We start from the raw sequence: 57,671 nt of genomic DNA, 5'->3' as shown, positions 1-57,671 counted from the left end.
AAAAATGAAATCGTTACCATGAAGCAGGAGGGAGACGAGGGAAGAAAGGGAAATGTGGAAAAAACAATTCAAAATGCCCTTTTGTTGCTTTATGAGAAGCTGAAATGAGGAAAAAATGCTATCGTACAGTGAATTATTTTAAGAAAAACTTGTTTGGTAACGATAAAAGTGCTTACTTTGCGCTCTGTTTGAAATAGGCAAAAAAGAAAACTATAAAATTAAGATAGAAATGTCAAAGATTTGTCAAATTACCGGAAAGAAGGCCATGATTGGCAACAATGTTTCACACTCAAAGAGAAGAACGAAGAGAACCTTTGATTTGAACTTGTTTAACAAGAAGTTCTACTATGTAGAGCAAGATTGCTGGATCAGCCTTAGCATTTGCGCTAATGGTTTGCGCATTATTAATAAGAAAGGACTGGACGCTGCTTTGAAAGATGCGGTAGCTAAAGGTTATTGTGATTGGAAAAGCATTAAAGTTATTGGCTAAAGTAGAGGAGAATACTGATTATGGCAAAGAAAGCAAAAGGTAACAGAGTACAGGTGATTCTGGAATGCACAGAACACAAGGATAGCGGTATGCCGGGTACTTCTCGTTATATTACGACGAAGAACAGAAAGAATACCACAGAGAGATTGGAGTTGAAGAAATACAACCCGATTCTGAAGAGAGTGACAGTACATAAAGAAATTAAATAATAAATCTATAACTTATGGCAAAGAAAGCGGTAGCAACCTTGCACGAAGGAAGCAAAGAAGGACGTTCTTATACAAAGGTTATCAAAATGGTGAAGTCTCCTAAGACTGGTGCTTACATCTTTGATGAACAGATGGTCCGTAATGAAGATGTTCAGAACTTCTTTAAGAAATAAGATAAATACAGTGGCTGTAAAGCGCTAATGACTTATAAAGATCCCCTTGTCGGTATTTCCGGTAAGGGGATTTCTTTTTAAAAAGAGGACGAAGTTTTTAATATTCGTCAGTTTTGTTATATCTTTGCAGGGAATGCGAAAACAGGTTGCATAAAAATAATTAGTGTATGGGATTTTTTAGTTTTTTCTCCAAGGAAAAAAAGGAAACATTAGATAAAGGATTATCTAAGACCAAAGAAAGTGTATTTGGCAAGATTGCGCGTGCCGTGGCAGGAAAGTCAAAAGTTGATGATGAAGTATTGGATAATCTGGAAGAGGTGTTGATAACTTCGGATGTGGGCGTGGAAACGACACTGAAAATTATTGAACGTATCGAAAAGCGTGCAGCAGCCGACAAATATATGAATGCCACTGAGCTGAATCATATTTTACGTGATGAAATCGCAGCGTTGCTTACAGAGAATAATTCGGAGGATGTGGATGACTTTGAAGCACCGATTGCGAAGAAACCATACGTCATTATGGTAGTGGGCGTCAATGGTGTAGGGAAGACTACTACGATTGGCAAACTGGCTTATCAGTTCAAGAAAGCCGGAAAGTCTGTTTATCTGGGTGCTGCCGATACTTTCCGTGCTGCTGCTGTGGAGCAGTTGGTGATATGGGGTGAACGGGTAGGTGTGCCTGTTGTGAAGCAGAAAATGGGTGCTGACCCGGCTTCTGTCGCTTTTGACACACTGAGTTCCGCAACTGCTAATAATGCCGATGTGGTAATTATAGATACGGCAGGACGCCTTCATAATAAAGTCGGTTTGATGAATGAACTGACGAAAATCAAGAATGTGATGAAGAAGGTTGTCCCTGATGCTCCGAATGAGGTGTTGCTTGTGTTGGATGGCTCAACCGGGCAGAATGCATTCGAGCAAGCCAAGCAGTTCACTCTGGCAACGGAGGTTACGGCAATGGCTGTTACAAAGTTGGACGGAACAGCCAAGGGTGGCGTAGTCATCGGCATTTCAGACCAGTTTAAAATTCCGGTTAAATATATTGGATTGGGTGAAGGAATGGAAGATTTGCAGGTGTTCCGTAAAAAGGAATTTGTTGATTCACTGTTCGGGGAGAATGCATGAAACGGAAGACTATAGATATCATCACTTTAGGATGTTCTAAAAACCTGGTGGATTCGGAACATTTGATGCGTCAGTTGGAGGAAGTGGGATTCCATGTGACACATGATGCGGAAAGACCGAAGGGACAGATTGCCGTAATCAATACTTGCGGTTTCATCGGTGACGCCAAGGAGGAATCCATTAATATGATTCTGGAATTTGCGCAGGCCAAGGAGGAAGGAAACTTGGAGAAGCTTTATGTAATGGGTTGCCTTTCGGAACGTTATCTGAAGGAATTGGCCGTTGAAATTCCCCAGGTGGATAAATTCTATGGTAAATTCAATTGGAGAGAGTTGTTGCAGGATTTGGGAAAGGCCTATCATGACGAGCTGCACATAGAGCGCACATTGACCACTCCCAAGCATTATGCCTATTTGAAGATATCCGAAGGGTGTGACCGTAAATGTTCTTATTGCGCTATTCCCATCATTACGGGACGGCATGTGTCGCGCCCGATGGAGGAGATACTTGACGAGGTGAAGTATTTAGTTGCACGGGGTGTAAAGGAATTCCAGGTTATAGCCCAGGAGTTGACCTATTACGGAGTAGATTTATATAAGAAGCAAATGTTGCCCGAGCTTGTTGAGCGGATTTCGGATATTCCCGGAGTGGAGTGGATACGCTTGCATTATGCCTATCCGGCACATTTTCCGGCTGATTTATTCCGTGTGATGCGCGAGCGTGACAATGTATGCAAATATATGGATATTGCCCTGCAACATATCAGTGACAATATGCTGCAAAAGATGCGTCGCCATGTGACGAAGGATGAGACGTATAAGCTGATAGAACAATTCCGTGAGGAGGTTCCCGGTATTCATCTCCGTACTACACTGATGGTGGGGCATCCAGGAGAAACTGAAGCCGATTTTGAGGAGCTGAAAGAGTTTGTCCGTAAAGTGCGTTTCGATAGAATGGGGGCTTTTGCGTATTCGGAAGAAGAAGGGACGTATGCCGCTGCTGAATATGAGGATTCTATTCCCCAGGAAGTGAAACAAGCGCGCTTGGATGAGTTAATGTCTATTCAACAAGGCATTTCAGGGGAGTTGAGTGCGGAGAAAGTAGGCAGGCAGATGAAAGTAATCATTGACCGGCTGGAAGGCGAATATTATATTGGACGTACAGAATTTGATTCTCCCGAAGTGGATCCTGAGGTTTTGATTGAGCGTGGAGACAGGGCGTTGCATATAGGTAACTTTTACCACGTAGAGATAGTAAATTCCGATGATTTCGACCTTTTTGGACGAATAATTTAAAGATTTTTCCTTATCTTCTTGCATATGTGAAGAAGATTTGCTAATATAGCACCGTAGTTCAATTTAAAGGCTTACATTTTGAATAACAAAGAGTTTACTTCTGAATTGTCGCGGAGGTTAGGGTACACATTGAAAGATACTTCTGAGCTGGTTGCTTCATTGCTGGCAGATATGACACGGCAGTTGGAGGAGGGGAATATTATCTCTATACAAGGGTTCGGTACATTCGAAGTGAAAAAGAAGGCAGAGCGTATATCTGTGAATCCGACTACAAAGCAACGTATGCTGGTGCCTCCCAAATTGGTGTTGACCTATAAGCCGAGTACATTGTTAAAGGATAAGTTTAAGTAACCGGCTTTTAAAAAATCTCCCGTATTATGAACGAGAAACTGAACATACAAGACCTGATTGACACGCTGGCTGAAAGGCATGGCATGAGCAAGAAGAATGCGGATAGTTTTGTGAAAGAATTCTTCCAGCTGATTGAGGAGTCTTTGGAGAAGGACAAATATGTGAAGATACGAGGTTTGGGGACTTTCAAGCTGATAGATGTCGGGAGTCGTGAAAGCGTTAATGTGAATACGGGGGAAAGGTTTGAGATACAAGGGCATACAAAAGTGTCGTTTACACCGGAACCGGCTTTGAAAGATATTATCAATAGACCATTTTCGCATTTTGAAACTGTAGTTTTGAATGACGCTACGGTACTTGAGGATACCCTGCAGGAAAATGACAGTGAAGATGATGAAGATACTGAAATCAAAACTCTGGAACAAGAGGTGGAGGAGAAGGTTACCTTAGTGGAAGAAGCTACGATAGAAGAACCTTTGGTGGAAACTGTAATAGAAGAGCCGTTAATTGAGCCCGAACCGGCAGTTGAAGAGGAGAAACCGGAAAAAACGGAACCTGAAGCAATGCCTGAAAATATAGTTGCTGTTGAGCCGGAACCGTCTGAGCCAGTGATAAAAGATATGGCAGATTCTTCGACTATGAAATATTTTATAGGCATCGTTGTTTTTGTAGTGTTGCTGTGTGGTGGTGCCGTAGCTTTCATGTATTATCCGGACTTGCTTGACGCACTTACTGCAAAGCCTCTTGTAGAAGAAGTTGCAGACTCGGATGTGAGGGAATCTGTTACTGAAAAGGTGGAGGTTCCTGCCGGTCAAGACAATATTGCCTTGACAGACAGTATTGTTTCAAAAGATGTTGTAGCTCCTGCTCGGATAGATACTGTGGCAGAAACTGTTGCTGCAACAACTCCTACGCTTAAAAAAACTCCAAAGGAAAATGTACAAGTACAGTCTCCCACTCCTAAAAAAGAGCAAAAAAAGACAGTTGTACCGTTTGAACCGGATTCTGTGGGGTATACGATTGTGGGAACAGAAACCACTTATACCATCAAGGAAGGGGAAACGCTGACTAGGGTAGCGCTTCGTTTTTATGGAACAAAAGCTCTTTGGCCTTATATCGTGAAGCATAATCCCGGTGTAATCAAGAATCCGGATAATGTGCCTTATGGTACTACTATCAAGATACCAAAATTGGCCAAGAAGCAGTAAAAAATTACTGCTTCTTTTTTTGTTAAATACTAAACTCTATGAAAGTTGTTTAATCTAAAGGTTTCGCATAGTTTTTTAATAAAAATTAGTTGGTATGGTTAATTTATTCCCGTACTTTTGGGAGCGAAAAAAATAATTACCGGTTCAAAACCGGATAAATGAGGAAATTAAACATTAAAAAAATAGAATGATTTATGGCTGAAACAATTGACATCCGCGAACTGAATGAGCGGATTGAAAGACAAAGTGCTTTCGTTACCAATCTTACCACAGGTATGGACCAGGTCATTGTAGGACAAAAGCATCTGGTAGAGTCGTTGTTAATTGGTTTGTTGTCCGATGGACACGTGTTGTTGGAAGGTGTGCCCGGTTTGGCAAAGACTTTAGCTATCAAGACGCTTGCTTCGTTGATTGATGCGCAATACAGCCGCATTCAGTTTACGCCAGACTTGTTGCCTGCCGACGTAATAGGTACAATGGTTTACAGCCAGAAGGATGAAACGTTCCAAGTAAAAAAAGGTCCGGTCTTCGCAAATTTTGTTTTGGCTGATGAAATCAACCGTGCTCCCGCCAAAGTACAGAGTGCTTTGCTGGAAGCCATGCAGGAACGTCAAGTTACTATCGGCAATGAAACTTTCGGGTTGCCCAAACCATTTTTGGTGCTTGCCACGCAGAATCCTATTGAGCAGGAAGGTACTTATCCGCTGCCCGAAGCGCAAGTGGACCGTTTCATGCTGAAAGTTGTAATTGACTATCCGAAGCAGGAAGAGGAGAAACTGATTATTCGCCAGAATATCAATGGAGAGAAGTTCAACGTGAAGCCAATCTTGAAGGCTGACGAGATTATCGAAGCCCGCAAGGTGGTTCGCCAGGTATATCTGGATGAGAAAATCGAAAAATATATTGTCGATATTGTATTTGCTACTCGTTATCCGGAAAAATACGATTTGAAAGAGCTGAAAGACATGATTGGTTTCGGCGGTTCGCCCCGTGCCTCCATCAACTTGGCCCTGGCTGCCCGTAGCTACGCGTTCATCAAGCGTCGCGGTTATGTCATTCCGGAGGATGTGCGCGCTGTGGCACACGACGTACTTCGCCACCGTATCGGCTTGACTTACGAGGCGGAAGCCAGCAATATGACATCTGATGAAATCGTCAGCAAGATACTGAACAAGGTTGAAGTGCCCTAACGCATAATAGAGGTTTTCGTAAACTTGAGGTTTACAATCCAATACCTGAGGTTAGCGTCGTAAACCTTAGGGTTGAGTACCGAAAACTTCACCCCTTTTCATAGGGAAGTTTCTGTTATAAACTAAATTGCGCTTGTGTGCTTAAATGAGATTATTAAAATAAATCAATGGAAACAACAGAACTTTTGAAGAAAGTCCGTCAGATTGAGATAAAGACGCGCGGACTGTCCAACAATATCTTTGCCGGGCAGTATCACTCTGCCTTCAAGGGTAGAGGTATGGCATTCTCCGAAGTGCGCGAGTATCAGTTTGGCGACGACATACGCGACATTGACTGGAATGTGACCGCCCGCTTCAACAAGCCTTACGTCAAGGTGTTTGAGGAGGAGCGCGAATTGACAGTGATGTTGTTGGTAGATGTTTCCGGTAGTTTGGAATTCGGTACGGTAAAGCAGATGAAGAAGGATATGGTGACGGAAATTGCCGCCACACTGGCATTCTCTGCCATTCAGAATAATGACAAGATTGGTGTCATCTTCTTTTCGGACCGGATTGAGAAGTTTATTCCGCCCAAGAAGGGACGTAAGCATATACTTTACATCATCCGCGAACTGATAGATTTTCATGCGGAAAGCCGGAGGACGAACATTCGTCTGGGCTTGGAGTATCTGACAAACGTAATGAAACGCCGTTGCACGGCATTTGTCTTGTCCGACTTCATCGACCAGGAAAGTTTCAAGAACGCCATGACCATTGCCAATCGTAAGCATGACCTGGTTGCCGTTCAGGTGTACGACCGTCGTGTGGAAGAATTGCCTCCCGTGGGACTGATGAAGATTAGGGATGCCGAGACGGGACATGAGCAGTGGATTGACACCTCCTCGCGTGCCGTGCGCCGTGCCCATCATGATTGGTGGGTGAACAAGCAGGCGGAATTGAATGAAACGTTTACCAAGAGTAATGTCGACAATGTGTCGGTACGTACCGACCAGGATTATGTCAAGGCATTGATGAATTTGTTTGCGAAACGAAATTAATCGGAAAATGAAAAGATATTTATTTCTGATAGCGTTATTAATAGCATGGTCGGGAAGGGTAGTAGCCCAGTCGGTAACGGTAGATGCTACGATTGACTCTTTGCAGATTCTTATTGGAGAGCAGGCAAAGATAAAACTTCAAGTATCTCTAGATGCCGATAAGCGTGCCATATTCCCGGTATATACCGATACGCTGGTGAATGGGGTTGAAATTATTGATGTGGCCAAACCGGATACGCAATTGCTGAATGATGGCCGGCGTGCATTGATAACTCAAGAGTATACAGTTACCTCTTTTGATTCGGCTCTTTATTATCTGCCGCCTATGGAAGTGACGGTGGATAATGAGAAGTATCGCTCCAAAGCGTTGGCATTGAAAGTATATTCGGTGAATGTCCCGTTAGATCCGGAGAATCCGGAACAGTTTTTCGGTCCCAAAACAGTGATGCAAGCGCCTTTTGCTTGGGAAGACTGGTATGGTCTTATGGCTTGTGGTGCGCTGATTATCCCGATAGGGATATTGCTTGTCTATCTGATGATGCGTTTCTTCGACAATAAGCCTATTATCCGTAAGGTGAAGGTAGAACCTAAGTTGCCTCCCCATCAGTTGGCTATGCAGGAGATAGAACGTATCAAGAATGAGAAGGTATGGCAGAAAGGGGAGCCGAAGGAATATTATACGGAATTGACTGATGCTCTTCGTACATATATAAAAGACCGTTTTGGTTTCAATGCTTTGGAAATGACTTCTACGGAAATCATAGATAAGTTGCTGGAAATGAAAGATAAGGAAGCTCTATCAGATTTGCGTGAATTGTTCCAGACTGCTGATTTGGTGAAATTTGCCAAGCATAATCCATTGGTGAACGAAAATGACGCTAACCTGATTAATGCCATTGACTTTATTAATGAAACCAAGGAGAAAGAAGAGGAGAATGCTAAACCGCAGCCTACGGAGATTACCATTATCGAGAAACGTTCTTTGCGTACCAAGATTTTGCTGGGAGCGGGTATTGTAGTGTTGGCTGTAGCCCTTGTCAGTTCCTTGATATATATTGGATTGGAGTTGTATAATTATTTTGCTTAATACTGAAAAAGTGACTTCAATCGGATATACATGAGTGAAAAATGAGGGATGTTTGGAGCGAAGCTGAATTGTAAATCGTTAAATCGTACATAAATATGGTTTTTGCCAATATTGAATATTTATTTTTGCTGCTGTTGCTTATACCTTATATAGTATGGTATATTATGAAGCGGAAGAATAGTGAAGCTACGCTTCAGATTTCGGATGCCCGTGTGTATGCCCATACCCCTAAAAGCTATAAGAACTACTTGCTGCATGTACCGTTTGTATTGCGGATAATTGCCTTGATACTGATTATTCTTGTTTTGGCACGTCCGCAAACCACCGATAGCTGGCAGAACAGTGAGATTGAGGGTATTGATATCATGCTTGCCATGGACGTTTCTACCAGTATGCTGGCCGAAGACCTGAAACCTAACCGGTTGGAAGCGGCGAAGGATGTAGCGGCAGAGTTTATTAACGGACGTCCGAATGATAATATAGGTATAACTTTGTTTGCTGGAGAAAGCTTTACGCAATGTCCATTGACAGTAGACCATGCCGTATTGTTGAACTTGCTTAAAGATATGAAGTGCGGGCTGATTGAAGACGGAACGGCAATCGGTATGGGGATTGCCAATGCCGTTACCCGTTTGAAGGATAGCAAGGCAAAGTCGAAAGTCATTATTCTGCTGACGGACGGTGTCAATAATAAAGGTGATATTTCTCCTTTGACAGCTGCTGAAATAGCCAAGAGCTTTGGCATTCGCGTTTATACTATTGGGGTAGGAACCAATGGTATGGCTCCTTATCCTTATCCGGTAGGTGGAACAGTGCAATATGTCAATATGCCCGTCGAAATTGATGAAAAGACTTTGACACAGATTGCTGGAACAACGGAAGGTAACTATTTCCGTGCCACCAGCAACTCGAAGTTGAAGGAAGTGTATGAGGAGATAGACAAGCTGGAGAAAACAAAATTGAATGTAAAAGAATACAGCAAGCGCCAGGAAGAGTACCGCTGGTTTGCGTTGGCTGCTTTCTTGTGCGTATTACTGGAGGTACTGTTACGCAACTCTATATTGAAGAAGATACCGTAAAAAGGAGAATGTCTTTTAGTGTATCAGTCATTGCGTAGCCAAATTGTAAATTGTAAATTGCTAAATTGTAAATAAAAAGATGTTTCGATTTGAAGAACCTGCATATTTGTACTTGTTGCTGTTGCTGCCTTTATTGGCGGCCTTCTACTTGTACTCCAATTATCGGAGGAGGAAAGCCATTCGTAAGTTTGGTGACCCTATACTGATGGCACAGCTAATGCCGGATGTTTCCAAATACCGTCCGGATGTGAAGTTTTGGTTGGTTTTTGCGGCTATCGGGTTGTTCACGGTACTGTTGGCACGTCCGCAGTTTGGTTCCAAACTGGAGACGGTAAAACGTCAGGGAGTGGAAGTGATGATTGCGTTGGATATATCCAATTCCATGCTGGCACAAGACGTACAGCCAAGCCGCTTGCAGAAGGCAAAACGGCTGGTGGCACAGTTGGTAGATAAGATGCAGAATGACAAGGTCGGTATGATTGTTTTTGCGGGTGACGCATTTACCCAGTTGCCTATTACGAGTGATTATATTTCCGCCAAGATGTTTTTGGAGTCCATCGACCCTTCGCTGATTTCCAAGCAGGGTACGGCAATTGGAGCTGCAATAAATCTGGCTGCCCGGAGTTTTACACCTCAAGAAGGGGTGGGACGTACTGTTATTGTCATCACCGACGGTGAAAACCATGAAGGTGGTGCCGTAGAAGCTGCTAAGGCTGCTGCAGAGAAAGGTATCCAGGTCAATGTATTAGGGGTAGGTATGCCCGAGGGTGCCCCCATTCCAATAGAGGGTACTAATGATTATCGTCGTGACCGTGAAGGTAATGTAATCGTTACTCGCTTGAATGAGCAGATGTGTCAGGAAATTGCTCAGGCGGGAAATGGTATTTATGTGCGCGTAGACAATACCAATGGTGCACAGAAAGCGATTAGTCAGGAAATCAATAAGATGGCAAAGGCAGATGTGGAAACACAGGTGTACACGGAATTCAATGAACAGTTTCAGGCAGTGGCATGGATTATTCTGCTGTTGTTACTGGCTGAGATGTTGATATTGGAGCGCAAGAATCCTCTGTTCCGCAACATTCATTTATTCTCTAATAAGAAATGATGCGTATGTTACAGAAAAAATATATTGGAATAGTTTTGCTGCTGTTAGTGGCAGCTTCAGCTTCTGCACAGAAGGCGGAACGCGATTATATCCGTAAGGGAAACCGTTTTTTTAAGGATAGCGTATATGTGGATGCAGAAGTGAACTATCGGAAGGCTTTGGAGGTAAACCCGAAGTCAACGGTTTCCATGTTCAACTTGGGAAATACATTGACCCAGCAGAACAAGCTGCAGGAAGCGATGGAGCAATATGTGGGAGCTACCAAGATAGAAAAGGACAAATCGAACTTGGCACAGATTTATCATAATATGGGAGTCATCTTTCATTCTCAGAAGGATTATGCAAAGGCGGTAGAAGCCTATAAGGAGTCGTTACGCAATAATCCGAAAGATGATGAAACGCGCTATAACCTTGCTTTGGCACAGAAACAGTTGCAAGACCAGCAGCAGAACCAGGATCAGAATCAAGATCAGGATAAACAGGACCAACAGAAGGAGCAGGATAAACAGCAGGATCAGCAGAAAGACCAGCAACAGAATCAAGACCAGCAACAACAACAACCTTCTCAGCCGGAAAAGAAAGATAATGAGATGTCTAAGGAAAATGCCGAACAGCTGTTGAACTCTGTCATGCAAGACGAGAAGGATGTGCAGGATAAAGTGAAAAAGCAGCAGGTACTTCAAGGAGGTCGTCTGGAAAAAGATTGGTAACAAACATAATAGGAATAATATATGAGAAAAATAGTTTTCTTATGGATAGCACTGATTGCAGCCAGTATGAATGCCTTTGCCGATGGCAAGGTATCGTTTACTGCGTCTGCTCCTGACGCTGTGGCGGTAGGAGACCAGTTCAGACTGTCGTATACGGTGACTACACAAAAGGTAAGGGATTTTCGTGCTCCTTCTATGAAGGGATTTGATGTGTTGATGGGGCCCAGCCGCTCGCAACAGAGTAGCGTGCAGATGATTAATGGGCAGACGACTTCAACCAGCAGTATTACATTCACTTATATTTTAATGGCGACTGCAGAAGGTGATTTTACCATTCCAGGAGCCACTATCACTGCTGATGGTAACCAAATGGTTTCTAATTCTGTACGAGTAAGGGTTCTTCCGGCAGATCAGGCTACCAATGGAGCATCCTCAGGAAATGGTGGCGGACAGAGCAGTGGCACTGCCAGCCGCGCTTCTTCCGGGACATCTGTATCGAATAGTGATTTGTTTATTACAGCTACTGCCAGTAAGACGACGGTGTATGAACAAGAAGCATTCCTATTGACATATAAGATATATACCTTGGTGGACTTGCGTATGTTTGACAATGTGAAGTTGCCCGACTTCAAAGGATTCCATTCTCAGGAAGTGGAACTTCCTAATGACAGAAGATGGGGATTGGAGCATTATAAAGGTAGAAATTATCAGTCTACAATCTATCGTCAGTTTGTGTTGTTCCCACAACAAGCCGGTAAGTTGACGATTGATGCTGCACGCTTTGACGCTTCCATTGCAAAGGCTACACAAGTTGCTGATCCGTTCGAGGCATTTTTCAATGGAGGAAGCAATTACGTAGAAGTTAAAAAGACAATTTTGACTCCGCAATTGACGATTGACGTAAAACCCTTGCCAGTAGGTAAGCCAGCTGATTTTTCTGGAGGAGTGGGAGAGTTCAATATAACTTCTTCTATCAATAGTACAAATGTCAAGACCAATGATGCCGTTACTGTCAAACTTGTCATCTCTGGTACCGGCAATCTGAAGTTGCTTTCTAATCCGGAAGTCAAATTCCCCGAGGATTTTGAGGTATATGATCCGAAGGTGGACAATAAATTCCGTCTGACAAATTCGGGCCTCTCCGGTAGTAAGGTCATTGAGTATCTGGCAATTCCCCGTAATGCGGGAACTTATAAGATTCCTGCCGTAAAGTTCAGTTATTTTGATATTAATTCCCGTTCGTATAAAACGCTGACTACGGAAGAGTATGAATTGCATGTGGAAAAGGGAGCAGGTAATGCAGCTCAGACCATTGCAAACTTTACAAGCAAGGAAGACTTGAAAGTATTAAACGAGGATATTCGTTTTATCAAGCAGAATAATGTCACTTTGTCTCCCAAAGGTGATTTCTTCTTCGGTTCGTTGACGTATTGGTTGCTTTATTTGATACCGGGTATTGCATTCATTACATTCTTTATCATCTATCGTAAGCAAATAGCAGCCAATGCAAATGTAGCAAAGATGCGTACTAAGAAAGCCAATAAAGTGGCGGTGAAACGTATGAAACAAGCTGGTAAATTATTGGCCGAGAATAAGAAAGACGCATTTTATGATGAGGTTTTGAAGGCTCTTTGGGGGTATATCAGTGATAAACTGAACATTCCGGTATCCCGTTTGTCTAAGGATAATATCGAAGAGGAACTTCGTAATTATGGTGTGAATGATGCGTTGATAAAGGAATTCCTCGATGCATTGAACAACTGTGAGTTTGCCCGCTTTGCTCCGGGTGATGATAACCAGGCTATGGATAAGGTATATTCAGCTTCTTTGGAAGTTATCAGCAAAATGGAAAACTCGATAAAACATTAATCAGGAGGAAATGGTAATGAATAGAATATTGTTTTTTACTCTTAGTCTAGTGATGGCAATTACTGCCTATGGGCAGAATCCTGCATCTGTAGATACATTACAGACTGGTAGTGACTCTACATCCGTCGGTTCACATGCGGAATTCTCTGCTGCAAGACAAGAAAGCAATGTGACAAAGGCTGAAGGTGACAGCGCCTATATACGGAATGATTATGCTTCTGCCATTCAAATATATGAGAATCTGTTAAAGAAGGGAGAGGCTGCAGAGGTCTATTATAATCTTGGCAACAGTTATTATAAGGCAGATGATATAGCAAAAGCTATATTGAATTATGAGCGTGCCTTGTTGTTGGAACCTGGTAATGCTGATATTCGTGCAAATTTGGAAATAGCACGTTCTAAGACAATCGATAAGGTAATCCCAGTTCCTGAGGTTTTCTTTGTATCTTGGACTAAATCGTTGATTAATTGTCTTAGTGTAGATGCATGGGCTAAGTTGGGGATTGTGTTCTTTGTACTATTACTCGTTTCATTCTATCTCTTTTTCTTTTCAAAACAGATTATGGGGAAGAAAGTGGGATTTATTGCAGGAATAGTATTTCTGGCTCTTGTTATATTGAGTAATGTGTTTGCTGCTCAGCAGAAAGGCGAACTGATGGAACGTAGTGAAGCTATAGTGTTAGCACCTAGTGTCACAGTGCGTAGTACTCCCAGTGAAAGTGGTACAAGTCTGTTCATTCTTCATGAGGGACGTAAAGTTGAAATAAAAGACAACTCTATGCGTGAATGGAAAGAAATTCGTTTGGAAGACGGTAAAGTAGGGTGGGTTCCAGCTTCCGCCATAGAAGGTATTTAAATTTTCCCTATATTCTAAAAACAGCTCGTATAAGCCCGATAATTCTGCTTTATACGAGCTGTTTCTGTATGTTTTTAGGAGCTTTTTCTTCGTATTTATAATTCTGTATACTTCATTAGTGTCCCATTAAAATTGGGACGAATTAAAAATTAAACAAACTTGGCCCATTTGGTCCGAATCGTTCTTTGTCATTTTGAAATTTAGTTTTATTAAAGAGGTCTCTCAGATAAGTCTTATCAGTCAATGAGATGCTCAGTATTTGTAACACTTCATATGTACTTCTGTCCAGTTGCATATCGTGTTGAATGATTGCCACCAAACAGTAAGCGCATATAGCAGCATATATCTGTATTCGAACAGCATTCTCTGTAGTTCCCCAAAATCTTTTGATTTTAAGGTGCTGCTTGAGCCATTTGAAAAACAGCTCTACCTGCCAGCGATTTTTATAAAGTTCAGCAACTTGAAGCGCAGATATATGCATCGCATTGGTTATGAATATAAATTCTCGTTCTTGTTCTTCATCCCAATATTTAACCAGCCTAAGTGGCTCTGGGTAATATTGTTTAGGATAGAATCCTGTCAGAAGTACACTCGCGTCTGAAAGCACATTCTTAGGCAGCCTACGTTTCCATTGGATGGATTTGTACCCGAGATTCTTTTTTGCTCTGACAACAAAGTAGGCTTCAATTTGATGAATTTTATACAGCATTTTGAAGTTGCTATAACCGCGGTCAAAGATGTAATAAGAGCTTGGTTCATAAGGAATTTCAATCATGACTTTAGAATCGTGTACGGATGCTTCCGTGATATGAAAGAATGCAGGAATCTGTGTTTCCACATCATATAATGTATGCACTTTAGTACCACCTTTCTTTTTGCGGAATTTTGCCCACCAAAAGACTGAAAGGCACAGGTCAATAGTTGTCGAATCGAAAGCATAAACGTTACCGCCAAGTTTGAAAATATGATTAGCACACTTTTGTCGTGCTTCGCTAACTAGGTAGTAAGCATATTCTTCAAAGATGTGATAGTCTCTATCTTGATTTGCTCTTGCCAGCGATGACTTTGATACATTTTTACCCATTCCTAAATGATAACATTTGGAATGATGAGCTTCAAGAGCAACTATCAAATCTCGCAGACTTTCACGATTAGAAAGTTGGCCAAATATCAAAGCAAGTAGTTGATTCCAGCAGGTGAAGTGCTTCACATATTTATCGCCATCATACTTGGTGACTATGCGGTTAAACTTACTTCGATTCAGAAATGAAGCCAATTGAGCGAAAACGTATTTGTCTTGGAACATATGCCATCGGATTAATCTGATGCAAAGCTACAAATTCAAGTCCGTTCGCTCGGAGAATAGCTGTAACTAACTAAATTTCAAATATTTCAAAGAACTCTTTTAGATTTTAATGGGACAGTAATGTGTATACTTAAAAAATGATTATTTTTTGGAGAGGCAATATTCTTTTTGAAAAAAGATAAAGAAATAGTTTGTTTTATCCTTTTTTTTCCTTAAGTTTATAGCGTGATAATAAAAAATACAGAGTATTAACCATTAAATTTATGAATATGAGAACAATAACATTTAATGAATTACGTAAGATTAAAGACTCATTGCCTAGTGGTAGTATGCATAGAATAGCCGATGAACTTGGACTGAATGTTGACACTGTAAGAAATTTTTTCGGTGGACACAATTTTAAGGAGGGGAAAAGTGTTGGGATTCACTTGGAACCTGGACCAGATGGTGGATTGGTTATGATTGATGATACTACTGTTTTAGAGCGAGCTTTAAAAATTTTAGATGAAATGGCAGGTAAGACTGAAGAAGCTGTTCGAGCTTAAGAAGAGAAAGTTAGAAGAATCCCAATTGCTGACAACAATTGGGATTTCTTATTTGTTTTAATCTCAAAATCAATGATATATGGAAGATAAATTAGTTACTTTGGCAATCTTAACGTACGCGAAAGCTCAAATATTGAAGAATGTTCTTGAAAATGAAGGTATTGAGACTTATATCCACAATGTAAACCAGATACAACCAGTTGTTTCTTCTGGTGTACGTGTGCGTATTAAGGAGAGTGACTTACCCCATGCTCTGAAAATTACTGAAAGTTCTGCATGGTTATCTGAAGAGGTAGTGGGGGGGAAGTCACCTAAACTGGAGAAGATTAGTAATAAAGTGCTAATTCCAGTGGATTTTTCCAATTATTCTTTGAAGGCTTGCGAGTTCGGTTTCAATTTCGCTCAGAATATAGGTGCAGAAGTTGTTTTGCTACATGTTTATTTTACTCCTATATATGCAACTTCTTTGCCATACGGAGATGTATTTAACTATCAGCTAAGTGATGAGGAGAATGTAAGGAGTATCTTACAAAAAGTTCATGCTGATTTGAATGAATTATCTGATAAAGTAAAAGAGAAGGTAGCTTCCGGCGAGTTTCCAGATATTAAATATACTTGTGTTTTGCGTGAAGGTATTCCTGAAGAAGAGGTACTCCGCTATACCAAGGAATATCGGCCACGCATTATCATAATGGGAACTCGTGGTAGAAATCAGAAGGATATTGATTTGATTGGCAGTGTAACAGCTGAAGTGATTGAACGTAGCCGTGTACCGGTATTGGCCATTCCTGAAAATACTCCATTCAAGCAATTTTCTGAGGCTAAGCGTATTGCATTTATTACTAATTTTGATCAACGTGATTTAATAGCTTTTGATTCGCTAATAAATAATCTGAAATCATTTAAGTTTTCAGTGTCTCTGATACATCTTTCTGATGTTCAGAATACATGGAATGAAATAAAACTGGCTGGTATTAAGGAATATTTTCAAAAACAATATCCACAATTGGAAATACACTATGATGTGGTAAAGAATGATAATCTGCTTAGTAGTTTAGACAGTTATATCAAGAGTAATCATATTGATATTATGACATTAACTTCTTATAAAAGAAATATATTTTCGCGCTTATTTAATCCTGGTATTGCCAGAAAGATGATTTTCCATTCTGATACACCATTGTTGGTAATTTACGGAAGACCGAATACGTAGGTGTTGAATTGGATATATATAGTTTGATCAATATCAGGATTATGTTTAATATAATGCCGGGATAATTAATCTAATTTTAGTTCTTCTTCTCTCTCACTTAAGAAATAATATTCTTTACTTTCTTTCAGAATAATAAAAGCCTAATTAATAATTTAATTAGGCTTTTATTATTCTGAAAGAAAGTATTACATCAACTTTTCAATTTCTTCGAATTCAGGGCCCATCTGCAAATTATAATACACTCTATATAGACCATTTAACCATAAATCTTTTTGATCAGGTTTCAGTTCTCTTGCCTTTTCATAATAAGGTTTTGCCTTTTCATAGAAAGTCTTCAGAGTAGCTTGGTCTTCTTTATACTTAGGATCATTAATATCTGTAGTTGCTTTTTCTGAGAAATCTTGTGCTTGTAAGCAGTAAATTAAACCTAAATTAGAGTATGCTTCTGCATAATTAGGATCTACTTCTATAGTTTTCTTATAGAATTCAATAGCTTTATCATAGTCCTTCATATTGTGATAAAGGTAGCCTTTTACATACAAATAGAATGTATTGTTAGGATCTTTAGCCAACATATCATCAGCAAACTGCATAGCCTCGTCATATTTGTTGTTATTGCTATAATAATCAATCAAATGACCGAAGAAGAATGAATGTTCAGGATATTTCTGGATACCTTCTTTCAAAGAAGCAATCCATTTAACAGTATCACCTTCGGCTTTCAATGCAGTAGAGATAAATTCCATAGCGTATTTCCCAACTTCTTTATCGTCTTGTGCATAAGGAGCATACTTCAAAATACTAGGATAATCTTCCATCTTAGCAGCTGCTAAACTTGCATAATATGCTATTTGAGGTAATACAGTATCTGTTTGTAACAGATTTTCCTTTTCAAACATCGGGTTGATAGCAATATCAATGTAGGTTGCAAAGAAATCCAACGCTTTTTTATTGTCTTCCTTGGCTGCATCGCCTTCTTTTTGTGAGGCCAAATTAAAGAATTGGATGCCGCCATTGATCAGATTACCGCGTTCTGCTAAAATTGTAGCAGAATTAGATTTTCTATATTTATTCTTGATTTTGCCCTTTTCATTGGGAATTTGTGCTAATTCGTCACATTTGAAGTAGAATTTACACATGTTTAATGCACTATTATATACCTGAAGAGTGTCATAAGGTTTTCTCAGATAGGCATTTTCCATTTCTTTCTCACTTCTTTTTCTTTGGATAAGACCTGCTACATCCCACGTTTCGGCATTGTCCTTTGTTTCGGGATTAGTTAAAGCTTGATTTATCAGTTCCTCTGCTTTGGCAAAGTCAGGATTTACTCCGTTAGCAATACTTTTAGCCTCTTTTACGTTCTTTTCTTGGGCGAAAGTAAAACTTGCGGCAAGTAGTAAAACCATTGAAAATAATACTCTTTTCATGATTGTAGAAAATTTAAATTAATATTATGTCTATTCTTCATTTTCCCTGTTTACCTCGTTCTGAGGGCTTTCAAGGGTATTTTCTTCCCCCTCCTCTATAAGTTCCTCTTCATTTTCTGAAGTGACTTTGCATACAGAGCCAATTTCGTCATTACGTTTCTCAAGGTTGATTAGGCGTACACCTTGTGTAGCACGTCCCATGATACGAACATCGGCAACTTTCAGACGGATGGTAATACCGGATTTATTAATAATCATCAAGTCATTTTCATCTGTAACAGACTTGATCGTTACTAATTTACCCGTTTTATCGGTGATATTCATTGTTTTCACACCTTTACCTCCACGATTGGTTTTGCGATAATCTTCAATATCCGAACGTTTGCCATATCCTTGTTCCGATACAACCATAATTGTTTCCGCCTCAGGATCTTTGATGCATATCATACCTACTACTTCGTCTTGACCGTCCTCATCCAATGTCATGCCACGTACACCGGTGGCAGTACGTCCCATAACACGCACAGCACTTTCATGGAAACGAATGGCACGTCCGTTACGGTTGGCAATGATGATTTCATTGTCGCCGTTTGTCATACGCACTTCGATTACACGGTCGTCTTCACGGATAGTGATAGCATTTACACCATTTTGGCGAGGGCGTGAATACTGCTCAAGCAATGTTTTCTTAATGACACCATTTTTGGTACAGAACAATACATAATGGCTGTTGATAAACTCTTGGTCGTTCAGGTTCTTCACGCGCAAATAGGCGTTTACAGCATCGTCAGAGTCGATATTCAACAAATTCTGGATGGCGCGACCTTTCGAATTCTTAGTACCTTCAGGGATTTCGTATACCTTCAGCCAGTAACATTTACCTTTCTGTGTAAAGAACATCATGGTATTATGCATGGTTGCAGGATAAATATGCTCTACAAAGTCTGCATCGCGGGTTTCGGTACCTTTGGAGCCTACCCCACCACGGTTTTGCGCACGGAATTCGCTCAGCGGTGTACGCTTGATGTATCCCATGTGTGAGATGGTGATAATCATTTCATCATCTGCATAGAAGTCTTCCGGATTGAATTCTTCTGATGAGTAGACGATTTCTGAGCGACGTTCGTCACCATACTTCTCTTTTACTTCAATCAGTTCATCTTTAATGACTTTGCGGCAGAGTTCGTCATTGACAAGGATCTCTTCCAAATAAGCAATCTGCTTCTGAATTTCCTCATATTCGGCGTGCAGTTGGTCTTGCATCAGGCCTGTGAGCTGGCGCAAACGCATTTCAACAATAGCACGTGACTGAATTTCACTGAGTTGGAATCGCTCCATCAAACCAGATATCGCATCATTCGGTGTTTTGGCAGCACGGATAATCTTAATTACTTCGTCGATATTATCAGATGCAATGATTAATCCTTCCAGAATATGTGCACGTTCTTTGGCCTTGCGCAAATCGTACTGAGTACGGCGGATGACTACGTCGTGTCTGTGCTCAACGAAGTATTTTATCAAATCTTTTAGATTCAACAGACGTGGACGGCCATGTACCAATGCAACATTGTTCACACCAAAAGATGTCTGCAGCATTGTCATCTTGTAGAGCTTGTTGAGTACAACGCTGGCATTTGCATCACGTTTTACATCAATAACGATACGCATACCTTCACGGTCGGATTCGTCATTAGCATTGGCAATACCTTCAATTTTCTTTTCGTTGGCCAAATCGGCTATATTCTTAATCAATTCAGCTTTGTTGACGCCATAGGGAATTTCTGTCACAACGATTTTATCGTGCGTCGAACCAGTCTCAATTTCGGCTCTAGCACGCATTATGACACGTCCGCGTCCCGTGAGATAGGCTTCGCGAACACCGTTCATACCGTATATATAGCCTCCGGTCGGGAAGTCGGGAGCTTTAACATACGTCATCAACTCTTCTATATCGATGTCATTATTTTCGATGTATGCAATACAAGCGTCAATAACCTCAGATAGATTATGAGTCGGCATATTGGTAGCCATACCTACAGCAATACCAGATGCACCATTTACCAAAAGATTTGGAATACGGGCCGGCATGACGGTAGGCTCTTGCAAAGAGTCATCGAAATTGTTCTGCATGTCAACAGTCTCTTTTTCAAGGTCTGTCATCATGTCTTCACCAATTTTTCGCAAACGACACTCGGTATAACGCATGGCAGCAGCGCTGTCACCGTCTACTGAACCGTAATTACCTTGTCCGTCTACCAACATGTAACGCATTGCCCAAGGCTGAGCCATACGTACAAGAGCTCCGTAAACGGACGAGTCGCCATGAGGGTGATATTTACCTAATACTTCACCTACAACTCTGGCTGATTTTTTATAAGGTTTGTCGGAGGTATTTCCCAATCCCATCATTCCGAAAAGAATTCTTCGGTGAACGGGTTTAAAACCATCTCTAACATCCGGAAGGGCACGTGAGACAATGACCGACATAGAGTAGTCAATGTACGATGACTTCATTTCCTCCTCGATGTTAATCTTTATAATTCTGTCTTGTTCAAGCATTTAAAAAGATTATTAATTATACATTTTCGGGTTCGTGAAAAACCACGCTAAAGTACTGCTTTTTTACGATATACAAAAGTTTTCCTCCATAAACTTTGTTGCCTGCGGCATAAATATAGAAGTACTCCCTCCTTTCCTCCCCAAGTTGCCATTAATATATAAGGTATAAAATGGAAAAACAGATTTGAAATTTGTGGCACGGGATTTGTATACTATTAAATCAGTTAAATATGATACGTTGAATTAATAAATGCGTATCTTTGTCGTGGATAACCTTTTTAATTGAGGAGAATTATAAAATATGAACAATCAATTTTCACAAAGAGTTTCAGACATAATTACTTATAGCAAGGAAGAAGCCAATCGATTGAGAAATCGTTATATTGGTCCGGAACACCTTCTGCTCGGCATGTTGCGTGATGGCGGAGGAAAAGCTATTGAAATATTGTTGAAACTTGATATAGATTTAAAACGAGTAAAAAGTCGCCTGGAGGGTTTCCTGAAAGATGCCGAGGACGATACTCTCTTGCCGGACGCTGAAGTGCCCTTGTCCCCGATGACGGCTAAGATATTGAAGATGTGTATGCTTGAAGCGCGTTTGCTGAAAAGTGCAACTGCCGATACGGAACATGTATTGCTGGCTATCTTGAAAGACGGAGACAATCTTGCTGCAACTGTTTTGGAAGAACACCGGGTGGATTATCAGGCTGTATTTGAACAGCTTTCGATGAAATCGACCAATCCGAATGCGGGAATGGGATTCGCTGAGGATGATGAAGAGGATGAAGAAGACATGAGTATGTCTCGCTCCTCCCGTACTGGAGGGGCTGGTTCGGCTTCGGCTGCACAGACTGCATCCAGAAAGCCGTCCAATGATACCCCCGTGCTGGACAATTTCGGCGTAGACATGACCCGTGCTGCCGAAGAAGGCAAGCTGGACCCGGTTGTGGGTCGCGAACGCGAGATTGAACGTCTGGCGCAAATCTTGAGCCGCCGCAAGAAGAACAATCCGGTGCTTATCGGTGAACCAGGAGTCGGAAAATCTGCCATTGTAGAGGGTTTGGCATTGCGTATTGTGCAAAAGAAAGTTTCGCGCATTTTGTTTGAAAAGCGCGTGGTGATGCTTGATATGGCCTCTGTGGTGGCGGGAACAAAATATCGTGGTCAGTTTGAGGAACGTATCCGCTCTATTATCAATGAGTTGCAGAAAAATCCGAATGTCATCCTTTTCATCGATGAAATCCATACGATTGTAGGTGCTGGTGCTGCTGCCGGTTCCATGGATGCTGCCAATATGCTGAAACCGGCTTTAGCGCGTGGTGAAATCCAGTGTATTGGAGCTACCACTCTCGATGAATACAGAAAGAATATTGAGAAAGACGGTGCTTTGGAACGTCGTTTCCAAAAGGTGATTGTAGAGCCTACCACAGCTGAAGAAACGCTTCAGATATTGAAGAATATCAAGGAGAAGTATGAAGACCATCATAACGTGAGCTACACGGATGAAGCCTTGGAAGCATGTGTCAAGTTGTCAGCACGCTATATAACCGACCGCAACTTCCCGGATAAAGCTATTGATGCTTTGGACGAGGCGGGGTCGCGTGTGCATTTGACGAATATTAATGTTCCGAAAGAAATTGAGGAGCAGGAAAAGCTGATTGAAGAGGCACGTGGCTTGAAGGCTGAAGCTGTAAAATCACAGAATTTTGAGCTGGCTGCTAGCTACCGTGACCGTGAGAAGGAACTTTCTGTCCGCTTGGAGGAGATGAAGGTCGAGTGGGAAGCCCGTTTGAAGGATGACCGCCAAATGGTAGGCGAAGAGGAAATAGCCAATGTTATTTCGATGATGTCCGGTGTACCCGTACAGCGCATGGCGCAGGCAGAAGGACTTAAACTGGCCGGAATGAAGGAAGAACTACAGGCGAAGGTGATAGCTCAAGATGCTGCGATAGAGAAACTTACCAAAGCAATCTTGCGTAGCCGTGTAGGGTTGAAAGACCCGAACCATCCCATCGGAACCTTTATGTTCCTTGGCCCTACTGGTGTGGGTAAGACGCATTTGGCAAAGCAATTGGCAAAATATATGTTTGGCTCTGCCGATGCCTTGATACGTATCGATATGAGCGAGTATATGGAGAAATACACCGTATCTCGTATGATTGGTGCCGCTCCGGGATATGTGGGCTATGAGGAAGGCGGCCAGTTGACCGAAAAGGTTCGTCGCAAGCCGTATTCCATTGTCTTGCTGGATGAGATTGAGAAAGCTCATCCGGATGTGTTCAACATCTTGCTTCAGGTACTGGATGAAGGTCGTTTGACTGACAATTATGGCAGAACCATTGATTTCAAGAATACGGTTATCATTATGACCTCCAATATCGGTACGCGACAGTTGAAGGAATTTGGCCGTGGCGTAGGTTTTACGGCGCAAAACCGCACGGATGACAATGAACATTCGCGCAGCGTGATACAAAAGGCTCTGAACAAGACCTTTGCTCCCGAATTCTTGAATCGTTTGGATGAAATCATTACTTTCGACCAGCTCTCCTTGGAGGCCATCACAAAGATTGTGGACATTGAGCTGAAAGGCTTGTACGAACGGGTTGAAGCAATTGGTTACAAGCTGGTTGTGGAGGATGATGCAAAGACATTCCTTGCTTCGAAAGGGTACGATGTACAGTTTGGTGCGCGTCCATTGAAGCGTGCTATTCAGAACCACTTGGAGGATGGACTTTCCGAGCTGATAGTGGCGGCGGAGTTACAGCCGGGTGATACGGTAAACGTATCAGTAGACAAAGAAAAAGACGAGTTGAGCATCAAGAAGGCATAAGCTGTTCTTTATAAAAACCGTCAAAATGTCAGTCCTTATGGGCTGGCATTTTTTTTGTGCTATATCTGCCGGAATAATTAAAAATATAAATCTAAAAAATATAAATGTAGTATGCAAAAAGGTAATATTGGGGTAACTACTGAGAATATCTTCCCCGTCATTAAAAAGTTCTTGTATAGTGATCATGAAATTTTTCTCCGTGAGTTGGTTTCTAACGCGGTTGATGCTACACAGAAGCTGAAAACACTCTCCTCTATCGGTGAGTTCAAGGGTGAAGTTGGCGATTTAACCGTACGTGTTTCGCTGGGAAAAGATACTATTACAGTGTCCGACCATGGTATAGGTCTTACGGCTGAAGAAATAGACAAGTATATTAACCAGATAGCTTTCTCTGGCGCCAATGACTTCCTTGAGAAATATAAAAACGATGCCAACGCCATCATCGGCCATTTCGGATTGGGTTTCTATTCGGCTTTTATGGTTGCCAAGAAAGTCGAAATCATCACTAAATCCTATCGGGAAGGCACCCAGGCTGTAAAGTGGACATGCGATGGCAGTCCGGAGTTTACGATTGAAGACACTGATAAGGCAGAACGTGGTACGGATATCGTTCTTTACATAGACGATGACTGCAAGGAATTCCTTGAAGAAGCACGCATCTCCTCTTTGTTGAAGAAGTATTGCAGTTTCCTCCCTATTCCGGTTGCATTCGGCAAGAAGAAAGAATGGAAAGACGGCAAGCAGGTTGAAACTGCCGAGGATAATATCATCAATGATTCCAACCCGTTGTGGACGCTGAAACCCAGCGAATTGAAAGATGAAGATTATAAGAAGTTCTACCGTGACCTTTATCCTATGTCCGACGAACCTTTATTCTGGATTCATCTGAATGTGGATTATCCGTTCCACCTTACCGGTATTCTGTACTTCCCTAAAGTGAAAAGCAACATTGAGTTGAACAAGAATAAGATTCAGCTCTACTGTAACCAGGTATATGTAACGGATTCGGTGGAAGGTATTGTTCCTGATTTCTTGACCCTGCTGCATGGTGTGCTCGATTCACCGGACATTCCATTGAACGTTTCCCGTTCTTATCTGCAGAGCGATGCCAACGTGAAGAAGATTTCTACATATATCACGAAGAAGGTGTCAGACCGTTTGCAGTCTATCTTCAAGAATGACCGTAAACAGTTTGAGGAAAAGTGGAATGACTTGAAAATCTTCATCAACTACGGAATGCTTACGCAGGAAGATTTCTATGATAGAGCCAAGGATTTTGCCCTTTTCACCGATACAGACAGCAAATATTATACTTTCGAAGAGTATAAGACGTTGATTAAAGATAACCAGACGGATAAGGATGGAAATCTGATTTATCTGTATGCCAACAATAAAGATGAACAATACAGCTATATAGAGGCCGCTACGAATAAAGGATACAATGTGCTGTTGATGGATGGACAGCTGGACATTGCGGTGGTGAGCATGTTGGAACAGAAGTTCGAAAAGGTTCGCTTCACTCGTGTAGACAGCGATATTATTGATAATCTGATTGTCAAGGAAGACAAGAAGAATGAAGCGTTGGAAGCCGGCAAGCAGGAAGTTCTTTCTTCCATCTTCAAGAGCCAGTTGCCCAAGATGGATAAGACGGAGTTTAACATCACGGCGCAGGCTTTGGGCGAAAACGCCACTCCTATCATGATAACTCAGAGCGAATACATGCGCCGTATGAAGGAAATGGCCAATATTCAGGCTGGAATGAGCTTCTATGGCGAAATGCCGGATATGTTTAACCTAGTATTGAATTCAGACCATAAGCTGGTGAAGGAAGTGCTGGCAGATGAGGACAAGGAATGTGCTGCTGCCGTTGCTCCAGTTCAGGCAGAGATGGATGAAGTGAACAAGCAACGTAATGAGTTGAAAAAGAAGCAGGAAGGAAAGAAAGATGAGGATATACCGACTGCCGAAAAAGATAAGGTAAGTGAGCTGGATAAGAAGTGGAATGAACTGAAAACGCAGAAAGAAGGTGTCTTTGCCGATTATGCAGCCAAGAATAAGGTTGTCCGTCAGCTGATAGATTTGGCACTGTTGCAGAATGGTATGTTGAAAGGTGAAGCTTTGAACAACTTTGTCAAGAGAAGCATTGACCTGATAAAATAAGTCCCTTTAAATTTGCATTTAATATATGCAAGGGTATTGTGATTCTTCAGAGTCGCAATACCCTTTTTTATTCATTTTCACCAATTATAAAGTGATTTTCTCCGTTGAATACGGCATTTTTAGAAACTATTGTTTATATTTGGGGCAATGAACATTTATCTTACTCGGAATCGCATAGTTATGAAAAGAGTTTTATTGTTTTTGTCGTTTCTTCTATGTACCTTTATTTTACAAGCTCAGAAAGTGGGGCTTGTATTGAGTGGCGGTGGAGCAAAAGGCATGACTCATATTGGCATTATCCGGGCTTTGGAAGAGAATAATATACCCATTGATTATATAACCGGAACCTCTATGGGAGCTATCATCGGTTCGCTGTATGCTATGGGGTATTCTCCGGACGATATGGAGGCGCTGTTGCGCTCTCCCGACTTTAAGCGTTGGTATTCGGGTAAAGTGGAGCCCAAATACGAGTATTATTTTAAAAAGAATCGTCCTTCACCGGAATTTTTCAATATCCGTTTCGCTTTTAGGGACTCGCTGCATATAAAGCCCCAGATACTTCCTACAAGCATGGTCAACCCTATACAGATGAATTTGGTATTTGTGGAATTGTTTGCACGCGCTACAGCTGCATGTGGCGGTAATTTCAACAATCTGTTTGTCCCTTTTCGCTGTATAGCATCCGATGTGTACAATAAAAAGCCATTGGTATTGGGTAAAGGGGATTTGGGAGATGCGGTACGTGCTTCCATGAGCTTTCCATTTGTCTTTAAACCGATAGAAATAGACAGTACACTTGCTTATGATGGCGGTATTTATAATAATTTCCCTACGGATGTGATGCGGGAAGATTTTCATCCGGATGTCATTATTGGCAGTGTGGTGGCGGCAAATCCCGGTAAGCCGAAGGAGAATGACCTGATGAGCCAATTGGAGAATATGATTATGCAGAAGACCGATTATTCCATTCCGGACTCATTGGGTATAGTCATGACCTTCAAGTACGATGATGTCAACCTGCTGGATTTTGACCGTCTGCAGGAATTGCACGATATAGGCTACAACCGTACTCTTAATATGATGGATTCCATCAAAAGCCGTGTTCACCGTAGGGTGAATGCTGATAATGTGCGTTTGAGGCGCCTTGTCTTCCGGAGTAACCTACCTCAATTCCGTTTCCGGGATATTATTATTGAAGGGGCGAATGCCCAACAGCAAGCCTACATCAAAAAAGAATTCCATGATGAGGAGCATGAAGTCTTTACTTATGAAGACTTGAAGCGCGGGTATTTCCGTTTGCTGGCAGATAATATGATTTCGGAAATAGTTCCTCACGCAGTGTATGATTCGGAAGCCGATTTATATCAGCTGCATTTGAAGGTGAAGATGGAGGATAATTTTTCCGTGCGTCTGGGGGGCAGTGTCTCTACCACGAGCTCAAACCAAATCTATTTGGGAGTAGGATATCAGAACTTGAATTATTATTCCAAGGAAATAACTTTTGACGGTCAGTTGGGTAAGATTTATAATAATGCACAGTTGATGGGTAAGATTGATTTGCCTACCCGCATACCTACATCCTTTCGTTTTATTGCTTCAATCAGTACCTTCGATTACTACAAGAAGGATAAGTTGTTTTCCAAGAATGACAAGCCTTCATTCAATTCAAAAGATGAGCGCTTTGTGAAGTTGATGGTTGCCTTGCCGTTTCTGGCCAATAAGCGTGCGGAGTTCAGTCTGGGGTATGGCCAACTGGAAGATAACTATTTTCAATCCAGCGTAATAGATTTCGATAAGGACCGTTCGGACAGAAGTACATACAAACTTTTGGGAGGTTCCATCGGTTTCTATGGGAGTACCCTAAATACGCGGCAATACGCGACAAAAGGTTATTTGGAGAAGCTGATAGCCCAGGTCTTTACCGGGAGGGAAAGATTTGAACCTGGGAATCCGCAAGAAGGGTACAGTCCTTCCCCGCAAGAACGGCAATCATGGTTGCAAATTTCTTATATGAAGGAGGCATATCACACAATGGGACCGAAGTTCACCTTGGGATGGATGGCAGAAGCACTGTATTCGTCGAAAAATTTTTCTGAGAATTATACGGCAACTATGATGCAGGCAGGAGAATTTGCACCGACTCCACATAGTAAACTGATGTACAATGAAGCTTTTCGTGCCAACCAATATGTGGCTGCCGGCATCAAACCGATATATGTTTTGAATGATATGTTCCAGTTTCGGACAGAATTTTATGGCTTTACGCCGATTTTTCCGATAAAAAAGAATGCATTGAATAAAGCGTATTATGGAAAAGCATTCTCCCGCTTTGAGTATATGGGAGAAGTTTCTGTTATTTGTCATTTGCCCTTCGGAGCCATCTCTGCTTATGTAAATCATTATAGCTCACCGAGAAGGGAGTGGAATGTGGGGATGACAATCGGCTGGCAGTTGTTTAATTATCGCTTTGTCGAATAAATTTCTTCAAAAAAAGTTTGTATATTGTTTGCTAATTCGGAAAAAGTACGTATCTTTGCACCCGTTAAACAAAGAGGCCGCGTAGCTCAACTGAATAGAGTAGCTGACTACGGATCAGCCGGTTACAGGTTTGAATCCTGTCGCGGTCACAAGTTTTCATAATTTTTTTTAAGGGTCGCGTAGCTCAACTGAATAGAGTAGCTGACTACGGATCAGCCGGTTACAGGTTTGAATCCTGTCGCGATCACAAAGGATCTCCGCAAGTTTTCTTGCGGAGATCCTTTGTTTTTACAGCTATGGGATATAGTTGATGTTCTCCCTTTGTATGGCACTGGCGCGTGTTTTGCTAAGTAAAACAAACTGTTTCCCTTAACTAAACACTTTGTTTCATTATGGAGAACACTTTGTTTCCCTTGACAGAACACTTTGTTCCATCATATAAAAACAAAGTGTTTTTCTCTGCTGAAACAAAGTGTTCAGTATTGTGAACTAATAGATTAGCTGAAATAATAGTCTTGTCTTGATTGAGCTAGAGACGTCTTTTTCTCGATTTAACCAGATGTCTTTTTGCTTTATAACGTAATCAGTAGACTGTTTTGGGATTATTGTACTGATAAATATAGTCACATAGGAAAAAAAGAAGGAGTTAATTCCGTGTTTCCACAAAATTAACTCCTTGCATAGCTGATATTAATATGTTGTATACTGGAAATTAATATCCTATAGGGGCGGTATAAGACCTTAGCATTTGATGTTCAATTCATCCAGAATCTTGCGCATGGCTTCGAAGGTGGTGATTCTGGTCGGTACCAATGGCAGGCGGAGCTTGTTCTCAATCATTCCCATTGCGTTCAGCATGGCTTTTACTCCGGCAGGGTTGCCGTCTACAAACAGAAGCTTGAATAATTCGGCAAATTTGTGGTGAATGGTCAATGCATTGGCATAGTCCCCTTGCAGTGCCAGACGTACCATACGGCTGAACTCACGCGGGAACGCGTTTCCAATGACCGAGATGATGCCGACGGCCCCCAAAGTAATCAGAGGGAAGGTGATGCCGTCATCGCCCGAAATAACGTCGAAATTGGCCGGTTTGTTTTTGATGATGTCGTCCATCTGCGTGATGTCGCCCGAAGCTTCTTTGACGGCTATCACATTCTTGAAATCACGTGCAATGCGCAGGGTTGTTTCCGCCTTCATGTTCACGCCGGTACGACCGGGGACATTATAAAGCACAATCGGTAAATCCGTTGCTTCAGAAATGGCCTTATAATGCTGATATATACCTTCTTGCGATGGCTTGTTGTAATATGGAACGACGGATAGAATGGCATCTACTCCGGTGAAATCGTCATTTTTCAGTGTTTCCACTATGGCCCGGGTGTTGTTTCCACCTACGCCCAGCAGGATAGGAATTCTTCCGTTCACCCGTTCTATGACCATTTTCTTGATTTTCTTTTTCTCTTCTTCAGTCAGAGTCGGAGTTTCTGCCGTGGTGCCGAGCACACATAAAAAGTCGGTATTGTTTTGAAGTTGATAGTCTACCAAACGCATCAACGCATCGTAGTCAACGCTTTCATCCTCTTTAAATGGAGTAATCAGCGCTACCCCCATTCCTTTCAATCTTGTCTGTATCATGAGTATTATAAAGTAATCTCTAATTAAATGACTCGCAAAAGTACGAATTTTTTCGATTTACCCTACAAATATAAGCCATAAAAAAGTTTTTTGTGGAAATTTGTTAGGATATCAATGACAAAAACTCATCTTCGCTCATAATCTTTATTCCCAGTTTCTGCGCTTTCTCCAGTTTGGCAGGTCCCATATTTTCTCCGGCCAGGATAAAGCTGGTTTTGGAGGAGATACTTCCGACGTTTTTTCCACCGTTCTTTTCAATCATCTCTTTGTATTCGTCCCGTGAGTGGTGGGTGAATACGCCGCTGATGACGATGGACTGGCCCGCCAGTTTGTCGGTGTATCCGCTGAGGTCTTCTTCTGTCCGGTGGAGTTGCAGACCGTTCGATTTCAGCCGTTCCACCAGCTCTCTGTTGGTAGGATTGGAGAAGTAAGTTATAATGCTCTGCGCTATTTTTTCACCGATTTCATCGATGTTTTTCAGCTTTTCGAGGTCTGCGTTTTCCAGCTCTTCGATGTCCGTAAAGGACTTGGCTATTTTCTTGGCAACCGTTTCTCCCACGAAGCGTATGCCCAGTGCAAAGAGCACTCTTTCGAATGGCACTTCTTTACTTGCCGCAATACCGTTGACTATGTTTTCTGCCGATTTTTCGCCCATCCGTTCCAGGTTCTTGATGTCGTCGGTTTTGAGCCGGTATAAATCTGCAGTATCCTTTATCAGTCCCAATCGGTAGAACATATCTACAGTTTCAGGTCCCAGTCCGTCTATATTCATGGCTTTGCGGCTGATGAAATGCTCTATCTTCCCTTTAATCTGCGGAGGACAAGCGGTTTCATTGGGGCAATAGTGGGCTGCTTCTCCTTCAAAACGTATCAGTTTGCTGCCGCATTCGGGACAATGGGTGATGAATTTCACTTTTTCACCGATAAGCATACTGCGGGCATCCTTATCGACACCGGTTATTTTGGGGATGATTTCACCGCCTTTTTCCACATACACCATGTCGCCTATATGCAGATCCAACCCCTCGATAATATCTGCATTGTGCAGGGAGGCACGTTTCACAATGGTGCCGGACAGTTGTACGGGGTCCAGATTGGCAACCGGAGTCACTGCACCAGTGCGTCCTACCTGGTAGGTAACCTTGTCCAAGCGTGTTAGTGCCCGTTCTGCCTGGAATTTATATGCGATGGCCCATCGGGGAGACTTGGCTGTGAATCCTAAATTCTTCTGCTGCCTCAAGCTGTTGACTTTTAGTACAATACCATCAGTAGCCACCGGGAGGTTCTTACGTTCCGTGTCCCAGTAATTGATGTACTCGAAGACTTCCTCCAGGCTGTGGGCTTTTCTGGCGTGCTCTGATGTTTTAAATCCCCAGCTGGCGGCAGCTTGCAGGTTTTCGTAATGGCCGTCGCAGGGCAATTCTTCTCCCAATAGATAGTAGAGATAAGCATCCAGCTTTCTGGATGCTACGATGGCGGAATTCTGCAATTTCAAGGTACCGGAAGCAGCGTTGCGCGGATTGGCGAAAAGCGGTTCCTCACGTGCTTCCTTTTCCCGGTTCAGTTCTTCGAAAACCACCCAGGGCATCAGGATTTCCCCTCTGATTTCGAATGACTTAGGATAATTCCCATGGAGGACCAGCGGAATCGTCCGGATTGTCTTTACATTGTCCGTCACATCATCGCCCTTTTCGCCGTCGCCACGGGTGACGGCACGCACCAGTTTGCCATCCTCGTAAGTCAGTGAGATGGAAGTACCGTCATACTTCAGCTCGCAGCAGATTTCAAACTCCTCGTTCAACGCTTTTTTTACCCGTTCGTAAAAGTCGGTCACTTCGTTTTCGGAATAGGTGTTTCCCAATGAAAGCATGGGATATTTGTGTGCCACTTGTGTGAAGTTCTTATTTAAATCACTTCCTACGCGCATCGTGGGCGAATTATCATCTTGGTATTCAGGATGTTCTTTCTCTAAATCTTGTAGCTCGCGCATCAGGTCGTCAAACTCCTTGTCGGATATTTCAGGAGCATTCAGCACATAATAATTGTAGTTGTGCTGGTGTAATTCCGCACGGAGCTGGTCTATTTTTTCTTTTACAGTCATAGGGTTTTCGGATTGTTTGAACGCAAAAATACGGGTTTCTCCCCGAATATTTGTACTTTTGCAGCTTGAAATAGCTAAAATAAAGTTATATGCGCATTGACATTATCACAGTTTTGCCGGAGATGATTGAGGGATTCTTCAACTGCTCCATCATGAAACGTGCTCAAAATAAAGGGCTTGCAGAGATACATATCCATAATCTTCGTGATTATACGGAAGATAAGTACCGTCGTGTAGACGATTATCCGTTTGGTGGCTTTGCCGGAATGGTCATGAAAATAGAGCCGATAGAGCGGTGTATCAACGCTTTGAAGGCTGAGCGGGATTACGACGAGGTTATCTTTACCACCCCCGATGGTGAGCAGTTCAATCAGCCGATGGCAAATACTCTTTCCCTTGCCCAGAATCTCATCATTCTCTGCGGGCATTTCAAAGGGATAGATTACCGGATTCGCGAGCATCTCATCACCAAGGAAATCAGTATCGGCGACTATGTGTTGACTGGCGGAGAACTGGCGGCTGCTGTCATGGCAGATGCCATCGTCCGTATCATTCCGGGAGTGATTTCCGATGAGCAGTCTGCACTTTCAGATTCCTTTCAGGACAATCTGCTGGCTGCACCGGTCTATACGCGTCCCGCTGATTACAATGGATGGAAGGTTCCGGATATTTTACTTTCTGGACACGAGGCCAAGATAAAGGAATGGGAGCTGCAACAGTCATTAGAAAGAACCCGTAGACTGCGCCCAGATTTGTTGGGAGAGTAAGTTTACTGATGTAAATAAAAAGAAAAAGGACATTCGTCAATGAATGTCCTTTTTTGTGAATATATATTGCGAATGGCAATCTCTTGTTATTCTTTATACCTCAAGTGCACCGATAATGTCCTTTACAGACTGATAACCGTGTCTGTCGAGATAGTCATTTATTCCTTCTACCACTTTCACCGTAACCGCCGGATCAATGAAGTTTGCCGTACCAATCTGGATGGCGGAGGCACCTGCAAGCATGAATTCCACAGCATCTTTCCAGTTCATGATACCTCCCAAGCCTATGACGGGGATTTTTACCGCCTTGGCCACTTGCCATACCATACGTAAGGCAATGGGTTTCACAGCTGCACCAGACATACCACCGGTTACAGTGGAGAGTATCGGACGCCTGCGTTCCGCGTCTATAGCCATTCCTAGCAGGGTATTGATAAGGGAAACGCTGTCTGCACCGCCATTTTCGGCTGCGCGGGCTATTTCGGTGATGTCGGTAACGTTCGGTGAGAGCTTTACGATAAGTGTCTTTTTGTAAACTGAGCGCACGGCTTTCACCACTTCTTCTGCTCCTTTGGCGGTAACACCGAATGCCATTCCTCCTTGCTTCACATTGGGGCAAGAGATGTTCAACTCTATGGCAGGAATTTTGTCAAGTTCATTAATGGTTGCGGCTGTTTCGGCATAGTCTTCGATGGCAGAACCCGAAACATTTACAATCATGTTGGTCTGAATGTCCTTGATGCGGGGATAGATGTGTTCAACAAAGTAATGTACACCCTTATTTTGCAGTCCCACAGCGTTTAACATTCCCGAAGGAGTCTCTGCCATGCGCGGATATGGATTGCCTTCACGTTTGTGAAGGGTAGTTCCCTTTACAATTATACCACCTATTCGCGATAGTTCGATGAAATCGGCGAATTCTTCACCATATCCGAATGTTCCGGACGCAGTCATCACCGGATTATTCATTTGTAATTCACCGATATTTACATTTAAATCTGCCATAATAGTTTGTTTATATTAAAAACCGGACCTTCTTTACATACACACAAATGGCCTTCCGTGGTATTTTCCACACAGCATAGACAAGCGCCTATGCCACACGCCATCATATTCTCCAGAGATACTTCGCAACTGATGCCTTTACTTTTGGCATACTTTGCTACTGCCATCATCATCGGTTTGGGGCCGCAAGTATATATCTGCTCAAAGCACACCTTATTTAATATGGAGTGTTGCGTTACGTATCCCTTCTCTCCGTGGCTGCCATCTTCGGTGGTGGTATACACCTCGCCATAGGCGGCAAACTGTTCCAATTGAAGCAAATCTTTGTCACTTCTGGCACCCAGCAGGAAGGTTGGCTTGCAGCCTCTCTTGGCGAGCTGTTCGCCTAAATATAACATAGGAGCTGTACCTACACCTCCACCTACCAATAAGAGCTTGTCTGAGGGCTTTTCAGGCATTGTGAAGCAGTTTCCCAGCGGAAGCACTACATTGATTATGTCGCCTGCTTTTGCTTCGCCTAATCGCTTGGTTCCGTCACCTACGAGTTGGATTAAGAACCATACTTCGTTCCGTTGTCTATCTACATAATTGATGGAGATGGGGCGGCGCAAAAAAGTGGCAGGCGAACCGTCCACACGAATCTCTGCAAATTGTCCCGGAAGCATTTCCGGAAGTGGGGACGGAGAAGTCAGCTTCAACAACACATAGTTGGCATGCAAGCGGAGGTTCTCTGTCACTGTCAGATCTAAAATATACTTTTTCATATCTATAAAGAGGGATGTTTTTCTTTCGGGTGCAAAGATAGTGTAAACCGAGTGCAGAATAAAACGAACCCGTTTCTTTTTTATGCCGGGGCGTTAGTCTATTTCCATTCTCATTCCTTAATTTTCCGGTTTGAAAGTCTCGTAGGTATTGTCATCAAAGAAAATTCTTATTTCAGTGATTTTTCTGGGAGGTCTTTCTTTGTAGATAATCTCTTGTCTTACAATCTCTTTAGGTGCTTTTAGAGATGTTTCTAATGCAATTTCCTTGCGATTTTCAGTTTCATCCGGCCCTTTGGTCAGGTTTTCCGGATTCTCAGCGAATAAAGGATAGTCGAATCCATCGTTTTCGGGTGAATCCGGATTATTACTCATATTACCTTTTCCGGTAAGCAGCCACTCCAAGTTTATATCATTGTAGCGTTGATGTAATCGGAGAATAACTTCCGTACTTGGATATTTGTTACGCGGACCCAAGATGTGGGAAATGGTGGCTTGGGCCACGCCAATACTCTCGGCAAAAGCTCCTGCTGTCAGTTTCTCCCGGTCCATAACCATTTTGAACCTATCTTTTATACTCATGGTTTATGTGTTATTACAATTGTACATGCTATTTATTGGATTACAAAAGTAAAAAAATGACATCACAAAAGCAAATTAAAAATGTGATATTTTATGATTTACAAATGAAATGTTATTATTACAATATTCATCATTACAAATGCTATAATACAAATCATGGGTAAAATAGGTATTTATTTTAAGTTTAATAAAATGGTATATTTATCTAATTATTAGTGTATTATATTTGTGATTTCTGATAATAAATACTATATTACATTTGTTTGTCGTTTATTTTATATAAAATATAATCTAATAATTTGATTAATCATTGTATATAATTTATATACATCTATTTATTGCTTGTAACTACATGGGTTAACCCCTACTCTATCATTTTTGTAAACTAATAGTTTACGATGTTGAATGTCGCTTATTGCATTTGTTTTTTCAGATGTAATATTACATATGTTATAATACACTCGTCATATAGATATATATGTAATGTGTTGAATTCACAATAGTCAATTATCCTAGTTGTGTATTACAACTATTGTACTCTTGAAAAGTGTAGCAGATTTCTTATATGACGATTTAAAGCTGAATTGCTCCATCTCTTCTTTTTACTAAAGGAGAAAAAATGTGACATAAATAAGAGAATAAGATGCTTTATTTATTTTCTAGTCTTCAAGACTTAAATCCTTGCTTTATTTCTGTATAATTGGTCGATTCGTTATAAAAACGCGATTCTCAGAGCTTATAAATGGACGTAATTTGCTGTAAATATGAGTATTATCTTCTATTTTATAGTCTATGCTAAGGAGTAAAATAGAAAAAAGGGGGATAAATCCCCCTAAAAATGACATAATGATATCAAATCAGTCTGTTTTATGCTTTTTCCCTTTTATGGAAAAGTATACTGTATGGAAGTTAATGTAGAATCTTAAAGACCAATTCCCGGAGGATATCTCCATCGCTTAGGGAGGAATTTCCTACTCCTTTGGATTTGGCATCTGCATATCGAATCTCCCCGATTATCTGCATGGTCTTTACTCCGCTGTAACGACGCATGGCACTTAGGTATTCGCGCGACTGCCAGGGAGTCTTTAATCCTATGAAACTGGCAATACCCTGCTCCGTCTTTTCGGGCGCATAGTAAGCCAACATTAAGTTGGAGAAGAAGCCGAAAAGTAAAGATAAAGTCATCTGGATAGGATTCGTTTTCGGATTTTCTTCAAAATATTTTATTATTTTATTGGCCTTTAGTATGTCTTTTTCTACGATGGCACTGCGAAGTTCAAAGTTATTATAATCTTTGCTGATTCCGATGTTGCGTTCTATCTGTTCGGGGGTGACGCGTGTCTGACCTTTTGGAAGAGTTATAATCAGTTTTTCTAGTTCTCCCGTAAGGCGGCTGAGGTCCGTACCTACGAAATCGGCAAGCATGGAGGTAGCTTTGGGATCCAAATCTACACCTTTGCGCTTCATGTATGAGGTGATGAATGCCGGTAACTGGGCATCCTTTACCTTCTTGGATTCAAATAGAACCCCCACCTTCTCTATTTCGGCCACCAGCTTTTTTCTTCTGTCCAGCACCCCATGTTTGTGGCATAGAACAAGAATGGTGGAGTTCAGCGGCTTTTGCAGGTAGTATGAAAGCTCTTCCATGTTGCGGATGGCCTGCGCTTCCTTTACGACTACGACCTGGCGTTCGGACATCATCGGATAGCGCTTGGCCGCATTGATGACAGTGGCTATATCCACATCTGCACCGTAGACTACGGTCAGGTTAAATTCCTTTTCGGTGTCAGTGAGAACATTGTCTACAATATAGTCGGAGATGAGGTCTATGTAATACGATTCCTCGCCCATGAGATAGTAGACGGGGCGGTATTGTTTGGCTCTCAACTCTTTTAGAATATCATCACAGGTCGTTTCTTGTTTTGCCATATAAAGTAAGTGTTACGAGGGTATGTCCCGTAAAGAGGATTACCAGTCGAACTTCAAGTGTTTTACGGTTTTCTTCTCATCAATAATCATGCGCAGGGATGCAATTCCGATTTCAACATGCTCATTTACATAGTTCTGGGTAACCATGTTGTCGCTCTTGTCGGTTTTTACACCTTCCGGAATCATCGGTTGGTCCGAAACCAGCAGAAGGGCTCCCGTAGGAATATGATTGGCAAAACCACAACTGAATAAGGTTGCCGTTTCCATATCGACAGCCATGGCACGGGTTTTCTTCAGATATTCCTTGAACCCCTCGTCATGTTCCCAAATGCGGCGGTTGGTGGTGTATACGGTACCGGTCCAGTAGTCGCGGGCATAGTCGCGGATGGCGGAAGAAACGGCGCGTTGCAGCATAAATGCCGGGAGTGACGGGACTTCGGGCGGGAAGTAGTCGTTGGAAGTACCTTCGCCGCGGATGGCGGCTATGGGGAGGATGAGGTCCCCTATTCTATTTTTCTTGTCTATGCCGCCACACTTGCCTAGGAACAGACATGCCTTGGGCTTGATGGCGCTCAGCAAGTCCATGATAATGGCGGCATTAGGGCTTCCCATACCGAAATTGATGATGGTCATTCCTTCTGCGCTGGCAGATGTCATATTGGCATCTTTACCGAGAATGGGAACATTGAACTTTTCTGCGAAAATCTCTACATACTTGTTGAAGTTGGTCAACAGAATGTACTCTCCAAAATCCTCCAGGTTACGCTTTGTGTAACGGGGCAGCCAATTGGCTACGATTTCTTCTTTTGTTTTCATAAGATTTCATTAAATTTGTGTTCCCGAAAGACGGGAACCATTATTTAACTTACAAATGTAGTAAATGTTATCGTTAAACCTACCAGCATTCGATGCTAAAATTGCCGCAAGGAACGGAAAAAATGTTATTTTCGATGTAATCCGTCGTCGTTATGTTGCTTTGACGCCCGAAGAATGGGTGCGGCAGCACTTCGTCCACTTTCTTCTTGCTCACAAGGGGTATCCGCAGGCGCTTATGGCAAATGAGGTGCAGGTACAGCTGAACGGTACAAAGAAACGCTGTGATACAGTGCTCTATCGGCGCGACCTTACCGCCCGGATGATTGTGGAATACAAGGCGCCCGAAATAGAAATCACCCAAAAGGTTTTCGACCAGATTACCCGTTACAACATGGTGCTGAAAGTGGATTATCTGATTGTCAGCAACGGGCTTCAGCATTATTGTTGCCGCATAGATTACGAGCATAACAGCTATACTTTTCTGCAGGATATACCCGAGTATCAAGATTTATAGGAGGAGCTACCGATAGCCTTCTTGCCTTTCTCATCTCATCGCATCATATACCATGCGTGATATGCGGGCGATGATGTCTGCATTGTCCTCATCCGTCTCGTATGAGTCCATGATGAAGGTGGCAATGTAGTATTTCCGACCGTCGGGAAGAATAACGAGCCCGGCATCATTATCTGCAGTTTTCATGCTGTCGGCATTGCGGTCGGAAGAACCGGTCTTGTGTCCTACCACGGTTTTGGCTGGCAACATACCTTTCAATTTGTTAGCACCGGTTTCAGTATCTATCATGGTCTGCCACAAGAAGTCTTTCAGCTCCTTGTTGGAGAACAACTCTTTTTCATCGGCCGTTCTCAGTAGTCGGGCCATAGCGGAAGGAGTACTCCAGTTGCGGTATACAGCCTCGAAGCTGGAGTGCATGTCGTCTTCTGTTTCCGAGAGGTTGAAGGAGTCGATACCCAACCGGCGGATATAGTCATTGATATGTTTAATACCTCCTGCATATTCTATCAAGATGTCGCAGGCATTGTTGTCGCTTTGGGAAATGCTGTATTGCATCAGCTCCCTAAGCGTAATCGTGAAATCCTGGTCGGGAAGCTTCTTCCGCAGGGGGCTGTAGGTATTGGGCAGCATTTGGGATGCCTTTATGGAAACAATGCTGTCCAGGCTGATGCTTTGCTTATCCATCTTGTCCAGTACGGCCAGTGCCACATGGAATTTGAATACACTGAGCAAGGGGAAGTGTACATGGTCGTTATACCGGAGCATGTCTCCTTTGTCTGTCCATACGGCTATACCAACGGTGGCTTTCTTGCCATTGAGAAGACTGTCAATCCGGTTTTCAAGTTCAGACATTTGCTGCGCCCGGACGACGGTAGCCATACAAGTGAATAAGGTAAGTATGGCGATGAAATATGCTTTCATAACTTCAATTTCTTTAAGAGGCAATTCGCACGCAAAGATACAACTTTTAGCAGCAAGTTGCTAAAATGAGTTATGGATTATGGGTTATAAGTGTGATAGCTTATAACCCATAATCCATAACTTGTATCCCTATTGTTTCTTACTGAACTTCTCCTGCAACTTCTGCATCAATTCGTAGAAATTCGGGATATAGACTGTGGCGAGCAATGTGTTCAGCGCCATACCAAATACTACGGCAGCTCCCAGTGCTACACGGCTTCCCGCCCCTGCTCCGGTTGCAAAAAGCAGCGGCATAACCCCGAATACAAATGCAAGCGATGTCATCAGAATAGGCCGCAGACGGATATGCCCTGCCTGAAATGCCGCATCACGGATTGAATTGCCTTGTGCACGGAAGTCACGTGCAAACTCCACAATCAGAATACCGTTTTTGGCAGACAAGGCAACCAGTAGGATGATACCGATTTGTGTGTAGATGCTGACCGGAGTTCCCATGACATAGCATCCCAGCATGGCACCGAGCAGCGCCACCGGAAGTCCCATTACGGCAGCTACCGGACTGGTCCAGCTTTCGTATTGTGCGGCAAGCACAAGGAAGGCAACCAACAGTGCCATGACGAATACGACGGTTGTAGTGGTTCCCGCCTGTGTCTCCTGATAGGCCACCGAAGTCCATTCATATCCGAACTCGTCTCCAAGATGCTCCTTGATTAGACTTTCCATTTGCCGGATACCCTCTCCCGAACTGCTGCCCGGAGCCACATTGCAAGTCACGGCTGCTGTGGAGTACATGTTGTAGCGGTTTATCTGGTCCATGCCAAGCTGTTCTTCCACTCGGGTGAAGGAGGAGAAAGGTACCATTTCGCCCGATGCATTGGGAACGCTCAGTTTCAGGACATCGTCGATGACACGCTGGGCATGGTCACCTGCTCCCAGCTTCACTTGGTAGATGTGGCCGAACTGCACATAATCATTGACGTAGGCCTCTCCCATATAGTAGCCCAGGGCAGTGAATACGCTGTTCAGCGGAATGCCCATCAGTTGCACCTTGTCGCGGTCGATATTCAGGAAATATTGCGGGACATTGGCTTGGTACTGGCTGCTGACCGATGCCAATGCCGGATAATTGTGGTAGTGCTCCATCAAGGTCTCTACGGCACGTTGCATCTCGGTGGCACCGAGGTTGTGGCGGTCTTCCAATTGGAGTTGCAGGCCTCCGGTGGCTCCCAGCCCGGGGATGGCAGGCGGAACCATGGCAAATATCTCTGCTTCCTGGATGCCATACACTTCCATATTGAAGCGTTGCACTACGGCTTCAGCCGTATGTTCCTTTCCCTTGCGTTCATTCCAGTTCTGCAGTACGATGAAGTAGGTGGCCGCATTGCTCTGTTCCCCTCCTCCCATCACGGAGAAGCCGGATATGCCGATGTAGTCCTTTACTTCGGGGTAAGAATCGAGAATCTTATTTATTTGTTTCCCTACGGCTTGGGTACGCTCCAGACTCGATGCAGGGGGAAGTTGTACGACTGCGAGGAAATAGCCGTCATCTTCTTCCGGAACAAACGTGGACGGCCATTTGACAAACAGCAGGACGGCAATCAGTGTGAACACCGCATACGAAACGATGGAAGCGCCGGGACGCCGGAGCAGATACTCCACTATCCGGTCGTAGACTCCTTGTGTCTTGTCGTACAGACGATTGAATCCTCGATACAAGGGATTCTTGGAAGGCCGGGTAGGTTGCAGCATCAAGGCACAGAGCGCCGGAGTAAGGGTCAGTGAGTTGAATCCGCTTAGTACGGTGCTGGCTGCAATGGTCAGGGCGAACTGTTTGTACAGTTGCCCCGAAATGCCACTGACGAGCGTTGTCGGGATAAATACGGCAAGCAGCACCAGCACTACCCCGACAATAGGTCCGGTAATCTCTCCCATCGCTTCGGTCACAGCCTGGCGGGAGGTGTAGCGCCCCGTGTCCAGCAGACGCGTGGAGTTCTCCACCACCACAATGGCATCATCCACCACGATGGCCACGGCAAGTATCAGTCCGAATAGTGTCAGCGTATTGATGGAGAAGCCGAACAAGGACATGACGGCCAGTGTGCCGATGAGTGATACCGGAATAGTGATGCAGGGAATGACGACCGCCCGCCAGTTCTGCAGGAACAGGAAGATGACGAGAACTACCAGCAGGGTTGTTTCAAGGAACGTCACCATCACTTCGTCTATGGAAGCATGAATGACATCCGTAGTGTCCAGGGTTACATTGTATTGTATGCCTGCAGGGAAATTTTGCGAGAGTTCCTGCATTTTTGCCTTTACTCCTTTGGAAACGTCCAGCGAGTTGCTGCCAGGTTGCTGATAGATAGCGATGGCAGCGGTGGGTTTCCCGTCCAGTTGGGATACTACGCTGTAAGAGGCCGAGCCCAGGTCGATATGCGCCACGTCGCGCAGACGGAGTATCTTCCCTCCGGTTTCGGTACGCAGGATAATGTTGCCGAACTCTTCGGGTGAGGTAAGGCGCCCTTTTACGGTCAGGCTGTATTGATAGGCATTTTTATTGTCTGTGCCGATGGGTTGCCCTACGTTACCTGCGCTGACCTCCACATTCTGTGATTGGATAGCTTGGTATACATCGGCCGGCGAAAGATAGCGGATGCGCATGGCGGCAGGGTCGAGCCAGATACGCATGGAGTAGTCCCCTGCTCCCATCACATTGACGGCGCCTACACCGGGCACGCGTGTTAACTGGTCTACGAGATTCAGCTTGGCATAGTTGCTGAGGTAAAGTCCGTCGTAGTCTTTGCTGTCCGACGTCATCGTGAGGAACATCACGATGTTCGATGACTGTTTCTGTACAGTGACGCCTTGCACCACAACGGGAGTAGGTAGTGACGACTGGGCCACGCTTACCCGGTTCTGGACCTGCACGGTAGCCATATCAATGTCTGTGCCTACGGCAAAAGTAATGGTAAGAGAGTAAGCGCCCGATGAGCTGGAGTTGGAGGACATGTAAAGCATTCCGTCCACTCCGTTGACTTGCTGCTCGATGGGGATGCCGACGGTTTGTGCCACCGTCTGCGCATTGGCTCCGGGATATACGGCACTGACCTGCACGGTGGGTGGTGTGATGTCCGGATATTGGGCAATGGGCAGGATACCCAGTGTGACCAGTCCTGCTACGACGATGAGCAGCGCCAATACGGTAGCAAAGATAGGACGGTCTATGAAGAATTTTGAAAACATAGGCTTTGGTATTAATCAATTCATATTAGTTGTCGATGGGATGTACTTTCATTCCATCCCTTACCTTCATCAGCGCTTTGGTGACGTAGCGTTCCCGGGGAGTGATGCCTGCCCTTATCTGGCGTAGGCTGTCCCCTATCAGTTGTCCGGTTTCTATATGGCGGTAGCGCACTATATTCGAATCGTTGACTACGTATATGTATTTCCCCAGCTGGTCGGTGCCGATGGAGACATCCGGCAGCAGGATGGCCTGCTGTTGCTCTCCGTAGGGCAAGATGATGCTGACGTAGAGGCCGCTTTTCAGAAGTCCTTTAGGATTGTCGAGACGGGCGCGGATGTTCAGAGTTCCGGTGTTCAAGTCTACGTTGGGCGAAAGATAATCCAGTTGTGCAGGATAAGTGAGAAGCCCGTCTTTGCCCAGGCTGACGGTTACTTGCCGGGGAATGCTGTCCCCTTGCTGCATCAGCATGGAGAGCCATTGGTTGTCTGCCACGTTGAAGTAGGTGTACAGATGGTCGTCCTTGTAGATGGTTGCCAGTGTGACGGGCTGCACGCTGCCGCCTACATAGCTTCCGGCATCCACCAGGTTACGGCTTACAGTGCCGTCGAAGGGGGCACGGACGGTGCAGTAGCTCAGATTGGTGCGTGCCGTGTTCAGGGCTGCTTCCGCATTGCTCACTGCAGCCTGCGAGGTTGCCACGTTGGATTGTGCTTGCAGCACTTGTATACGGCTTACAGCATCGCTTTTCACGGCCTCCTGCATACGTGTGTAGTTGTTTTGGGCGTATTCCAGGTTGGCGCGGGCAGTGTTGAGTTCTGCTTCTGCCTGCCGCACATTGTCTTGATAGACTGTCGGTTCGATGACAAAAAGCACTTGTCCCTGGCGTACCCGGCTGCCGGGAGCGTAAGCGATGGTCTGTAAGGTTCCGCTGACTCTGCCTACCAGGTCTACGGTCTTTTCAGAAGTCAGGTAGCCCGGATATTCTTTTGTCAGCGTGATGTTCTGCACTGTCGGAAGGGCCACGCTTATCTCGGGAATGGGCATCGTTTGTGCCGTTTCTTTCCTTCCCCCGCATCCCGTTGCCAGCAATGGCAGGATGAGCAGGGTGATGTACATTTGATTTTTCATATACGGTTCGGTTTAGTTTATATTCTTATTTCTGATTCATTTCATATCCGCCTCCCAATGCCTGGTATAAGGCTATCAGATGCAGCAAGGAGCTGCCTTGTGCCTGCACCAGTTGATTTTCGTATGTCAGGAGTGAGCGTAGTGCGTCCAGTACGTTCTGGAAGGGAGTAAGCCCTTGTTTGTACAAATCGAGGGAGAGCTTTAGCGTTTCTTCTCCCTGGTTGCATACTTCGCGCATGGCAACAATCTGTTGGATGGAGTTGCGGTAGGAGTTCATGGCATTATCTGTTTCCTGCACGGCGGTAAGCACTGTCTGGTTGAACTGGTGAATGGATTCATCGAGCTGGGCACGTGCCAGACGGGTGGCGTTCACCAGTTTGGTACCGCTGAATAAGGTCCAGCTGATGCTTGGAGCAATTTCAAATGTCATACTGTTCCGTTTAGTCAAGTCCTTCAAGTCATGGGAGGAATAGCCGATGGAACCTTTCAGGAACACTTGCGGCAGCCAGTCTCTTTGGGATGCGCCAAGCATTGCCGCTTGTGCGTTGACTTGGCGTTCGGCTTGCCGTATATCGGGGCGGCGAAGCAGCAGGTCGGCAGGAATGCCGATACCTATAGGTTCCATGTAGTCGGGCAGTTTACCCGGTTTTTCCAGTATGGGGCGGATATGTTGGGGATAAGTACCGAGTAAGATTGCGAGCGTTGTGATGTATTGGTTGATGCCTGCCTCCAGTTGCGGGATGGAGGCTTTGGTACTGTAAAACACGGATTTGGCTTGCGAGACATCCAGCTTGGATACCAGTCCGGTTTTGTAGCGTACTTCGGTGATGTTGAGTACGGCTGCCTGGGTATGGCAATTGTGGGTCACTACACTTAGTTCTTGCTGCAGTTCGCGGAGTTCGATGTAGGCGGAAGCTATCTGGGCACAGAGGGATACCATGACGGAGGTGTATTCCTCCTTGCTTGCCATGAAGGTTTCCCGCTGCGCCTTTACCCGTTGGCGGATACTTCCGAATACGTCCAGCTCCCAACTGGCGTTGAGCGAGGCGCTGTATGCACCGGTAATGGATTGCGGAAGTGCGTTGACATTGCCGCTGCTTTGCTGCCGCGCCCATCCTCCGTCCAATGAGATGGAAGGGAAAAAGCCGCCGCGTTCTATCCGCAGGTTGGCTTTGGCCATATCCATACGGTCCATGGCAGAAAGTACGGAATAGTTTTGAGTGGAGGCTACCGTAATCAGTGAATCCAGCATCGGGTCATCGAATGCTTTCCACCACTTGTCGTCAATGGGTGGTATCTGTTCGCTGAACAGATTGTCATCTCCGGGAATGGCATGGGAGACGTCCCTTCCCCAGCCTTGTGGGAGTGGCTTCTCAAGATAGCGGTTGGCTTTCTGTGCTATAGCCGCAGGACATAGGCATAATATGAGCAACGCAGTGCTCCAAGCTTTTATATTCATAAATAAAGGTTTAGGTGGTTATCTTTTTATGGGATTGATAACAACCTAAACCTTTATTTGTTTATGAGTATCTTATCAGGTGTACTGAGTGTTATCAGAAAGCATACCCGAATCCTACATTCAAGTAGATGGGATACATGGCAAAGGTAATGGTATTGAAATCTTTCTTGAAAATATCATTCAATCCCCATGTAAGGTCGGCAAATACACTCAGATGTTTGAAGGCACGCCAGTCTACACCAGCTTGCACGCCCCAGGCAAACTTGCGCAAGTCATCCGAAAAGTCGTAAGTGGCAATGGCACCGTCGGAGAAGTTCACTCTCTTACCGGTAGGATTACCTTCACGCAGATAGCCTTCGTATACGTATCCGGAGAATTCCTCATCCATCAAGTATGACACATATACACCTGCTTTGGCACGCAATCGTGAGTTGATTTTATATGCTCCAAGCACGGGGACGGTAATGTAGGCATTGCGTACTTTGGTTTTCACTCCTCCCGTCCAATTGCCTTTCAAGCGGTTACCGTCATTTCCTATGATTTCCATGCCATAGTTCTTTACTGTCGCTTTGGTAATCATATTTTTGGTTTCCAGTCTTACACCGGTTATTACCCCCCATTTCTTTGTTTTTCCCAACCACTTGATGGTATTTCCTTCCAGCATAAGGGCTAAGGTAGGATTGTAAGCATCAATGCTCCGTATTTCTACGGGCAATGGAAGCGGAGAAGTACCACCGATGCTGACACCGGCCCTTATCTCATATTCCCATCCGTGAAGAGCAGCGTTTATAAGTGTACGGTTCTGATTCTCCTGCGCGTATAAGGCAGTTTGCATGCAACCTACCAATGCGATGAATGCTACTATTTTCTTTATCATGTTGTAGTCCGATTCTATATGTTTTTTATTCGTAAGTCAGTTCTACTTCGTCCACTAAGAGCGTACTTCCGGGAGCACCTTCAAAAGTTGCACCGTCTTTACTGGAAGCGAAAATGATACTGATTTTATATTCTCCCTTTGCTAATTTGGCATTGTCAATCGTTTTGCCATACCTTTGATAATCAAAAGGTATATCAAAATATTCCCATTTATCAGTTTCGTGCGGATTAGGCATTAAAGCCAAAGCCACCATATTTGAATGTTCGTAATCTTGGTTTGGCAAATTACCATCTAACGTGATTTCAGTGGCGTTTCCTTGCTCATCATAATTTTTTCCTTCATAAAAAATGGCGTAAATGTTCATCATGTCTTTACGATCAGTGTATTTGCCGTTTTCATAAAACCGTTCACCGGTCTTATACTTGTACCAACCTTTCAAGCGGGCAGGTTTGTAGCAGAAAGGAATACCAAAACGTGTAGCTTCCAATGGTTTGGATAACGCATTTGTCATATCGAACTCACCAATAAATAAGTTGCCTGCAGCTATCGGCATTTTTACCAATGCTCCTAGTGAACCGGTGAGCCGAGTCTCTAATTTAACGCACTTTCCTTCTTTACCTTCGGCATATTGCACAGTGGGATAATCTTCAGTCAGTGATTTGCTGGCTGCCCAGTTGAATCCTTCATTTCCACTGGCCCATGTCAGTTCCAATCCATCTTGTTCCTCATAAAATTCCTGATAATAGTATTTTTTTTCATCTACTGATAGAAGACCTTTGATAAGTCTTACATCTTCAAAATGGAATTCGTTTGGGATGTCTGATATTGATTGCTCGCGTACACCAATGGAATATACTCGCTGCCAAGCCTTGTTCTCGGAAGTTACAGTATATTTCACTCTTTTTCCGTTGGAGAAATCATGTTCACTCCCACTTTCCGGACTAATGGTAGCACCCGGTGTCAACTCAAAAAGTGGGGATAGTCTATTCAAAGGAGTCCCTTCTTTTACTTTTACCGATATAGGATATGCTTGTAGATTATCATCATAAGATGGGTTCAAGTTGAAATGTGTACTTGCCAGAATATTATCTTCAAAAGAAATACCTGTTATATCAGCTTCAGCATTCGGTGCTTCATCTTTTATGCACGATGCCATCAATATTCCTAAAAGTGAATAAAGTATGAATAATTTGTTTAGTCTCATGCTTTTTTATTTAATTCTATTAATTTTTTGATGAGCAAAACTACACCTTTTTTCTTTAACTATAGAGCTTTATGAGCTTATTTAACAAAAAAACGGCAATAGAGGTCTTGACTATTGCCGTTTTATATATAAAAATGTTCTATTTTTAATTATCTGAGCCGATATGTACGATTTTTCTTTTGGCTCTTACTGGCTTTTCCTTTACAACTTCCACTTTCTGTTCGGGAGTTATGCCTGCCAATTCCGGGTCAATCATGATACGGCCGCAATATTCGCAAACGATGATTTTCTTGCGTGAGCGGATGTCCAATTGTCTCTGAGGCGGAATCTTGTTGAAGCAACCACCGCAAGCATCACGCTGTACGTATACGATACCCAGTCCATTGCGTGAATTCTTACGGATACGTTTGAAGGACTGAAGCAGACGGGGTTCAATCTTTGTTTCCAGTTCTTTGGCCTTGTCTCTCAGCTTCTCTTCCTCTTGCTTAGTCTCGGAGATGATTTCGTCCAGTTCGCTCTTCTTTACGTCGAGGTCTTTTTGTCTTTCTTCCAGCGCAGCAGTGCTTTCTGCTACTTCCTGAGATTTTTCTTCCTCTTGTGCGGCAAATTCCTTGATACGCTTTTCGCAGAGTTCGATTTCCAATGTCTGGAATTCGATTTCCTTGCTCAAGAAGTCATATTCGCGGTTGTTGCGTACGTTGTCCTGCTGGTCTTTATATTTAGCTACAGAAGCCTTTGCGGTTTCAATTTCAACTTTCTTTCCTGCGATGGAGGATTTCAACTCGGATACTTCTGCCTTGATTCTGTCTATACGGGTACTCAGACCGGCTATTTCGTCTTCCAAGTCTTGTACTTCCAGTGGAAGTTCACCTCTCAACGTCTTGATTTCATCGATTTTGGACAGCATTGTCTGCAATTGGAACAAAGCTTTCAACTTCTGTTCTACGGTTAATTCCTGAGGATCTTTTTTTGCTTCTTTAGCCATTTTACTTACATGTATTTTATGGGGTTTGTATTTACCTTGGTCATCTGGACCTCAAAATGAGGAAACAAATCCCGGATTATTGTATAAAATATTTCTTTCGTATATTGCTCACTTTCATAATGCCCTATTTCAGCCAATAATATATCGGTATCATGTCCGAAATAGTCATGGTATTTTATCTCGCCGGTGATAAAGACATCTGCACGGTTGCGGATGGCAAGCGGCATTAGGAAAGCGCCGGCGCCGCCACATAATGCAACAGTCTGTATTTCCCGTCCGAGGAGTTTGTTATGTCTGAGACACCCTACTTCGAAGGTTTTCTTTATCCGTTTCAGGAATTCAAGTTCTGTCTCCGGTACTTCCAGTTCGCCAATGACACCAGCTCCGGCTTGTACCCATGAGTTTTGCAAGGGATAAATATCATAGGCCGGTTCTTCATACGGGTGTGCCGCAAGCAGTGCCTTGACAGCCTCCGCTTTTTTGTAGGCGGGTATGATTGTCTCAATACGTACTTCACGCTCGGTATGCAGCTCCCCTATCGCTCCACAGTATGGATTGGCGCCTTTTCGGGCTCGGAATGTCCCCTCGCCTTCCAGATTATAACTGCACGAATCATAGTTGCCGATATTGCCGCATCCGGCGTCGAACAAGGCTTTTCTCACGTCTTCCGCTTGGGCGGTCGGTACAAATGCGGTCAGCTTCACCAGCGCATTTTCTTTGGCTTCCAGAATACGGACATTCTTCAAACCGATTTTCTCGGCAATCTTGAAGTTCACTCCTCCCGGCGCATTATCAAGGTTAGTGTGCGCAGCATAAACAACGATGTCATTCTTGATGGCTTTCAAGATACAACGTTCCACATAATCCCTGCCCGTGATGGACTTATACCCTTTGAAAATGAGAGGGTGATGTGATATAACCACATTATATCCCAATGCAATGGCTTCATCCAGTACGGCTTCAGTAACGTCAAGACACAACAAAGCCCCTGTTGCTTCCGCATCTGTCAATCCGATTTGCAGGCCGGCATTATCAAATCCGTCTTGCAATGGCAGAGGCGCGAACCGTTCAAGGGCGCTTACTAATTCCTTAATTTTCATTGTGAACAGAAAATTTGGTTGCAAATATAGTAAAAAGCAGTGGATTAAAAAGAATTCCAGTTTAAAAAAGTCTTGTAGACTGTATATTTATATGCAATTGAACTCTTTGCGGGTATGATGTGGTTATTTTTGCTCCTTTTTTCCCTTCTTCTCCACCATCACCGGCAGTAGCTTGCCGTAGGCGTCGAACGACTTGCAGGAAGCCAGAGAGATTGTAATCATCAGTGACAGCATGGAGGCGGTAAAGGTGATGACCATAATCATCATCTGATATTTGATGGCTACATTCGGGCTGCTGCCACCCAATATCTGGCCAATCATGGTTCCCGGAAAAGCAACCAGCCCCATCACGGATATATTGGCAATCAGCGGACTGAAGGATTTGATGATGGCTTGGCGGATGAAAGGTGCCTGTGCTTCTGCTCTTGTAGCACCATTGCCGAGAAGATATCGGTAAAGCTGTTGTTCTCGTTTCAATCCGCTATAATAGGTATTGAGGGCTATGACGTTACTGGATAGCATGTTGCCCATCAGTATGCCGAAAATAGGGATGAAATACCGGGCGCTGAATACGTTTTCCACTCTCAGTACTATTCCGATAAAGTACAAGCCTACACATACTACACTGCATAAGAAACCTGCGGATATGGGCAGGAACAGAATCTTCCTCTTCAATTGCGTTCGTGCCAATGCCGTCTGCGATGCTACGAATATCATGACAATTACCCATAGAAAGTTTATCCACGGGTTATCCCATAAGAAGAGGTAGTTCAAGTATATGCCGATGAAGAACAACTGGACAATCATGCGTGCCGTACCTATCACAGTAGCGCGCAACAGTCCGGTCTTGAACTTCCATATGTAAAACAACGGTATTAATAATAGCAATAATCCGATGCCCAGGCTGAGGTATGATATATCTATGGTTCCCAATAGTGTGTATGTTATTTCATGATTATATGTCGGTCGCATCCGTCGGCAAATCTTTTGTCATGGGATACGGTCAGTATGGTATTTCCCTTTTCTGTCTGCCTGCGGAAGAAAGAAAGTACTTTTTCCGCGGAACCGGAGTCGAGAGCGGAAGTCGGCTCATCGACAATGGTCAGTGGCTTGCCAATCATTGAGGCTACGGCTATCATCATCCGTTGGCGTTGGCCTCCGGATATTTCGTTTACCCGTTTGTAATATAACTCCCGCTCCAGACCCAAATCCTCGAAACATGCAAATAAGCGGGTTTCAGAAAAGGGTGTACCCCGGTTTGCCTTTAAACCGAAGGGCAATTGTACCATGTCCTTTACCCATTCCAGCGGCAATGCCAGTTCTTGTGGAATCCATGCAGTCTGCTTACGGACAACGTCGACGTTTCCTTTATCCAGCAGAATGCCGTTCAAGACGATGCGTCCTTCTTTTAACGGAGTAAATCCAAGTATGGCATTCAGCAGTGACGACTTTCCGCATCCCGAAGGGCCGGAGATACTGGCTATCTCTCCCCTTTCCAATTGCAGGTTGAAACCCGAGAAAAGTATATCGTTGCCGTAGGCGATACTGGCATTTTCTATTTGCAGCATGGTGTTCCTTTAATCTTTCTGTATCGCAAAGATAGTGCAAAAAAATATTTGTGCTATCTTTGACGCACTAATTAATTCAGGAAAGAAAGACTATGATACAGAATGAACGGGATTGCCGCCACGAACATGTGCTTGACGTGGCAAGGCAAATGCTGACTGCTGCGCGCACGGCACCGAAAGGAAAAGGTATTGATGTGATTGAAGCTGCGCTGGTTACGGGTGAAGACATTAAGAAGCTGTCTGAAAAGATGGTCGCTATGGTTGAAGAGCACGGTATGAAGTTCTTTCTCCGTGATGCGGACAACATTTTGCAGGCTGAATGTGTAATTATAATAGGTACGCGCGAGCAGACGCAAGGTTTGAATTGCGGACACTGCGGTTTTCCCACTTGTGCCGGTCGTCCGGAGGGAGTACCTTGTGCTTTGAATACGGTGGATGTAGGGATAGCTGTAGGTTCGGCTTGTGCCATGGCTGCCGATTTGAGGGTGGATACCCGTGTCATGTTTTCTGCCGGACTTGCCGCTCAGCGTTTGGATTGGCTGAAAGGATGCAAGACTGTCTTTGCCATTCCGGTGAGTGCATCCTCCAAGAATCCATTCTTCGACCGGAAACCGAAGGAAGATAAGTGATAATTGACGAGTAGAGGTTTACAATCATAGAGTAGAGGTTTAGAAGTCTGAAGTAGAGGTTTGGCAATTCTAAACCTAAGGTTTATTCTCCCTCTCTCTGCTAACTTAAAAAGTAACGAATTAGAAAAGATAAATAATATGGGATATTTTGTAGGACTGCCGCTGGGTGGTGCCGCAGAGAAGGACTGTCAGGTGCGTTTTGGCAAGAATATGACTTTTCAGGTAGAGACACGTGCTCCCCACTTGCCTGCCGAATGGGCTTTGCAAAGCGGCATACAGCTTACATGGCCCCATGCGGGTACAGACTGGACCTATATGTTGGACGAAGTGCAGGAATGTTTTGTAGCCATTGCCCACGAAATAGCCGCCCGGGAGACATTGCTGATTGTAACCCCAGAACCGGATGAGGTGAAGAAACAGATTCTCGGCAGGGTGAATATGGAAAATGTCCGTTTCCTGAAGTGTGAGACGAATGATACTTGGGCACGCGACCATGGAGCCATCACCCTACTGGATGCTGACGGTGTATCTCTGCTCGACTTTAAGTTCAACGGGTGGGGATTGAAGTTTGCATCCGATAAGGATAATTTGATTACGCGTCGTGCGGTGGAGTCGGAAGTGATGAAAGGAAAGTATGTAAATCGCTTGGGGTTTGTCCTTGAAGGCGGTTCCATCGAAAGTGACGGCATGGGTACGTTGCTCACCACCTCCGAATGCCTGCTTTCGCCTAACCGGAACGGACAGATGAACCGGGTGGAAATTGAGGAATATCTTCGTTCCGTTTTTCACCTGCAACGTGTTCTTTGGCTGGACCACGGTTATTTGGCAGGTGACGATACGGACAGTCATATAGACACGCTGGCCCGTTTCTGCCCTGCCGACACGATAGCCTATGTACAATGCAAGGATGCGGATGATGAGCATTACGAAGAACTGCATCGCATGGAGGAGCAACTGAAGACTTTCCGTACGTTGAAGGGGGAACCTTACCGTTTGCTGGCTTTGCCCATGGCCGATAAGATAGAAGAGGAAGGGGAACGGCTTCCTGCCACTTACGCTAATTTCTTGATTCTGAATGATGCAGTGCTTTACCCCACCTATCGCCAGCCGGAGAATGATGCCCGCGCGGGGGAAGTGTTGCGGGAGGCTTTTCCCGGTTATGAAATTATCGGGATAGATTGCCGTGCTTTGATTAAGCAACACGGCTCTTTGCATTGTGTTACCATGCAATATCCCGTAGGGGTGTTGAAGTAATGTCGATTATACATAGTAAAACAATAAACCATAGAATAAGATGACAAGAAAAATAAAAGTAGGTATTATCCAGCAGGCCAATACCAAGGACCTCAGGACTAATTTAATGAATTTGGCCAAAAGTATAGAGGCATGTGCGGCGCATGGGGCTCAATTAGTTGTTTTGCAGGAGCTGCATAACTCTCTGTATTTCTGTCAGACGGAAAACACGCAGTTGTTCGACTTGGCAGAACCGATTCCCGGTCCTTCTACGGGATTCTATTCAGAGTTGGCTGCTGCCAACGATATTGTGCTGGTCACTTCTCTGTTCGAGAAACGCGCTCCCGGATTGTATCATAACACAGCGGTTGTTTTTGAACGTGACGGCAGCATTGCCGGGAAATACCGGAAGATGCATATTCCTGATGACCCCGCCTATTATGAGAAATTCTATTTTACTCCCGGTGATATAGGCTTCGAACCTATTCAGACATCTTTGGGCAAATTGGGAGTTTTGGTATGCTGGGACCAGTGGTATCCGGAAGCAGCGCGTCTGATGGCACTGAAGGGAGCTGAAATACTGATATATCCTACGGCTATCGGTTGGGAAAGCAGTGATACGGATGATGAAAAGGCGCGTCAGCTCAATGCTTGGATTATCTCCCAGCGTGGACATGCTGTGGCCAACGGCTTGCCGGTGGTTTCAGTGAATCGCGTGGGACATGAGCCGGATCCTTCCATGCAGACCAATGGTATCTTGTTTTGGGGAAATAGTTTTGTGGCCGGACCGCAAGGCGAGTTCCTGGCCCAAGCAGGAAACGAACGGCCGGAAAATATCGTTGTAGAGGTGGACTTGGAACGTTCGGAAAATGTACGCCGTTGGTGGCCTTTCCTGCGCGACCGCAGAATTGATGCCTATGCCGGATTGACAAAACGATTTCTTGACTGATAACGACGGGGATCTCTGGGGGAGAACTAACGGAATGTCACCCGTTTGTTCATTAGGAAATTGACACTTCCGTAGATGAATAATCCCAGGAACTGGGCAAGGTATTCGTTGCAGTCCAGTCCCTCCACCAGCCCTATGAGGAAAAGGAATTGCGCTCCGTAAGCCATTCCGAAAGCTATAGAAAAGAGCAGCACTTGTCGCCAAGTGTTGCTCTTTTTTTCTGTAGGGAATATCCAGTACTTGCACCAGATGAAGTTGTGTATCTGTGCAAGTATATATGCGGTTACATTGGAGAGCATATAGTTGATGTCCAGTTCGTCCATCATTACCCAAACGGTAACAGCCATAATCAAGGCATTCAGCGTGCCGATTACCGCAAAACGAAAAATGCGTGCAGACTCTTTCACTCTCCTACTCCGTACCTGCTTTTACTCTTTCACTTCAACAATCAGATTCAGTTCATCCAGCTGCTTCTGGTCAATAGCCGAAGGTGCATCCAGCATTACATCGCGTCCACTGTTGTTCTTGGGGAATGCAATGCAGTCGCGGATACTGTCGAGACCTGCGAAGATGCTGACCCAACGGTCCAGACCGTATGCCAGACCACCGTGAGGAGGTGCACCGTATTTGAAGGCATTCATCAGGAAGCCGAACTGCTCCTGAGCCTTCTCGGGAGTGAATCCGAGAATCTCGAACATTTTGGCCTGCAACTGTGCATCGTGGATACGGATGGAACCTCCACCCACTTCAATACCGTTGCACACCATGTCGTATGCATCTGCACGGACAGCTGCCGGGTCTGTATCCAGCAAAGGAATATCTTCGTCTTTCGGATGGGTGAACGGGTGGTGCATAGCCATCAGGCGGCCTTCTTCATCGCTCCACTCAAACATCGGGAAGTCAACCACCCAAAGACAGACGAACTTGTTCTTGTCGCGCAATCCCAGTTGGTTACCCATTTCAAGGCGCAACTCGTTCAGTTGCTTGCGGGTCTTCATGGCGTCGTCACCGCTCAGAATCAGAATCAGGTCACCCGGCTTGGCGTTGAAGGCAGCCTTCATCTCCTGCAATACTTCCTGCGCATAGAACTTGTCGACACTTGATTTTACGTTGCCGTCTGCCTCTACGCGCGCGTATACCATACCTTTGGCACCGATTTGCGGTCTTTTCACGAATTCGGTCAGTGCATCCAGCTGTTTGCGGGTATAGTGTGCGGCGCCTTCTGCGCAGATACCGCCGATGTAGGCGGCATTGTCGAATACCGGGAATCCGTGTCCCTTCATGATGTCCATCAGTTCCACGAACTTCATGCCGAAACGGAGGTCGGGCTTGTCGCTGCCGTAATATTTCATGGCGTCTGCCCATGGCATGCGCATGAACGGCTCGTTCATCTCTACGCCACGGATTTCCTTGAACAGATATTTGGCCATGCCTTCGAAGAGGTTGATGACGTCATCCTGCTCCACAAAAGACATTTCGCAGTCAATCTGTGTGAATTCCGGCTGGCGGTCGGCACGCAGGTCTTCGTCACGGAAGCATTTGGCTATCTGGAAGTAACGGTCGAAACCGGAAACCATCAACAACTGTTTCAGTGTCTGCGGGCTTTGAGGTAAGGCATAGAATTGTCCCGGGTTCATGCGTGAAGGAACGACGAAATCGCGTGCACCTTCGGGTGTGGAGCCTACCAGAATCGGAGTTTCCACTTCGATGAATCCCTGGCTGTCCAGGTATTTGCGTACTTCAATTGTCATTTTATGGCGAAGTTCCAGATTGCTGCGTACATTGACACGGCGCAGGTCTAGATAACGGTACTTCATGCGGATATCGTCGCCACCGTCCGTATTTTCCTCGATGGTGAAGGGAGGGGTCAGCGATGAGTTCAGAACATCCAGTTCCGATACGATGATTTCAATGTCTCCCGTCGGGATATGCTGGTTTTTACTGAAACGTTCGTTTACGGTACCTTTAACCTGGATTACGAATTCACGGCCCAAGCGGTTGGCACGCTCGCAAAGTTCGGCATTCACCTCTTCGTTGAACACTAATTGGGTAATTCCGTAACGGTCGCGGAGGTCAATGAAAGTCATGCCTCCCATCTTACGGCTGCGCTGTACCCAACCTGCCAGCGTCACTTGCTTGTTAACATCGGAGATACGGAGTTCTCCGCAGGTGTGTGATCTATACATCTTTTTATTTACTGTTTGACGATTTACTTATTTACTATTTTGAACATGCAAAAATACATAAAACATATTATATGGCGCATCAAAAGGGGAAAGTTATTTTCAGAAACTCCTTATAAGTGCCTTTTTACAACATCACATTTTCGTCAGTTTCTTGAATTGCCTTTTGCCTTTATCCAGTATCATCTTGTTTTTATGGGCGATGTCTTCCACAAAAGCATCATTAATCTGTTTCAGTCCGTTGATATAGTCTTGTGCCCGCTGCAAGACATTCGAAGTGTCTTTTTCCGCATCCCGGGGAACAATGACCTGCAGTCCTTTCTTCATAATCTTTACATCTACATTCTCTCCCATCATCATCGGGTCGCCGTCAAAGTGGACTACCCCCGGTTTAGAACGGTGAATACGGAGTGTCTGGCAACGGAACGTCTTAATCCGGCTGTTCTGGTCAATGGTCTTGTTGAAGAGCTGGAAAGAGAGCGACGGTACATCGAGCACAGTGAACGGCTCGAGTATGGTGACGTCCAGCAGTCCGTCGTTCAAGGTGGCTTGTGGGGCAATATACGCATTGTTTCCATATTGCGATGCGTTTCCGCAGGCTATCAGGAACGCCTTGTATCGCAGGGTGCTGCCGTCCATTTCCAGTTCATAGGTTTCCGGACGGTACTTCAGGCTTTCGAGCAGAGTCTTTTCCAGATAAGTGAGTGGTCCTCTCCTTCCCGCCTTGGAGAATTGCAGGCTTACAAATGCGTCGAATCCCACGCCGCAGGTGCAGAAGAAAGGCACATCGTTGATTTTTCCGTAGTCAATGATGTCTATCAGTCCGTCATTGATGATGTCGATGGCCTTTTTCGGCTCCATCGGAATCTGCAGATGGCGGGCAAGTCCGTTGCCGGAACCGCAGGGAATGATGCCCAAAGCGGTTTTTGTATGTACCAGTGAGCGGGCTATCTCATTGATGGTGCCGTCTCCTCCTATGGCGATGACGGCATGTGCATCTTCTTGTGCCTTCTGTGCCGCTATCTCTACGGCATGGCCTGCCCGTTCGGTATAAATCACTTCTTGTGCATACCTTTCCTTATCCAGTTTTTCATCGAGCCACTTCAGTATCTGCTCCTTACTCTGAGTGCCGGATATGGGGTTTATGATGAATGCTATTTTCTTCTTGTTTTCGTTCATGCAAGGGTTGTTGCTATGCAGGTTTTCCAACTGGCAAAAGTAATATAAATATCTGAAAAATTAACCACATAATTCTTTTTAAAATAAGTATAAGTAGTTTTTTTAATGTAAATAGAACATATACCGACATATTTTGCTATCTTTGCCCCCTGTTTTTTAAGACTTGTATTTAATAGAATTAAATATTCATTATATAAAAGATATTTCATGGGTTTACTACAAGACAAATTTGCGAAATACGACCTGCCGCAGCAGTTTATGGCAAAAGGCGTATATCCTTATTTCCGCACAATTAACAGCCATCAGGATACAGAGGTAATGATGGATGGTAAAAAGGTTCTGATGTTCGGCTCTAATGCATATATGGGACTGACATATGACAAGCGTATCATTGATGCCTCGATAGCTGCCACAGAAAAATATGGCACCGGTTGTGCAGGTTCCCGCTTTCTGAACGGAACACTCGATATACATGTTGAACTGGAGAAGGAATTGGCTGAATTCGTAGGAAAAGATGAAGCACTCTGTTTTTCTACCGGATTTACTGTAAACGAAGGTATTATTCCTGCCGTTGTAGGCCGTGGGGATTATATTA

Annotated in this window: 50 protein-coding genes and 2 tRNA genes (2 of these 52 cut by a window edge); 29 read left to right on the top strand and 23 right to left on the bottom strand. The window is 44.0% G+C overall.

Going from position 1 to position 57,671, the window contains the following annotated elements; translation table 11 throughout:
* The 16 genes from EYA81_RS00560 to EYA81_RS00485 form a co-directional block, all read left to right on the top strand.
* A protein-coding gene (locus tag EYA81_RS00560; protein ID WP_117600870.1) for a CinA family protein crosses the window boundary here: on the top strand, positions 1-108 show its 3' portion. 360 nt of this gene lie to the left of the window's left edge; the window shows 108 of its 468 coding nt (coding positions 361-468); its start codon lies beyond the left edge, outside the window; the stop codon is at positions 106-108.
* 121 nt (positions 109-229) lie between these two features.
* Positions 230-490: a 50S ribosomal protein L28 gene (gene rpmB / locus EYA81_RS00555; RefSeq protein ID WP_004291052.1), complete on the top strand. Its 261-nt coding sequence runs from the start codon at positions 230-232 to the stop codon at positions 488-490.
* Positions 491-510: 20 nt separating this feature from the next.
* A complete protein-coding gene (rpmG, locus tag EYA81_RS00550; protein ID WP_002560155.1) occupies positions 511-699 on the top strand; it encodes a 50S ribosomal protein L33 in 189 nt (62 codons plus the stop codon).
* A 14-nt stretch (positions 700-713) separates the two neighbouring features.
* Positions 714-872 carry a DUF4295 domain-containing protein gene (locus tag EYA81_RS00545; RefSeq protein ID WP_005827735.1) on the top strand — a complete coding sequence of 53 codons (159 nt, stop codon included), beginning with the start codon at positions 714-716 and terminating at the stop codon, positions 870-872.
* A gap of 167 nt (positions 873-1,039) precedes the next feature.
* A complete protein-coding gene (gene ftsY / locus EYA81_RS00540; protein WP_005827738.1) occupies positions 1,040-1,999 on the top strand; it encodes a signal recognition particle-docking protein FtsY in 960 nt (319 codons plus the stop codon).
* Positions 1,996-3,294 carry a 30S ribosomal protein S12 methylthiotransferase RimO gene (gene rimO, locus EYA81_RS00535; protein ID WP_005837204.1) on the top strand — a complete coding sequence of 433 codons (1,299 nt, stop codon included), beginning with the start codon at positions 1,996-1,998 and terminating at the stop codon, positions 3,292-3,294. The genes ftsY and rimO overlap by 4 nt, the downstream gene beginning before the upstream one ends.
* 78 nt (positions 3,295-3,372) lie before the next feature.
* Complete coding sequence (locus tag EYA81_RS00530) at positions 3,373-3,645, top strand: HU family DNA-binding protein (protein ID WP_005827742.1); 273 nt, start codon at positions 3,373-3,375, stop codon at positions 3,643-3,645.
* Positions 3,646-3,671: 26 nt separating this feature from the next.
* Positions 3,672-4,853, top strand: a complete 1,182-nt coding sequence (locus tag EYA81_RS00525; RefSeq protein ID WP_117600867.1) for an HU family DNA-binding protein — start codon at positions 3,672-3,674, stop codon at positions 4,851-4,853.
* 194 nt (positions 4,854-5,047) lie between these two features.
* The gene (locus tag EYA81_RS00520; protein WP_057256497.1) at positions 5,048-6,043 is read left to right on the top strand and encodes a MoxR family ATPase; all 996 of its coding nucleotides are present in this window, start codon (positions 5,048-5,050) and stop codon (positions 6,041-6,043) included.
* Positions 6,044-6,210: 167 nt separating this feature from the next.
* Positions 6,211-7,080: a DUF58 domain-containing protein gene (locus tag EYA81_RS00515; RefSeq protein WP_005827747.1), complete on the top strand. Its 870-nt coding sequence runs from the start codon at positions 6,211-6,213 to the stop codon at positions 7,078-7,080.
* A gap of 7 nt (positions 7,081-7,087) precedes the next feature.
* Complete coding sequence (locus tag EYA81_RS00510; protein WP_131225255.1) at positions 7,088-8,167, top strand: hypothetical protein; 1,080 nt, start codon at positions 7,088-7,090, stop codon at positions 8,165-8,167.
* Positions 8,168-8,262: 95 nt separating this feature from the next.
* On the top strand, positions 8,263-9,246 hold the full coding sequence (locus EYA81_RS00505; protein ID WP_005827750.1) for a VWA domain-containing protein: 984 nt from the start codon (positions 8,263-8,265) through the stop codon (positions 9,244-9,246).
* Between the two features lie 79 nt (positions 9,247-9,325).
* On the top strand, positions 9,326-10,354 hold the full coding sequence (locus tag EYA81_RS00500; RefSeq protein WP_005827751.1) for a VWA domain-containing protein: 1,029 nt from the start codon (positions 9,326-9,328) through the stop codon (positions 10,352-10,354).
* Entirely contained in the window at positions 10,351-11,064 is a 714-nt protein-coding gene (locus EYA81_RS00495; protein WP_117600864.1) for a tetratricopeptide repeat protein, read from the top strand. Before EYA81_RS00500 ends, EYA81_RS00495 begins: the two co-directional genes overlap by 4 nt.
* A gap of 21 nt (positions 11,065-11,085) precedes the next feature.
* Positions 11,086-12,933, top strand: a complete 1,848-nt coding sequence (locus EYA81_RS00490; RefSeq protein ID WP_117600863.1) for a BatD family protein — start codon at positions 11,086-11,088, stop codon at positions 12,931-12,933.
* A 10-nt stretch (positions 12,934-12,943) separates the two neighbouring features.
* The gene (locus EYA81_RS00485) at positions 12,944-13,789 is read left to right on the top strand and encodes a tetratricopeptide repeat protein (protein ID WP_117600862.1); all 846 of its coding nucleotides are present in this window, start codon (positions 12,944-12,946) and stop codon (positions 13,787-13,789) included.
* 142 nt (positions 13,790-13,931) lie between these two features.
* Here EYA81_RS00485 and EYA81_RS00480 read toward each other — a convergent pair whose 3' ends face one another.
* Positions 13,932-15,095: an IS4 family transposase gene (locus EYA81_RS00480; protein ID WP_119961547.1), complete on the bottom strand. Its 1,164-nt coding sequence runs from the start codon at positions 15,093-15,095 to the stop codon at positions 13,932-13,934.
* Between the two features lie 269 nt (positions 15,096-15,364).
* On the opposite strand from EYA81_RS00480, the gene EYA81_RS00475 reads away from it, so the two are divergent.
* Both EYA81_RS00475 and EYA81_RS00470 read left to right on the top strand, forming a co-directional pair.
* Complete coding sequence (locus tag EYA81_RS00475) at positions 15,365-15,640, top strand: DNA-binding protein (protein ID WP_085929906.1); 276 nt, start codon at positions 15,365-15,367, stop codon at positions 15,638-15,640.
* 79 nt (positions 15,641-15,719) lie between these two features.
* Positions 15,720-16,853, top strand: coding sequence for a universal stress protein (locus tag EYA81_RS00470; protein WP_117601673.1), 1,134 nt, complete (start codon positions 15,720-15,722; stop codon positions 16,851-16,853).
* Positions 16,854-17,038: 185 nt separating this feature from the next.
* On the opposite strand, the gene EYA81_RS00465 is transcribed toward EYA81_RS00470, so the two are convergent.
* Together EYA81_RS00465 and gyrA are read right to left on the bottom strand one after the other, a co-directional pair.
* Positions 17,039-18,280, bottom strand: coding sequence for a M48 family metallopeptidase (locus EYA81_RS00465; protein ID WP_117601672.1), 1,242 nt, complete (start codon positions 18,278-18,280; stop codon positions 17,039-17,041).
* 30 nt (positions 18,281-18,310) lie between these two features.
* The gene (gyrA, locus tag EYA81_RS00460) at positions 18,311-20,839 is read right to left on the bottom strand and encodes a DNA gyrase subunit A (protein WP_131225254.1); all 2,529 of its coding nucleotides are present in this window, start codon (positions 20,837-20,839) and stop codon (positions 18,311-18,313) included.
* Between the two features lie 301 nt (positions 20,840-21,140).
* Between gyrA and EYA81_RS00455 the strand changes: the two genes are divergently transcribed.
* From EYA81_RS00455 to EYA81_RS00435, 5 genes are all read left to right on the top strand, one after another.
* A complete protein-coding gene (locus EYA81_RS00455) occupies positions 21,141-23,669 on the top strand; it encodes an ATP-dependent Clp protease ATP-binding subunit (RefSeq protein WP_131225253.1) in 2,529 nt (842 codons plus the stop codon).
* A gap of 111 nt (positions 23,670-23,780) precedes the next feature.
* Positions 23,781-25,829 (top strand): molecular chaperone HtpG, encoded by a 2,049-nt coding sequence (htpG, locus tag EYA81_RS00450; RefSeq protein WP_117964562.1) that lies wholly within the window; start codon positions 23,781-23,783, stop codon positions 25,827-25,829.
* Positions 25,830-26,009: 180 nt separating this feature from the next.
* Entirely contained in the window at positions 26,010-28,307 is a 2,298-nt protein-coding gene (locus EYA81_RS00445) for a patatin-like phospholipase family protein (RefSeq protein ID WP_131225252.1), read from the top strand.
* A 75-nt stretch (positions 28,308-28,382) separates the two neighbouring features.
* Positions 28,383-28,456, top strand: a tRNA-Arg gene (locus EYA81_RS00440).
* Positions 28,457-28,480: 24 nt separating this feature from the next.
* Positions 28,481-28,554, top strand: a tRNA-Arg gene (locus EYA81_RS00435).
* 494 nt (positions 28,555-29,048) lie between these two features.
* On the opposite strand, the gene dapA is transcribed toward EYA81_RS00435, so the two are convergent.
* Positions 29,049-29,942: a 4-hydroxy-tetrahydrodipicolinate synthase gene (dapA, locus tag EYA81_RS00430; RefSeq protein WP_087332404.1), complete on the bottom strand. Its 894-nt coding sequence runs from the start codon at positions 29,940-29,942 to the stop codon at positions 29,049-29,051.
* A gap of 103 nt (positions 29,943-30,045) precedes the next feature.
* A complete protein-coding gene (gene ligA, locus EYA81_RS00425; RefSeq protein ID WP_131225251.1) occupies positions 30,046-32,043 on the bottom strand; it encodes an NAD-dependent DNA ligase LigA in 1,998 nt (665 codons plus the stop codon).
* 89 nt (positions 32,044-32,132) lie between these two features.
* Between ligA and trmD the strand changes: the two genes are divergently transcribed.
* Positions 32,133-32,810 carry a tRNA (guanosine(37)-N1)-methyltransferase TrmD gene (gene trmD / locus EYA81_RS00420; RefSeq protein ID WP_005837186.1) on the top strand — a complete coding sequence of 226 codons (678 nt, stop codon included), beginning with the start codon at positions 32,133-32,135 and terminating at the stop codon, positions 32,808-32,810.
* 93 nt (positions 32,811-32,903) lie between these two features.
* Here the strand turns inward: trmD and EYA81_RS00415 are convergent, their stop codons facing one another.
* From EYA81_RS00415 to EYA81_RS00395, 5 genes are all read right to left on the bottom strand, one after another.
* The gene (locus tag EYA81_RS00415; protein ID WP_131225250.1) at positions 32,904-33,815 is read right to left on the bottom strand and encodes a dihydroorotate dehydrogenase; all 912 of its coding nucleotides are present in this window, start codon (positions 33,813-33,815) and stop codon (positions 32,904-32,906) included.
* Entirely contained in the window at positions 33,803-34,579 is a 777-nt protein-coding gene (locus EYA81_RS00410; RefSeq protein WP_117601666.1) for a dihydroorotate dehydrogenase electron transfer subunit, read from the bottom strand. The genes EYA81_RS00415 and EYA81_RS00410 overlap by 13 nt, the downstream gene beginning before the upstream one ends.
* A 117-nt stretch (positions 34,580-34,696) precedes the next feature.
* The gene (locus tag EYA81_RS00405) at positions 34,697-35,158 is read right to left on the bottom strand and encodes a helix-turn-helix domain-containing protein (RefSeq protein ID WP_117601665.1); all 462 of its coding nucleotides are present in this window, start codon (positions 35,156-35,158) and stop codon (positions 34,697-34,699) included.
* Positions 35,159-36,067: 909 nt separating this feature from the next.
* Positions 36,068-37,087 carry a DNA polymerase III subunit delta gene (gene holA, locus EYA81_RS00400; protein WP_117601664.1) on the bottom strand — a complete coding sequence of 340 codons (1,020 nt, stop codon included), beginning with the start codon at positions 37,085-37,087 and terminating at the stop codon, positions 36,068-36,070.
* A 39-nt stretch (positions 37,088-37,126) separates the two neighbouring features.
* The gene (locus tag EYA81_RS00395) at positions 37,127-37,903 is read right to left on the bottom strand and encodes an AMP nucleosidase (protein ID WP_117601663.1); all 777 of its coding nucleotides are present in this window, start codon (positions 37,901-37,903) and stop codon (positions 37,127-37,129) included.
* 64 nt (positions 37,904-37,967) lie between these two features.
* Here EYA81_RS00395 and EYA81_RS00390 point away from each other — a divergent pair, with 64 nt between their 5' ends.
* On the top strand, positions 37,968-38,417 hold the full coding sequence (locus tag EYA81_RS00390; protein ID WP_117601662.1) for a type I restriction enzyme HsdR N-terminal domain-containing protein: 450 nt from the start codon (positions 37,968-37,970) through the stop codon (positions 38,415-38,417).
* Between the two features lie 30 nt (positions 38,418-38,447).
* On the opposite strand, the gene EYA81_RS00385 is transcribed toward EYA81_RS00390, so the two are convergent.
* From EYA81_RS00385 to EYA81_RS00340, 10 genes are all read right to left on the bottom strand, one after another.
* Complete coding sequence (locus tag EYA81_RS00385; RefSeq protein ID WP_117601661.1) at positions 38,448-39,338, bottom strand: CblA family class A beta-lactamase; 891 nt, start codon at positions 39,336-39,338, stop codon at positions 38,448-38,450.
* A 129-nt stretch (positions 39,339-39,467) separates the two neighbouring features.
* Positions 39,468-42,581, bottom strand: a complete 3,114-nt coding sequence (locus EYA81_RS00380; RefSeq protein ID WP_117599723.1) for an efflux RND transporter permease subunit — start codon at positions 42,579-42,581, stop codon at positions 39,468-39,470.
* 25 nt (positions 42,582-42,606) lie between these two features.
* Positions 42,607-43,710, bottom strand: a complete 1,104-nt coding sequence (locus tag EYA81_RS00375) for an efflux RND transporter periplasmic adaptor subunit (protein ID WP_131225249.1) — start codon at positions 43,708-43,710, stop codon at positions 42,607-42,609.
* Between the two features lie 25 nt (positions 43,711-43,735).
* Positions 43,736-45,169 carry an efflux transporter outer membrane subunit gene (locus EYA81_RS00370; RefSeq protein WP_131225248.1) on the bottom strand — a complete coding sequence of 478 codons (1,434 nt, stop codon included), beginning with the start codon at positions 45,167-45,169 and terminating at the stop codon, positions 43,736-43,738.
* A 94-nt stretch (positions 45,170-45,263) separates the two neighbouring features.
* Complete coding sequence (locus tag EYA81_RS00365; RefSeq protein ID WP_117599720.1) at positions 45,264-46,046, bottom strand: porin family protein; 783 nt, start codon at positions 46,044-46,046, stop codon at positions 45,264-45,266.
* A 25-nt stretch (positions 46,047-46,071) separates the two neighbouring features.
* On the bottom strand, positions 46,072-47,250 hold the full coding sequence (locus EYA81_RS00360; RefSeq protein ID WP_117599719.1) for a PCMD domain-containing protein: 1,179 nt from the start codon (positions 47,248-47,250) through the stop codon (positions 46,072-46,074).
* Between the two features lie 145 nt (positions 47,251-47,395).
* Entirely contained in the window at positions 47,396-48,235 is an 840-nt protein-coding gene (locus tag EYA81_RS00355; RefSeq protein WP_025836049.1) for a zinc ribbon domain-containing protein, read from the bottom strand.
* A 5-nt stretch (positions 48,236-48,240) separates the two neighbouring features.
* Positions 48,241-49,335, bottom strand: coding sequence for a Nif3-like dinuclear metal center hexameric protein (locus tag EYA81_RS00350; protein WP_117599718.1), 1,095 nt, complete (start codon positions 49,333-49,335; stop codon positions 48,241-48,243).
* Between the two features lie 123 nt (positions 49,336-49,458).
* Complete coding sequence (locus EYA81_RS00345) at positions 49,459-50,268, bottom strand: ABC transporter permease (RefSeq protein WP_117599751.1); 810 nt, start codon at positions 50,266-50,268, stop codon at positions 49,459-49,461.
* Positions 50,269-50,279: 11 nt separating this feature from the next.
* Positions 50,280-50,903 (bottom strand): ATP-binding cassette domain-containing protein, encoded by a 624-nt coding sequence (locus EYA81_RS00340; RefSeq protein ID WP_117964570.1) that lies wholly within the window; start codon positions 50,901-50,903, stop codon positions 50,280-50,282.
* A 92-nt stretch (positions 50,904-50,995) separates the two neighbouring features.
* Between EYA81_RS00340 and EYA81_RS00335 the strand changes: the two genes are divergently transcribed.
* From EYA81_RS00335 to EYA81_RS00325, 3 genes are all read left to right on the top strand, one after another.
* A complete protein-coding gene (locus tag EYA81_RS00335; RefSeq protein WP_005827817.1) occupies positions 50,996-51,532 on the top strand; it encodes a ferredoxin domain-containing protein in 537 nt (178 codons plus the stop codon).
* 138 nt (positions 51,533-51,670) lie between these two features.
* Positions 51,671-52,786, top strand: coding sequence for an agmatine deiminase family protein (locus EYA81_RS00330; RefSeq protein WP_005837171.1), 1,116 nt, complete (start codon positions 51,671-51,673; stop codon positions 52,784-52,786).
* A gap of 40 nt (positions 52,787-52,826) precedes the next feature.
* The gene (locus EYA81_RS00325) at positions 52,827-53,714 is read left to right on the top strand and encodes a carbon-nitrogen hydrolase (protein WP_005827821.1); all 888 of its coding nucleotides are present in this window, start codon (positions 52,827-52,829) and stop codon (positions 53,712-53,714) included.
* A 26-nt stretch (positions 53,715-53,740) separates the two neighbouring features.
* Here the strand turns inward: EYA81_RS00325 and EYA81_RS00320 are convergent, their stop codons facing one another.
* From EYA81_RS00320 to EYA81_RS00310, 3 genes are all read right to left on the bottom strand, one after another.
* Positions 53,741-54,121 carry a GtrA family protein gene (locus EYA81_RS00320; protein ID WP_005827823.1) on the bottom strand — a complete coding sequence of 127 codons (381 nt, stop codon included), beginning with the start codon at positions 54,119-54,121 and terminating at the stop codon, positions 53,741-53,743.
* 21 nt (positions 54,122-54,142) lie between these two features.
* Positions 54,143-55,900, bottom strand: a complete 1,758-nt coding sequence (aspS, locus tag EYA81_RS00315) for an aspartate--tRNA ligase (protein ID WP_118696400.1) — start codon at positions 55,898-55,900, stop codon at positions 54,143-54,145.
* Positions 55,901-56,032: 132 nt separating this feature from the next.
* Positions 56,033-57,076 (bottom strand): diacylglycerol kinase family protein, encoded by a 1,044-nt coding sequence (locus tag EYA81_RS00310; protein WP_005827827.1) that lies wholly within the window; start codon positions 57,074-57,076, stop codon positions 56,033-56,035.
* Positions 57,077-57,283: 207 nt separating this feature from the next.
* On the opposite strand from EYA81_RS00310, the gene EYA81_RS00300 reads away from it, so the two are divergent.
* Positions 57,284-57,671, top strand: partial view of an aminotransferase class I/II-fold pyridoxal phosphate-dependent enzyme gene (locus EYA81_RS00300; RefSeq protein ID WP_022402410.1) — the beginning only. It continues 800 nt past the right edge of the window; only the first 388 of its 1,188 coding nucleotides appear in the window; it begins with the start codon at positions 57,284-57,286; its stop codon lies beyond the right edge, outside the window.

It is taken from the genome of Bacteroides sp. A1C1 (genome assembly GCF_004328515.1).
In the GTDB taxonomy this organism is placed as follows: domain Bacteria; phylum Bacteroidota; class Bacteroidia; order Bacteroidales; family Bacteroidaceae; genus Bacteroides; species Bacteroides uniformis.
The sequence above is the reverse complement of the archived record's forward strand: the minus strand, read 5'-3'. Positions and strand labels throughout refer to the sequence as shown.

Excerpts from the sequence above, each read along its gene's own strand:
- EYA81_RS00525 (WP_117600867.1), top strand. The coding sequence starts at position 3,672 with ATGAACGAGAAACTGAACATACAAGACCTGATTGACACGCTGGCTGAA.
- EYA81_RS00325 (WP_005827821.1), top strand. The coding sequence starts at position 52,827 with ATGACAAGAAAAATAAAAGTAGGTATTATCCAGCAGGCCAATACCAAG.
- EYA81_RS00485 (WP_117600862.1), top strand. The coding sequence starts at position 12,944 with ATGGTAATGAATAGAATATTGTTTTTTACTCTTAGTCTAGTGATGGCA.
- EYA81_RS00335 (WP_005827817.1), top strand. The coding sequence starts at position 50,996 with ATGATACAGAATGAACGGGATTGCCGCCACGAACATGTGCTTGACGTG.
- EYA81_RS00370 (WP_131225248.1), bottom strand. The coding sequence starts at position 45,169 with ATGAATATAAAAGCTTGGAGCACTGCGTTGCTCATATTATGCCTATGT.
- EYA81_RS00380 (WP_117599723.1), bottom strand. The coding sequence starts at position 42,581 with ATGTTTTCAAAATTCTTCATAGACCGTCCTATCTTTGCTACCGTATTG.
- trmD (WP_005837186.1), top strand. The coding sequence starts at position 32,133 with ATGCGCATTGACATTATCACAGTTTTGCCGGAGATGATTGAGGGATTC.
- EYA81_RS00385 (WP_117601661.1), bottom strand. The coding sequence starts at position 39,338 with ATGAAAGCATATTTCATCGCCATACTTACCTTATTCACTTGTATGGCT.
- ligA (WP_131225251.1), bottom strand. The coding sequence starts at position 32,043 with ATGACTGTAAAAGAAAAAATAGACCAGCTCCGTGCGGAATTACACCAG.
- EYA81_RS00480 (WP_119961547.1), bottom strand. The coding sequence starts at position 15,095 with ATGTTCCAAGACAAATACGTTTTCGCTCAATTGGCTTCATTTCTGAAT.
- gyrA (WP_131225254.1), bottom strand. The coding sequence starts at position 20,839 with ATGCTTGAACAAGACAGAATTATAAAGATTAACATCGAGGAGGAAATG.
- EYA81_RS00410 (WP_117601666.1), bottom strand. The coding sequence starts at position 34,579 with ATGAAAAAGTATATTTTAGATCTGACAGTGACAGAGAACCTCCGCTTG.
- EYA81_RS00490 (WP_117600863.1), top strand. The coding sequence starts at position 11,086 with ATGAGAAAAATAGTTTTCTTATGGATAGCACTGATTGCAGCCAGTATG.
- EYA81_RS00505 (WP_005827750.1), top strand. The coding sequence starts at position 8,263 with ATGGTTTTTGCCAATATTGAATATTTATTTTTGCTGCTGTTGCTTATA.
- dapA (WP_087332404.1), bottom strand. The coding sequence starts at position 29,942 with ATGATACAGACAAGATTGAAAGGAATGGGGGTAGCGCTGATTACTCCA.
- EYA81_RS00415 (WP_131225250.1), bottom strand. The coding sequence starts at position 33,815 with ATGGCAGATTTAAATGTAAATATCGGTGAATTACAAATGAATAATCCG.
- EYA81_RS00350 (WP_117599718.1), bottom strand. The coding sequence starts at position 49,335 with ATGAAAATTAAGGAATTAGTAAGCGCCCTTGAACGGTTCGCGCCTCTG.
- EYA81_RS00360 (WP_117599719.1), bottom strand. The coding sequence starts at position 47,250 with ATGAGACTAAACAAATTATTCATACTTTATTCACTTTTAGGAATATTG.
- EYA81_RS00545 (WP_005827735.1), top strand. The coding sequence starts at position 714 with ATGGCAAAGAAAGCGGTAGCAACCTTGCACGAAGGAAGCAAAGAAGGA.
- EYA81_RS00395 (WP_117601663.1), bottom strand. The coding sequence starts at position 37,903 with ATGAAAACAAAAGAAGAAATCGTAGCCAATTGGCTGCCCCGTTACACA.
- EYA81_RS00455 (WP_131225253.1), top strand. The coding sequence starts at position 21,141 with ATGAACAATCAATTTTCACAAAGAGTTTCAGACATAATTACTTATAGC.
- EYA81_RS00375 (WP_131225249.1), bottom strand. The coding sequence starts at position 43,710 with ATGAAAAATCAAATGTACATCACCCTGCTCATCCTGCCATTGCTGGCA.
- EYA81_RS00475 (WP_085929906.1), top strand. The coding sequence starts at position 15,365 with ATGAGAACAATAACATTTAATGAATTACGTAAGATTAAAGACTCATTG.
- htpG (WP_117964562.1), top strand. The coding sequence starts at position 23,781 with ATGCAAAAAGGTAATATTGGGGTAACTACTGAGAATATCTTCCCCGTC.
- EYA81_RS00390 (WP_117601662.1), top strand. The coding sequence starts at position 37,968 with ATGTTATCGTTAAACCTACCAGCATTCGATGCTAAAATTGCCGCAAGG.
- EYA81_RS00465 (WP_117601672.1), bottom strand. The coding sequence starts at position 18,280 with ATGAAAAGAGTATTATTTTCAATGGTTTTACTACTTGCCGCAAGTTTT.
- EYA81_RS00495 (WP_117600864.1), top strand. The coding sequence starts at position 10,351 with ATGATGCGTATGTTACAGAAAAAATATATTGGAATAGTTTTGCTGCTG.
- EYA81_RS00520 (WP_057256497.1), top strand. The coding sequence starts at position 5,048 with ATGGCTGAAACAATTGACATCCGCGAACTGAATGAGCGGATTGAAAGA.
- rpmB (WP_004291052.1), top strand. The coding sequence starts at position 230 with ATGTCAAAGATTTGTCAAATTACCGGAAAGAAGGCCATGATTGGCAAC.
- EYA81_RS00445 (WP_131225252.1), top strand. The coding sequence starts at position 26,010 with ATGAAAAGAGTTTTATTGTTTTTGTCGTTTCTTCTATGTACCTTTATT.
- EYA81_RS00405 (WP_117601665.1), bottom strand. The coding sequence starts at position 35,158 with ATGAGTATAAAAGATAGGTTCAAAATGGTTATGGACCGGGAGAAACTG.
- EYA81_RS00470 (WP_117601673.1), top strand. The coding sequence starts at position 15,720 with ATGGAAGATAAATTAGTTACTTTGGCAATCTTAACGTACGCGAAAGCT.
- EYA81_RS00340 (WP_117964570.1), bottom strand. The coding sequence starts at position 50,903 with ATGCTGCAAATAGAAAATGCCAGTATCGCCTACGGCAACGATATACTT.
- holA (WP_117601664.1), bottom strand. The coding sequence starts at position 37,087 with ATGGCAAAACAAGAAACGACCTGTGATGATATTCTAAAAGAGTTGAGA.
- rimO (WP_005837204.1), top strand. The coding sequence starts at position 1,996 with ATGAAACGGAAGACTATAGATATCATCACTTTAGGATGTTCTAAAAAC.
- EYA81_RS00515 (WP_005827747.1), top strand. The coding sequence starts at position 6,211 with ATGGAAACAACAGAACTTTTGAAGAAAGTCCGTCAGATTGAGATAAAG.
- EYA81_RS00355 (WP_025836049.1), bottom strand. The coding sequence starts at position 48,235 with ATGGCTAAAGAAGCAAAAAAAGATCCTCAGGAATTAACCGTAGAACAG.
- aspS (WP_118696400.1), bottom strand. The coding sequence starts at position 55,900 with ATGTATAGATCACACACCTGCGGAGAACTCCGTATCTCCGATGTTAAC.
- EYA81_RS00330 (WP_005837171.1), top strand. The coding sequence starts at position 51,671 with ATGGGATATTTTGTAGGACTGCCGCTGGGTGGTGCCGCAGAGAAGGAC.
- rpmG (WP_002560155.1), top strand. The coding sequence starts at position 511 with ATGGCAAAGAAAGCAAAAGGTAACAGAGTACAGGTGATTCTGGAATGC.
- ftsY (WP_005827738.1), top strand. The coding sequence starts at position 1,040 with ATGGGATTTTTTAGTTTTTTCTCCAAGGAAAAAAAGGAAACATTAGAT.
- EYA81_RS00500 (WP_005827751.1), top strand. The coding sequence starts at position 9,326 with ATGTTTCGATTTGAAGAACCTGCATATTTGTACTTGTTGCTGTTGCTG.
- EYA81_RS00510 (WP_131225255.1), top strand. The coding sequence starts at position 7,088 with ATGAAAAGATATTTATTTCTGATAGCGTTATTAATAGCATGGTCGGGA.
- EYA81_RS00310 (WP_005827827.1), bottom strand. The coding sequence starts at position 57,076 with ATGAACGAAAACAAGAAGAAAATAGCATTCATCATAAACCCCATATCC.
- EYA81_RS00365 (WP_117599720.1), bottom strand. The coding sequence starts at position 46,046 with ATGATAAAGAAAATAGTAGCATTCATCGCATTGGTAGGTTGCATGCAA.